General features: G+C 63.4%; 40 protein-coding genes and 3 tRNA genes (2 of these 43 only partly in view). 18 read left to right on the top strand and 25 right to left on the bottom strand.

From position 1 onward, the window contains the following. The 9 genes from H3H51_RS19360 to H3H51_RS19320 form a co-directional block, all read right to left on the bottom strand. Positions 1–1,664, bottom strand: the 5' portion of a protein-coding gene (locus tag H3H51_RS19360) for a SurA N-terminal domain-containing protein (RefSeq protein ID WP_183090707.1). 196 nt of this gene lie to the left of the window's left edge; the window shows 1,664 of its 1,860 coding nt (coding positions 1–1,664); its start codon is at positions 1,662–1,664; its stop codon lies off the left edge, out of view. Between the two features lie 182 nt (positions 1,665–1,846). Continuing rightward, positions 1,847–2,119 carry a nucleoid-associated protein HU-beta gene (gene hupB / locus H3H51_RS19355; protein ID WP_003239952.1) on the bottom strand — a complete coding sequence of 91 codons (273 nt, stop codon included), beginning with the start codon at positions 2,117–2,119 and terminating at the stop codon, positions 1,847–1,849. A gap of 134 nt (positions 2,120–2,253) precedes the next feature. Beyond that, on the bottom strand, positions 2,254–4,650 hold the full coding sequence (gene lon / locus H3H51_RS19350) for an endopeptidase La (protein ID WP_183090706.1): 2,397 nt from the start codon (positions 4,648–4,650) through the stop codon (positions 2,254–2,256). Between the two features lie 147 nt (positions 4,651–4,797). Further along, positions 4,798–6,078, bottom strand: coding sequence for an ATP-dependent Clp protease ATP-binding subunit ClpX (gene clpX, locus H3H51_RS19345; protein ID WP_183090705.1), 1,281 nt, complete (start codon positions 6,076–6,078; stop codon positions 4,798–4,800). 109 nt (positions 6,079–6,187) lie between these two features. Then, positions 6,188–6,829 (bottom strand): ATP-dependent Clp endopeptidase proteolytic subunit ClpP, encoded by a 642-nt coding sequence (gene clpP / locus H3H51_RS19340; RefSeq protein WP_183090704.1) that lies wholly within the window; start codon positions 6,827–6,829, stop codon positions 6,188–6,190. Between the two features lie 90 nt (positions 6,830–6,919). Beyond that, positions 6,920–8,230, bottom strand: coding sequence for a trigger factor (tig, locus tag H3H51_RS19335; RefSeq protein ID WP_183090703.1), 1,311 nt, complete (start codon positions 8,228–8,230; stop codon positions 6,920–6,922). 139 nt (positions 8,231–8,369) lie between these two features. Then, a tRNA-Leu gene (locus tag H3H51_RS19330) sits at positions 8,370–8,454 on the bottom strand. Positions 8,455–8,511: 57 nt separating this feature from the next. Next, positions 8,512–8,587: transfer RNA gene (locus H3H51_RS19325), tRNA-His, on the bottom strand. Between the two features lie 31 nt (positions 8,588–8,618). After that, a tRNA-Arg gene (locus tag H3H51_RS19320) sits at positions 8,619–8,695 on the bottom strand. 268 nt (positions 8,696–8,963) lie between these two features. On the opposite strand from H3H51_RS19320, the gene folD reads away from it, so the two are divergent. Then, a complete protein-coding gene (gene folD / locus H3H51_RS19315; protein WP_183090702.1) occupies positions 8,964–9,818 on the top strand; it encodes a bifunctional methylenetetrahydrofolate dehydrogenase/methenyltetrahydrofolate cyclohydrolase FolD in 855 nt (284 codons plus the stop codon). 57 nt (positions 9,819–9,875) lie between these two features. Here the strand turns inward: folD and H3H51_RS19310 are convergent, their stop codons facing one another. The 9 genes from H3H51_RS19310 to H3H51_RS19270 all read right to left on the bottom strand — a co-directional run bounded on the left by H3H51_RS19310 (position 9,876) and on the right by H3H51_RS19270 (position 21,954). Then, on the bottom strand, positions 9,876–11,285 hold the full coding sequence (locus H3H51_RS19310) for an amino acid permease (protein ID WP_183090701.1): 1,410 nt from the start codon (positions 11,283–11,285) through the stop codon (positions 9,876–9,878). 74 nt (positions 11,286–11,359) lie between these two features. Then, positions 11,360–12,019 carry a maleylacetoacetate isomerase gene (gene maiA, locus H3H51_RS19305; RefSeq protein ID WP_183090700.1) on the bottom strand — a complete coding sequence of 220 codons (660 nt, stop codon included), beginning with the start codon at positions 12,017–12,019 and terminating at the stop codon, positions 11,360–11,362. Further along, the gene (locus tag H3H51_RS19300) at positions 12,009–12,992 is read right to left on the bottom strand and encodes a fumarylacetoacetate hydrolase family protein (protein ID WP_183090699.1); all 984 of its coding nucleotides are present in this window, start codon (positions 12,990–12,992) and stop codon (positions 12,009–12,011) included. The genes maiA and H3H51_RS19300 overlap by 11 nt, the downstream gene beginning before the upstream one ends. Positions 12,993–13,076: 84 nt before the next feature. After that, the gene (locus tag H3H51_RS19295) at positions 13,077–14,216 is read right to left on the bottom strand and encodes a homogentisate 1,2-dioxygenase (protein ID WP_183090698.1); all 1,140 of its coding nucleotides are present in this window, start codon (positions 14,214–14,216) and stop codon (positions 13,077–13,079) included. Between the two features lie 247 nt (positions 14,217–14,463). Then, positions 14,464–15,546, bottom strand: a complete 1,083-nt coding sequence (gene hppD / locus H3H51_RS19290; RefSeq protein WP_183090697.1) for a 4-hydroxyphenylpyruvate dioxygenase — start codon at positions 15,544–15,546, stop codon at positions 14,464–14,466. A gap of 430 nt (positions 15,547–15,976) precedes the next feature. Next, entirely contained in the window at positions 15,977–18,421 is a 2,445-nt protein-coding gene (locus H3H51_RS19285; protein WP_235981430.1) for an EAL domain-containing protein, read from the bottom strand. 233 nt (positions 18,422–18,654) lie between these two features. After that, positions 18,655–19,137, bottom strand: a complete 483-nt coding sequence (locus H3H51_RS19280; protein WP_183090696.1) for a DUF934 domain-containing protein — start codon at positions 19,135–19,137, stop codon at positions 18,655–18,657. Then, on the bottom strand, positions 19,134–20,801 hold the full coding sequence (locus H3H51_RS19275) for a nitrite/sulfite reductase (protein WP_183090695.1): 1,668 nt from the start codon (positions 20,799–20,801) through the stop codon (positions 19,134–19,136). Before H3H51_RS19275 ends, H3H51_RS19280 begins: the two co-directional genes overlap by 4 nt. A gap of 181 nt (positions 20,802–20,982) precedes the next feature. Continuing rightward, entirely contained in the window at positions 20,983–21,954 is a 972-nt protein-coding gene (locus H3H51_RS19270) for an AraC family transcriptional regulator (RefSeq protein ID WP_183090694.1), read from the bottom strand. Positions 21,955–22,355: 401 nt separating this feature from the next. Between H3H51_RS19270 and H3H51_RS19265 the strand changes: the two genes are divergently transcribed. The 10 genes from H3H51_RS19265 to H3H51_RS19220 all read left to right on the top strand — a co-directional run bounded on the left by H3H51_RS19265 (position 22,356) and on the right by H3H51_RS19220 (position 41,754). Continuing rightward, positions 22,356–23,321, top strand: coding sequence for an alpha/beta hydrolase (locus tag H3H51_RS19265; protein WP_235981433.1), 966 nt, complete (start codon positions 22,356–22,358; stop codon positions 23,319–23,321). A 174-nt stretch (positions 23,322–23,495) separates the two neighbouring features. Next, entirely contained in the window at positions 23,496–24,698 is a 1,203-nt protein-coding gene (locus H3H51_RS19260; RefSeq protein ID WP_183090692.1) for an MFS transporter, read from the top strand. Between the two features lie 148 nt (positions 24,699–24,846). Beyond that, positions 24,847–26,262 carry a cytochrome c oxidase accessory protein CcoG gene (gene ccoG / locus H3H51_RS19255; RefSeq protein ID WP_183090691.1) on the top strand — a complete coding sequence of 472 codons (1,416 nt, stop codon included), beginning with the start codon at positions 24,847–24,849 and terminating at the stop codon, positions 26,260–26,262. A 64-nt stretch (positions 26,263–26,326) separates the two neighbouring features. Further along, the gene (gene mapR, locus H3H51_RS19250; RefSeq protein ID WP_183090797.1) at positions 26,327–27,736 is read left to right on the top strand and encodes a GntR family transcriptional regulator MpaR; all 1,410 of its coding nucleotides are present in this window, start codon (positions 26,327–26,329) and stop codon (positions 27,734–27,736) included. Between the two features lie 121 nt (positions 27,737–27,857). After that, positions 27,858–28,463: a hypothetical protein gene (locus H3H51_RS19245; RefSeq protein WP_183090690.1), complete on the top strand. Its 606-nt coding sequence runs from the start codon at positions 27,858–27,860 to the stop codon at positions 28,461–28,463. A gap of 189 nt (positions 28,464–28,652) precedes the next feature. Beyond that, positions 28,653–29,438 carry an efflux RND transporter periplasmic adaptor subunit gene (locus tag H3H51_RS19240; RefSeq protein WP_183090689.1) on the top strand — a complete coding sequence of 262 codons (786 nt, stop codon included), beginning with the start codon at positions 28,653–28,655 and terminating at the stop codon, positions 29,436–29,438. Further along, on the top strand, positions 29,435–30,754 hold the full coding sequence (locus H3H51_RS19235) for an efflux RND transporter periplasmic adaptor subunit (RefSeq protein WP_183090688.1): 1,320 nt from the start codon (positions 29,435–29,437) through the stop codon (positions 30,752–30,754). Before H3H51_RS19240 ends, H3H51_RS19235 begins: the two co-directional genes overlap by 4 nt. Continuing rightward, on the top strand, positions 30,755–32,851 hold the full coding sequence (locus H3H51_RS19230) for an HlyD family efflux transporter periplasmic adaptor subunit (RefSeq protein WP_183090687.1): 2,097 nt from the start codon (positions 30,755–30,757) through the stop codon (positions 32,849–32,851). It abuts the gene before it with no gap. 95 nt (positions 32,852–32,946) lie between these two features. Continuing rightward, a complete protein-coding gene (locus H3H51_RS19225) occupies positions 32,947–40,200 on the top strand; it encodes an Ig-like domain-containing protein (protein ID WP_328803687.1) in 7,254 nt (2,417 codons plus the stop codon). Positions 40,201–40,257: 57 nt separating this feature from the next. After that, the gene (locus H3H51_RS19220; RefSeq protein WP_183090686.1) at positions 40,258–41,754 is read left to right on the top strand and encodes a TolC family protein; all 1,497 of its coding nucleotides are present in this window, start codon (positions 40,258–40,260) and stop codon (positions 41,752–41,754) included. Positions 41,755–41,815: 61 nt separating this feature from the next. On the opposite strand, the gene H3H51_RS19215 is transcribed toward H3H51_RS19220, so the two are convergent. Further along, on the bottom strand, positions 41,816–42,622 hold the full coding sequence (locus H3H51_RS19215; RefSeq protein WP_183090800.1) for a hypothetical protein: 807 nt from the start codon (positions 42,620–42,622) through the stop codon (positions 41,816–41,818). Between the two features lie 293 nt (positions 42,623–42,915). Between H3H51_RS19215 and H3H51_RS19210 the strand changes: the two genes are divergently transcribed. Further along, positions 42,916–43,653, top strand: a complete 738-nt coding sequence (locus H3H51_RS19210; RefSeq protein ID WP_183090685.1) for a TorF family putative porin — start codon at positions 42,916–42,918, stop codon at positions 43,651–43,653. 105 nt (positions 43,654–43,758) lie between these two features. Here the strand turns inward: H3H51_RS19210 and H3H51_RS19205 are convergent, their stop codons facing one another. From H3H51_RS19205 to H3H51_RS19185, 5 genes are all read right to left on the bottom strand, one after another. Then, entirely contained in the window at positions 43,759–45,537 is a 1,779-nt protein-coding gene (locus H3H51_RS19205) for an ABC transporter ATP-binding protein (protein ID WP_328803686.1), read from the bottom strand. Continuing rightward, positions 45,530–46,138 (bottom strand): DsbA family protein, encoded by a 609-nt coding sequence (locus H3H51_RS19200; protein WP_183090795.1) that lies wholly within the window; start codon positions 46,136–46,138, stop codon positions 45,530–45,532. The genes H3H51_RS19205 and H3H51_RS19200 overlap by 8 nt, the downstream gene beginning before the upstream one ends. A gap of 208 nt (positions 46,139–46,346) precedes the next feature. Next, positions 46,347–47,282, bottom strand: a complete 936-nt coding sequence (gene trhO / locus H3H51_RS19195; protein WP_183090683.1) for an oxygen-dependent tRNA uridine(34) hydroxylase TrhO — start codon at positions 47,280–47,282, stop codon at positions 46,347–46,349. A 156-nt stretch (positions 47,283–47,438) separates the two neighbouring features. Continuing rightward, the gene (locus tag H3H51_RS19190; RefSeq protein ID WP_183090682.1) at positions 47,439–47,747 is read right to left on the bottom strand and encodes a BolA family protein; all 309 of its coding nucleotides are present in this window, start codon (positions 47,745–47,747) and stop codon (positions 47,439–47,441) included. Next, positions 47,744–48,241, bottom strand: coding sequence for a DUF2059 domain-containing protein (locus H3H51_RS19185; RefSeq protein WP_183090681.1), 498 nt, complete (start codon positions 48,239–48,241; stop codon positions 47,744–47,746). Before H3H51_RS19185 ends, H3H51_RS19190 begins: the two co-directional genes overlap by 4 nt. Positions 48,242–48,608: 367 nt before the next feature. On the opposite strand from H3H51_RS19185, the gene H3H51_RS19180 reads away from it, so the two are divergent. The 4 genes from H3H51_RS19180 to H3H51_RS19165 all read left to right on the top strand — a co-directional run bounded on the left by H3H51_RS19180 (position 48,609) and on the right by H3H51_RS19165 (position 52,099). Further along, positions 48,609–49,622 (top strand): DUF2804 domain-containing protein, encoded by a 1,014-nt coding sequence (locus tag H3H51_RS19180; protein WP_183090680.1) that lies wholly within the window; start codon positions 48,609–48,611, stop codon positions 49,620–49,622. A 79-nt stretch (positions 49,623–49,701) separates the two neighbouring features. Then, positions 49,702–51,096 carry a class II fumarate hydratase gene (locus tag H3H51_RS19175; RefSeq protein WP_183090679.1) on the top strand — a complete coding sequence of 465 codons (1,395 nt, stop codon included), beginning with the start codon at positions 49,702–49,704 and terminating at the stop codon, positions 51,094–51,096. Further along, entirely contained in the window at positions 51,089–51,709 is a 621-nt protein-coding gene (locus tag H3H51_RS19170) for an NAD(P)H-dependent oxidoreductase (RefSeq protein WP_183090678.1), read from the top strand. The genes H3H51_RS19175 and H3H51_RS19170 overlap by 8 nt, the downstream gene beginning before the upstream one ends. Before the next feature lie 180 nt (positions 51,710–51,889). Continuing rightward, a complete protein-coding gene (locus H3H51_RS19165) occupies positions 51,890–52,099 on the top strand; it encodes a DUF6316 family protein (protein ID WP_183090677.1) in 210 nt (69 codons plus the stop codon). Between the two features lie 31 nt (positions 52,100–52,130). Here H3H51_RS19165 and pap read toward each other — a convergent pair whose 3' ends face one another. Then, positions 52,131–53,618, bottom strand: a complete 1,488-nt coding sequence (pap, locus tag H3H51_RS19160) for a polyphosphate:AMP phosphotransferase (protein WP_183090676.1) — start codon at positions 53,616–53,618, stop codon at positions 52,131–52,133. Between the two features lie 123 nt (positions 53,619–53,741). Here pap and mnmC point away from each other — a divergent pair, with 123 nt between their 5' ends. Next, complete coding sequence (gene mnmC, locus H3H51_RS19155; RefSeq protein ID WP_183090675.1) at positions 53,742–55,712, top strand: bifunctional tRNA (5-methylaminomethyl-2-thiouridine)(34)-methyltransferase MnmD/FAD-dependent 5-carboxymethylaminomethyl-2-thiouridine(34) oxidoreductase MnmC; 1,971 nt, start codon at positions 53,742–53,744, stop codon at positions 55,710–55,712. A 197-nt stretch (positions 55,713–55,909) separates the two neighbouring features. Further along, positions 55,910–57,671: the 5' portion of an N-acetylglutaminylglutamine amidotransferase gene (locus tag H3H51_RS19150; RefSeq protein WP_183090674.1), read on the top strand. Its footprint extends 8 nt past the window's final position; the window shows 1,762 of its 1,770 coding nt (coding positions 1–1,762); it begins with the start codon at positions 55,910–55,912; the stop codon falls past the right edge of the window.

Below are 57,671 nucleotides of genomic sequence, written 5' to 3'. Positions count from 1 at the left end.
GGCGCCTTGTCGGTCGGCTTCGGCATGCGGAACAGAGCCTGCAGAACGACCGGCTCGACACCTTCCTGGCTACGCGTAGCAGCTTCCACCACTTTCCAGTCCTGGCTGGCGGCAGCCTTGCCGTCACGCAGATCAGCCAGCAGGGCATCGCCCTTGACCTTCAACGCCTCGTTGGCTTTCTGCTTGGTCAGAGTCTCGCGAATACCCGCAACAACCTGCTCCAGCGGCATCAGCTCAGGCTTCTTGTGCTCCTTGACGCGCAATACCACAACGGTATCCGGGTCGAGCTCGATAGCACCGCTGTTGGCACCATCTTCCAGCACATCGCTGCTGAAAGCAGCCTGCACCACCTGACGATTAGCCGTCACACCCTCGCTACCACCTTCGCGACCGAAAGCGGCGCTGGTTTGCACCTGCAGACCTTGATCTTGAGCTGGCTGGGCTAGATCGGATGCCTCGTAGGCGGCATCTTCCAGAGCCTTGGTGGCCTCGACGAAACGCTGCTCGACCTGGCGCGCCTTGAGGTCATGCTCCAGCTTGCCCTTCAGGCTGGCGAAGGTCGGCACTTCCGGTGCCTGCACATCCAGCAGCTTGATCAGGTGCCAGCCGAACTGGCTGCGTACCGGGGCAGAGACTTCGCCCTTGTTCAGCGCATACAGCGCCTTCTCGAAGTCCGGGTCATACACGCCTGGCGCAGCGAAACCGAGATCGCCACCGGTGGCTGCCGAACCGGCATCCTGCGACAGCTCCTTGGCCAGCTTGGCGAAATCCTCACCCTTGTCGATGCGCTGCTTGGCTTCTTCCAGCTTGGCCTTGGCCTGCTCGTCAGTCAGCTTGTCGCTGACTTCCAGCAGAATGTGCGCCGCGCGGCGCTGCTCAGCCAGGGCGGCAACTTCCTGCTTGTAGCTAGCCTGCAGGTCTTCGTCATTGACGCTGACCTGGTCGAAGAACGCGCTCTTCTTCAGCTCGATGTAGTCGAGCACTACCTGCTCCTGACTCATGAACTGATCAGGATGCTCGTCGTAATAAGCCTTGAGCTCTTCATCCTTGATCTGCACGGCCTCATTGTCGGCCTTCAGCGTCAGGGTGGCGAAGTCGCGAGTTTGCTTCTCGAGCTGCACGAAAGCCTGCAACTCGGCGTCAGTCACGAAGCTGCTACCGGCCAGTGCGGCCTGCAGCTGGCTGATCAGTACGTCCTGCTTCAGGCGCTCACGAAACTGGAGGCGGGTGAAACCCTGCTGACGCAGCATCTGATCGAAACGGTCAGCATTGAATTTCCCGTCGACCTGGAACAGCGGCATGCTCAGGATCAACTGATCCACTGCGGTATCGGCAAAAGCCATACCGGAGTCCTTGGCCCCCTGCAGCAGCAGGTTCTGCTGAATCAGGTTGTCGAGTGCCGACTTGCGCAGCAGTTTGTCGTCCAGAAGGGAAGCATCGAAGTCCTTGCCGAACTGCTGGATCAGTTGGCGACGCTGCATTTCCACGGCGCCATTCAAGCTGTCCAGGGTGATTTTTTCACCGTTTACTTCGGCAGCTTCACCGGCATGGCCAGTCGAGCGGACGATCGCATCGAAGCCGGTCAGCGCCATCAGCATGACAATAACGCCGATGATGGTCTTGGCAATCCAGCCCTGAGAGTTGTCCCTGATGTTCTGCAGCATGCATCCCCCGAAACGTCTGCACTGAAACCGCTATGCAGCGTGGGTAAAAAGAATCCGGATAAAAGAAAGGCGCATCCTAGGATGCGCCTTCTCGTAACTAATGGAGCGAAGAGGTTTTAGCGACCCTCCGCCCCACAACCAAGCCGGGCTAACCGACCTGGCAGGTAAGGCCAGAGAGACGCTTAGTTGACGGCGTCTTTCAGGGCTTTACCAGCTTTGAAGCCTGGGATCTTGGCAGCAGCAATGCTGATCGGCTTGCCGGTCTGCGGGTTACGGCCGGTGCGAGCAGCGCGCTCTTTAACGGCGAAGGTGCCGAAGCCAACCAGTACCACGGAATCACCAGCCTTCAGAGCGCCAGTGACGGATTCGATCACTGCATCCAGCGCGCGGCCAGCAACAGCTTTCGGGATATCAGCAGATGCAGCGATGGCATCGATCAGTTCCGACTTGTTCAATCTAAGTCCCCTTATTTCTGTTGAGTTGTTTCTTAGTAGTTGGGTGTAAGCAAAGCGGGTGCTGAAGGGCCAGCCGACACATAAGAGCCGCTTTATAACAAGGGCTCGAAAATTGTGTCAAGGAACCCTTCGGCCTAATGCGTGCTGATTCGCTCCTTGGAATCAGACTCGCGTTTCTCATCCGTTGCAACCATCTCGGGAGCCGCATCGGGCAAGGGCTCCGGGGCGTATTGCAGCGCAATTTGCAGGACCTCGTCAATCCATTTAACCGGCTTAATGGTCAGGTCTTGCTTAATATTCTCTGGAATTTCCTTCAGATCGCGAACATTTTCCTCGGGAATGATCACGGTCTTGATTCCGCCACGATGAGCAGCCAGCAGCTTCTCTTTCAGACCACCGATAGCCAACACCTGACCACGCAAAGTGATCTCGCCAGTCATGGCCACATCGGCCCGCACAGGAATCTGCGTCAGCGCAGAGACCAGCGCAGTGCACAGACCGATACCTGCACTCGGCCCATCCTTCGGCGTAGCCCCTTCCGGCATATGGATGTGTACATCGCGTTTTTCGTGGAAATCCAAGGGGATACCCAGGCTTTTCGCGCGACTACGCACCACCGTCAAAGCAGCAGTCATGGACTCGGCCATGACATCGCCGAGCGAACCAGTCTTGATCAGTTGGCCCTTGCCCGGCACCACCGCAGTTTCGATGGTCAGCAGTTCGCCACCCACCTGAGTCCAGGCCAGACCGGTTACCTGGCCGACCTGATCCTGCTGTTCGGCCAGACCGTAACGGTAGCGACGCACACCGAGGAAATGCTCAAGCAGATCGGCAGTCACCAACACCTTGAAACGCTTTTCCTTTGCATGCTCCTTCACCGCCTTGCGGCAGACCTTGGCAATCTGCCGCTCCAGACTGCGCACACCCGCTTCACGGGTGTAGTAGCGCACGATGTCGCGGATAGCAGCCTCCTCGAACTCGATCTCACCCTTTTTCAGGCCATTGGCCTCGGTTTGCTTGGGCGTCAGGTACTTGACCGCGATATTGACCTTCTCGTCCTCGGTGTAACCGGGCAGACGAATGACTTCCATCCGATCGAGCAGCGGCCCCGGGATATTCATCGAGTTGGCGGTACAGATGAACATCACATCCGAAAGGTCGTAATCAACCTCCAGGTAATGGTCGTTGAAGTTGTGATTTTGCTCCGGATCCAGCACTTCCAGCAGCGCCGAAGCCGGATCTCCACGCATGTCGCTGCCCATTTTGTCGATTTCGTCGAGCAGAAACAGCGGGTTGCGTACGCCCACCTTGGTCATCTTCTGGATCAGACGCCCGGGCATGGAGCCGATATAGGTGCGGCGATGGCCACGGATCTCAGCCTCGTCACGCACGCCGCCCAAGGCCATGCGCACGAACTTGCGGTTGGTGGCCCTCGCGATCGACTCAGCCAGCGAGGTTTTACCCACGCCAGGCGGCCCTACCAGGCACAGCACAGGCCCCTTGAGCTTCTTCACCCGCTTCTGCACAGCGAGATACTCAAGGATGCGCTCCTTGACCTCTTCTAGGCCGTAGTGATCGGCATCGAGGATATCCTCGGCCTTGGTCAGATCCAGGCGCACCTTGCTCTCGGCCTTCCACGGCACATTCACCAGCCAATCGATATAGGAGCGCACCACTGTCGCTTCGGCAGACATCGGCGACATCTGCTTGAGCTTGTTCAGCTCGGCATTGGCCTTGGTCAACGCCTCTTTGGGCAAACCGGCGTTGTCGATGCGCTTTTTCAGCTCGTCGACTTCGTTGTGCCCTTCATCGATATCGCCCAGCTCTTTCTGAATGGCCTTCATCTGCTCATTCAGGTAGTACTCGCGCTGACTGCGCTCCATCTGCTTCTTCACCCGGCCACGGATGCGCTTCTCGACCTGCAGCAGGTCGATTTCTGCATCCAGCAGGGCCAGCACATGCTCGACCCGCGACGGCAATTCGGTGATTTCGAGAATTTCCTGCTTCTGCTCGATTTTCAGCACCATGTGCGCGGCCATGGTATCGACCAGGCGACTCGGCTCGTCGATGCTGTTCAGCGAGGACAGAACCTCGGCCGGCACCTTCTTGCCCAGTTGCACATATTGTTCGAACTGGCTCAGCAGGCTGCGCGTGAAGACTTCCGACTCGCGCTCAGCCACTTCCTGCTCATCGATCAGCTGCACCTCGGCACGGCAATGGCCGTCAACCTCGATAAAGCGCTCAATAGCACCGCGCTGCTCACCTTCCACCAGCACCTTTACCGTGCCATCCGGAAGTTTCAGCAGCTGCAGCACCGTCGCCACGGTACCGACCCGGTAAAGCGCATCCTCGCCCGGATCATCGTCTGCCGGGTTGCGCTGGGCCAGTAAGAGGATCTGCTTATCACCAGTCATCGCAGCCTCGAGGGCCTCGATGGACTTCTCACGGCCTACGAATAGCGGAATGACCATGTGTGGATAGACCACAACATCGCGCAATGGCAGGAGAGGCAATTCGATGGTTGTCTTCATGATTTCAGCTCTACGGCGGCCATTTGGCCGTAATCGGACGGGAGTACCCTTGACCCTAAGATGGGGCCGCCCCCCAGAAAAAACAAGCGAGAAAGGCAGAAAAGCAAAGGGCCCCGCAGGGCCCTTTGTTTCATCAGGTATCTAGCATTACGCGTCAGGCGCAGCCTTGGCCGGCGGCTCACTATTTTCATAGATCAGCAGCGGCTTGGAAGAACCAGCGATAACACTCTCATCGATAACCACCTTGCTGACATCAGACTGCGAGGGGATTTCGTACATGGTGTCGAGCAGTACACCTTCGAGAATCGAGCGCAGGCCACGGGCACCAGTCTTGCGCTCCAGCGCACGATGGGCGACAGCCTTCAACGCATCCGGACGGAACTCCAGATCCACGCCTTCCATTTCGAACAACTTGCCGTATTGCTTGGTCAGCGCGTTTTTCGGCTCGGTGAGGATTTGCATCAGCGCTTCCTCATCCAGCTCCTCGAGGGTCGCGATCACCGGCAGACGGCCGACGAACTCAGGGATCAGGCCGAACTTCACCAGATCATCCGGCTCGACTTCGCGCAGGGATGCACCAACCGACTTACCGGCTTCCTTGCTACGCACCTCAGCCGTGAAGCCAATGCCACCCTTGGTCGAACGATTCTGGATAACCTTCTCCAGACCGGAGAACGCACCACCGCAGATGAACAGGATGTTGCGGGTATCCACCTGCAGGAATTCCTGCTGTGGATGCTTGCGCCCACCTTGCGGAGGAACAGAAGCAACAGTGCCTTCGATCAATTTCAGCAAGGCTTGCTGCACGCCCTCACCCGAGACATCACGGGTGATCGACGGGTTGTCCGACTTGCGCGAAATCTTGTCGATTTCATCGATGTAGACAATACCCATCTGGGCTTTTTCGACATCGTAGTCGCACTTCTGCAGCAGCTTCTGAATGATGTTCTCGACGTCCTCACCCACATAACCGGCTTCGGTCAGGGTAGTGGCGTCGGCAATGGTGAACGGCACATTGAGCAGACGGGCCAGCGTTTCAGCCAACAAGGTCTTGCCCGAGCCGGTTGGCCCGATCAGCAGAATATTGCTCTTGCCCAGCTCGACGTCATCTTTCTTGTCGCGCTGATTAAGGCGCTTGTAGTGGTTATAAACCGCTACGGAGAGCACCTTCTTGGCGCGCTCCTGACCGATGACGTACTGATCCAGGATGCCGCTGATTTCTTTTGGCGCGGGCAATTTGTGCGCATTGCTCTCGGCCTGGGCTTCCTGCACCTCCTCGCGGATGATGTCATTGCACAGGTCGACGCACTCGTCGCAGATAAATACGGAGGGACCGGCGATCAGCTTGCGCACTTCATGCTGGCTTTTGCCACAGAAGGAGCAATAAAGCAGCTTGCCGTTGTCCTCGCCGTTGCGGGTGTCAGTCATTCGATCGATCCAAATACGGTAGGCATGAAACACAAGATGGAGGCAATTGCAGGCATTTTCAAGCCCGCAGGACAGCCGGGCATACCCGACCGTCCACCGCTACAGCAGATTAGCCAGCCACCTGACGCTTGTTCAGAACCTGGTCGATGAGGCCGTATTTGACCGCATCATCAGCGCTCATGAAATTGTCGCGATCAGTATCACGGGCGATCACGTCGATCGGCTGCCCGCAATGGTCGGCAAGAATCTTGTTCAGGCGCTCACGGATGGTGAGAATTTCCCGGGCATGGATCTCGATATCCGAAGCCTGCCCCTGGAAGCCGCCCAGCGGCTGGTGAATCATCATGCGCGAATGCGGCAGGCAGGAACGCTTGCCGGCCGCACCACCCGCCAGGAGCAGCGCGCCCATACTGCAGGCTTGGCCGATGCAAATGGTCGACACGTCCGGCTTGATGAACTGCATGGTGTCGTAGATCGACATACCTGCAGTCACGGAGCCGCCCGGGGAGTTGATGTACAGGTGGATGTCCTTGTCCGGGTTCTCGGCCTCAAGGAACAACAGCTGGGCAACCACCAGGTTGGCCATGTAGTCCTCAACCTGACCAACCAGGAAGATCACCCGCTCTTTCAGCAGGCGGGAATAGATGTCGTAGGCACGTTCGCCGCGGGCAGATTGCTCGATCACCATGGGCACGAGGCCACCGGCGGCTTGGATGTCAGGCATTTGCTGCATATATGAATTACGCGACATGTCCAGCGATCTCTCCCTAATAGTCATGTCTCAAATACGCATAAGCCAGCACGAGGGCTGGCTTATGGTGTGCTCGAACGAGGCGACGGATCAGGCTGCTTGCGGAGCTTCCGCCGGCTTGACCGCTTCTTCGTAGGAGACCGCTTTATCAGTCACTTTGGCCTTCTGCAGAACAGTATCTACAACTTGTTCTTCCAGTACAACCGAACGCACTTCGTTCAGCTGCTGGTCGTTCTTGTAGTACCAAGCCACAACTTGCTCAGGCTCTTGGTAGGCAGAAGCCATTTCCTCGATCAGCTCGCGTACGCGGGCGTCGTCCGGCTTCAGCTCGAATTGCTTAACCACTTCAGCGACGATCAGACCCAGCACAACGCGGCGCTTGGCTTGCTCTTCGAACAACTCGGCCGGCAGTTGATCCGGCTTGATGTTGCCACCGAACTGCTGCACGGCCTGCACACGCAGACGATCGACTTCGTTGCTGATCAGGGCCTTCGGCACATCAACCGGGTTGGCGGTCAGCAGACCTTCCATTACCTGGTTCTTGACCTTGGATTTGATCGCCTGGCGCAGCTCGCGCTGCATGTTCTTGCGAACTTCGGCACGGAAACCTTCCAGACCGCCTTCCTTGACACCGAACTGAGCGAAGAACTCGTCATTCAGCTCCGGCAGTTGCGGGGCGGAAACGCTGTTCACAGTGATGGTGAACTCGGCAGTTTTGCCGGCCAGCTCGAGATTCTGGTAATCAGCCGGGAAAGTCGGATTGATTACGCGCTCTTCACCGGCTTTAACGCCAACCAGGGCGTCTTCGAAGCCTGGGATCATGCGACCGGAGCCCAGCACCAGCTGGGTGCCTTTGGCGGAACCACCAGCGAAGGCTTCACCGTCGATCTTGCCAACGAAGTCGATATTCAGCTGATCGCCATTCTCGGCAGCACGCTCGGCCGCTTCGAAACGGGTGTTCTGCTTGCGCAGGATTTCCAGCATGTTGTCGACGTCGGCATCGCTCACGTCAGCCTGCAGGCGCTCGATAGCAATGCTGTCGAGGCCGCCAACCTGGAACTCAGGGAACACTTCGAAGGTGGCAACGTATTCCAGATCCTTGCCTTTCTCGAATGCTTTCGGCTCAACAGCCGGAGCACCGGCCGGGTTCAGCTTCTGCTCAACGATGGCTTCGTAGAAAGTGGACTGGATCAGATCACCCAGGGCTTCCTGGCGAGCGGAGTCTTCGTAACGCTGACGGATTACGCTCATCGGCACCTTGCCGGGGCGGAAGCCAGGGACCTTGGCACGACGCGCAGTCTGTTGCAGACGCTTGGTCACTTCAGTCTCGATGCGCTCGGCCGGGACACCGATGGTCATGCGGCGCTCAAGAGCGGAGGTGCTTTCAACAGAAACTTGCATGGATATTCCTCGTTGCACAGACGTAAGACGGCCGTTCAGGCCCAGAATCAAGGGCATGCATTCTAGTGGGTCGAATAGCAGAAGTCACCTGCGGAAAAGGCGCAGGAACGGCGAGATATATAAAGGAAGAAAAGAAAGATGGTGCGGACGGAGAGACTCGAACTCTCACACCTTGCGGCGCCAGAACCTAAATCTGGTGTGTCTACCAATTTCACCACGTCCGCGTGGTCAAGCTCTGAAACAAAAACGCCAGGTCTAGCGACCTGGCGTTTTCTCGAATATGGGGTGGACGATGGGAATCGAACCCACGACACCAGGAGCCACAATCCTGTGCTCTACCAACTGAGCTACGCCCACCATATTGCGATGCTTGTGCCTGACTGCCAGATGGCACGCCCGGCAGGACTCGAACCTGCGACCATCCGCTTAGAAGGCGGATGCTCTATCCAGCTGAGCTACGGGCGCTTGTTCATCTGCTAGCGCAGACTTGAAGCTTAGGCTTCGGCTTGGCCCGAAGGCTTCGCTTTTGCCATCTTACCCAGCGACTGGCTGTGCTCGACAAGCGGGGCGAATCTTATATAGGCGTCACCATACCGTCAACACTAAAAGTTAAAAAAATTCAGCGAGATAAAGGAGTTACAGGAAATTCGCCGGCTGGCGCCTTTGCCCCATTGCCCTACCGTGCGAGAATAAGCACCCTTTTTCACTCCCTTCCGATGGTTAACCAAGCGTCATGACCGCACAACTGATCGACGGCAAAACCATAGCTTCCAACCTGCGCCAGCAGATTGCCCAGCGCGTGACCGAGCGCCGCCAACAAGGCCTGCGTGCGCCTGGCCTGGCCGTGATCCTGGTTGGCAGCGATCCCGCCTCCCAGGTTTATGTCTCGCACAAGCGCAAGGACTGCGAAGAAGTCGGTTTCGTCTCCGTAGCCCATGACCTGCCGGCCAACACCACCCAAGGCGAACTGCTGCTGCTGATCGATCAGCTCAATCGCGACAACGCCATCGACGGTATCCTCGTGCAATTGCCGCTACCAGCCCATCTGGATGCCTCGCAGCTGCTCGAGCGAATCAACCCGGACAAGGACGTGGACGGTTTCCACCCCTATAACGTCGGCCGCTTGGCCCAGCGCATCCCGCTGCTGCGCCCGTGCACGCCGAAAGGCATCATGACCCTGCTGGAAAGCACCGGCGTCGACCCGCACGGCCTCAATGCAGTGATCGTCGGCGCGTCCAACATCGTCGGCCGGCCGATGGCGATGGAACTGCTACTGGCGGGCTGCACTGTGACCGTGACCCATCGCTTCACCAAGGATCTGCCCGGCCACCTGGCCAATGCCGACCTGGTGGTCGTGGCCGCCGGCAAGCCGGGCCTGGTCAAGGGTGAGTGGATCAAGCCAGGCGCCATCGTCATCGACGTCGGCATCAACCGCCAGGCCGATGGCAAGCTGGTGGGCGATGTGGAGTTCGACGCCGCGGCCGAGCGCGCCGGCTGGATCACCCCAGTTCCGGGCGGTGTCGGCCCGATGACCCGTGCCTGCCTGCTGGAGAACACGCTGTACGCCGCAGAGCACTTGCACGCGTAAGCCGCTCTGGAAAGAAAAAAGGCCGCTCACGAGCGGCCTTTTTCATGGGCGGTGCATTCAGCTGACGCTGGAGCCCGCCACCGGCACGGCGCGGGATTGCTTGAGGCGATAGCAAACCCAGATGAACAGCAGCCACACCGGAATGGCGTAGACCGACATGCGAATACCGTCGATGAACAGCATCACGCCAAGGATGAACACCACAAACGCCAGGCACAGGTAGTTGGCAAAAGGGAACCAGAAGGCCTTGAAGCCTGGCTCCACACCCTTGGCCTGCATGGCCTTGCGGAACTTGATGTGGGTCAGGCTAATCATCGCCCAGTTGATCACCAGCGCAGCGACCACCAGCGACATCAGCAGCTCCAGCGCACTTTGCGGCAGCACGTAGTTGACCACCACACAGAGCAGCGTCACCGCTGCCGACAGGGCAATGGCCAGCACCGGCACGCCGCGCTGGTTGACCTTCATCAGCGCTTTCGGTGCATCGCCCTGCTCTGCCAGGCCGTAGAGCATGCGGCTGTTGCAGTACACGCCGCTGTTGTAGACCGACAGCGCTGCAGTCAGCACCACGAAATTGAGGATATTGGCGGCGGCATCACTGCCAATCAGCGAGAAGATCTGCACAAACGGGCTGCTGCCGTATGAGTCCCCGCCAGCGTTCAGGCTCGCCACCAGGCTGTCCCACGGGTACAGCGAGAGCAGCACGGTCAACGCGCCGATGTAGAAGATCAGGATGCGGTAGACCACCTGGTTGATCGCCTTGGGGATCACCTTTCGTGGCTCGGCGGCTTCTGCGGCCGTGATACCGACCAGCTCCAGGCCACCGAAGGAGAACATGATGATCGCCATCATCATCACCAGACCCGTGATCCCGTTGGGGAAGAACCCGCCATGGCTCCACAGGTTAGTGATCGACGCCTGCTCGCCGCCCGCCCCGCTGAACAGCAGGTAGCAACCGAGCAGGATCATGCCGATGATCGCCACCACCTTGATGATGGCGAACCAGAATTCGGTTTCACCGAAGGCTTTGACGTTGGTCAGGTTGATCAGGTTGATCATCACGAAGAAGGCCGCAGCCGTGGCCCAGGTGGGGACTTCCGGCCACCAGTACTGCACGTACTTGCCTACCGCGGTGAGCTCGGCCATGCCGACCAGCACATACAGCGCCCAGTAGTTCCAGCCCGAGAGGAAGCCAGCGAAGCGGCCCCAATAGGCATGGGCGAAGTGGCTGAAGGAGCCGGCAACCGGCTCCTCGACGATCATTTCACCGAGCTGGCGCATGATCAGGAAGGCGATGAAGCCGCCAATGGCGTAGCCGAGGATCATCGACGGGCCGGCGCTTTGCAGCACCCCGGCCGAACCGAGGAACAGGCCGGTGCCGATGGCGCCACCCAGGGCGATCAGCTGGATATGGCGATTCTTCAGGCCGCGGCTGAGCGGGCCTGTGTGCAGTGTTTCGCGGGTCATTACGTCACCTGTTTGTTCTTATCTGTGACGGGATCGGACCCGCCGCGCTTGTGGCGCAGCGGAATGCAAGGCCGTTACTGCGCGTCTGCCTGCACCTCCGGCGCGGCCTTGGCAAAGGCGTCGAGAGGTTCGCAACGGGCGACAATATCGAGAATGCGTGGGTACGCATTGAGGTCACAGTTAAAACGCCGCGCATTGTACACCTGCGGAATCAGGCAGGCTTCCAGATAACCAGGGCGCTGGCCCAGCGACAGACGACCGGACAGCACTGCCAGCCCCTGCTCCACCGCTGCCAGCCCGGTATCCAGCCAATGCCGGTACCAGTCGCTCTTGGCCTCGTCTGCCACACCCAACTCAGCCGACAGGTACTGCAGCACGCGCAGATTGTTCAGCGGGTGGATGTCGCAAGCGATATGCAGCGCCAGCGCGCGCACCTGGGCCCGCTGCACCGAGTCGGCCGGCAGCAGCGCCGGCACCGGAAAGACTTCATCCAGGTATTCGAGAATCGCCAGCGACTGGGCAATGCGCACCCCGCCACCGCCCTCGTCGACCAGCAGCGGCAGCAGGCCCTGCGGATTCAGCGCGCGGTACTCGGGCGCATGCTGTTCGCCACCATCCTTGAGCAGATGCACCGGCACCTGGCGATAAGCCAAACCCTTGAGGTTGAGGGCAATGCGTACCCGGTAGGCGGCGCTGGAGCGCCAGTAGCCGTAGAGCGTCAACTCACTGCTCATAGCGCTCCACCGCCTGGTCGATGGCGCCGAAGATGCTCTGCCCGGCAGCGTCGAACATCTCGATACGCACGCGGTCGCCGAACTTTAGGAACGGCGTGCGCGCCTCACCCTGCTCGACGATTTCCAGCATGCGTTTCTCCGCCAGGCAGGAAGAACCGGCGCTGCGATCGTAGTTGGACACAGTGCCCGAGCCGATGATGGTGCCGCTGCCCAGCGGCCGGGTCTTGGCCGCGTGGGCGACCAGGGTCGGGAAGTTGAAGGTCATGTCGGTGCCGGCATCCGGCTGGCCGAACAGCTGCTCGTTTATGTGCGAGACCAGAGGCCGATGCACCTTGCCATCCTTCCAGGCCTCGCCGAGCTCATCCGGGGTCACTGCCACCGGCGAGAAACTCGACGACGGCTTGCTCTGGTAGAAACCGAAGCCCTTGGCCAGTTCGCCGGGGATCAGGTTGCGCAGCGACACGTCGTTGACCAGCATCAGTAAGCGAATGTGCCCGGCGGCCTCGGCAGCGCTGACGCCCATCGGCACGTCATCGGTAATCACCGCCAGCTCGGCCTCCAGGTCGATGCCCCAGGCCTCGTCAGCCAGCTGGATCGGGCTGTGCGGCGGGATGAAGCTGTCCGCACCACCCTGGTACATCAGCGGGTCGTGCCAGAAGCTCTCCGGCATTTCCGCGCCACGGGCCTTGCGCACCAGCTCGACGTGGTTGACGTAGGCACTGCCGTCGGCCCAGTGGTAGGCGCGCGGCAACGGGCTGTGGCAGTCAGATTGATCGAAGACGAAGGCGTCTTCGCAGAGGCCGTCGTTGAGCCGCTGGTACATGGCTTCCAGGTGCGGGCCCTTGATCGACCAGTCATCCAGCGCGGCCTGCAGGGTGGCGGCGATCTGCGGCACCTTGACCGCTCGGGTCAGGTCGCGGGAAACCACCAGCAGCACGCCGTCGCGGCCTTGATTGAGTGATGCGAGTTTCATAATCGGATTCCGTCAGTTCGGCGCACGTCTGTAGGAGCCAGCTTGCTGGCGATCGCCAGCAAGCTGGCTCCTACCCATGCAGGTTCAGCCTTGTTTGCCTGGCGCCCGCCAGGAGTTCACGTATTCGGCTACATCCACCCCCGCAGCCGCCTCACCAACCTCCAGCGCGCGTCGGGTGTCGATCATCACCGCCACCTCGTCGATGAAGGTCGCCGGATCGCTCTGCGCTTTCTTCAACGCCTTGGGATGCGGCCCGTGAGGAAAGCCGCAGGGGTGGAAGGTCACCATTCCCTGCTCGATGTTGTCGCGGCTGAAGAAGTTGCCACGGTGATAGAACAGCACTTCGTCGTAGTCGTCGTTGTTGTGGAAGAACGGCACCTTCAACGCGCCCGGATCGCTCTCGGCCGGGCGCGGGGTAAAGGTGCAAACGACGAAGCCGTTGGCGACGAAGGTGGTGTGCGCCGACGGCGGCAGGTGGTAGCGGTGGCTCATCAGCGGGCGGATGTCGCGCCAGTTGAGGCGCACCACGGTGTTGTCGCCATGCCAGCCGACCACGTCCAGCGGGTTGTAGGGAAAGGTCACGGTGCTGATCTGGTTGCGCCGCTTGATCCGCACCTGCCAGGGGTTTTCGTCCTGCTGCGTCTTGAACGCCTCGTCCAGGCGCGGATGCTCCAGCACCGCCGGGTCGAAGATCGCCTGCGGGCCGACCAGGCCCTTATCCGGCAGCATGTAGGCGCCGTCCGTGTTCTCGATCAGCAGCATGAAGGTCGGCTGCATGGCCTCGATGCGCCAGGCGGTGCCGCGCGGGACCATCAGGTAGTCGCCGTCGCGGTACTCCAGGTGGCCGAAGTCGCAGTAGAAATGCCCGGCGCCCTCATGGACGAACAGCAGCTCGTCGCCGTCGCTGTTGCGCACCAGGTGGCGCATGGCGCCGTTGGTCTTCCAGATGCGCAATTGCACATCGGCGTTGTGCAGGGTCAGTGGTGCCTGTAGCGGGCAGTCGCGCTCGCTGGCGATGTCGTTAAAGTTGAAAGCGTGCGGGCGCAACGGCCCCTGCCAGTCGACCCAGCCGGTGGGCGGGTGCTTGTGGTGCAGGTGGGTCACCGGGCCGAAGAAGCCCTCGCGGCCCATCTCGCGTTCGTAGGTGTCCTGCGGGAAATCGCAGTGCGCCTGGCGCGAACAGTCACCCTCGCGCAGGGGGAAGCTGATCCATTTTCGGCTCATGTACATCTCCTCGGTTCGCAACGCCAACCACCTATGCAGGGCGGATTTGGCGCCAATACGCTTCCTGGACCCGAGCCAGGAGAACGCTGAACAATCATTTACCCGTCGCTCCCGCGCAGGCGGGAGCCCAGGTGCTGTGCACTCTGGATTCCCGCCTGCGCGGGAATGACGGTTACCCCAGAAGCCCCCCCGCACTGCCCCCACCATGAAGCGTTCGACTCACTCAGCCTGACGGGTTATGCGGTGCTTACTCCTCGGAGATCACGCCACGCCTTACCTGATCCTCTTCGATGGATTCGAACAGAGCCTTGAAGTTGCCCTCGCCGAAGCCCTGGTTGCCCTTGCGCTGGATGATTTCGAAGAAGATCGGGCCGATCACCGTGTTGGTGAAGATCTGCAGCAGGATGCCGTCGTCTTCCGGCGCGCCATCGATCAGGATGTTCAGCTCGCGCAAGGTGGCAGTGGGCTCGCCGTGGCCGGCCACGCGGCTGTCGACCTTTTCATAATAGGTGTCCGGCGTGGTCATGAAGTCCACGCCGTTGGCGCGCAGCTGGCGCACCGTTTCGTAGATGTCGTCGGTGGACAGGGCGATGTGCTGGATGCCTTCGCCGTGGTACTCGCGGATGAATTCCTCGATCTGCGACTTGTCGTCGGCCGACTCGTTGATCGGGATGCGGATCTTGCCGCAGGGCGCGGTCATCGCACGGGAAAACAGGCCGGTGAGCTTGCCTTCGATGTCGAAGTAGCGGATCTCGCGAAAGCCGGCAATGCGCTCGTAGAAGCCGGACCAGAAATCCATCTGCCCACGTTTGACGTTGTGCGTCAGGTGGTCAATCAGTTGCAGGCCGACCGCGTTGTCGTTCGGCCCGCGGCCTGCGATGTACTCGAAGTCGACGTCGTAGATGCTCTTGTCGCCGTAGCGGTCGACCAGGTACAGCAAGGAGCCGCCAATGCCTTCGACGCAGGGGATGTTCAGCTCGCCGAAGTTGGCGTGGCTGCCGACCAGGGTCGCGCCCTGGGATTCGACGTAGGCGGCGGCCTGGGCGGCGTTCTTCACCCGGAAGGCCATGGCACAGGCACTCGGCCCGTGCTTCTCGCCGAAGGCGCGCACATGCCCGGCTGGGCTGCCGTTAAGCACGATGTTGATGTCGTGCTGCTGGAACAGCCAGACTTCCTTGGAGCGGTGCTTGGCGGTTTCGGTGAAGCCCATGGCGGTAAACAGCGCGCGCAGCTGCTGGATGCCTTCAGCGGTGGGGGCGGTGAATTCGACGAACTCGAATCCGTCGGTACCGATGGGGTTGTGTTGTTCGATCTTGGCCACGGCGTTCATTGCGCCTCCTCGTTGTTGTAGGGATAGCTAGCGTGGGATGGCTGCCACAGGCGCGTGCCTGCGGCTCAACTGCCTTCATCTGAGCCTGCGCGGCAGTGCGCAACAAGCCACCCCAAGGCCCTGCCGACCCGCCCAGCCGAGGCCAGCTGGCAACTTTCCCTTACAGCAAGGAAATAGCCGGTCAGCGGGCCGATACCCCACAACCTGCGTAACGTTTTATTGCCAAGGTGGTGCGCCAGCGTGCCAGTAACCCAGTCGACACCTCCGGCTTCTGGCTGGCTGACGCCGTGCCGGCACTGGCGCTGTATCGCCGAGCTGGCGTAAGGCGTAATAGCCCGCTCTTTGTAGGAGCCAGCTTGCTGGCGATCCGTAGCCCATCACTGTGGAAAGGCATCGCCAGCAAGCTGACTCCTACATAAAGCGGTTCGCTCTACCCTGCCGAGTTCGGCACACGCGGCGCGGCGCTGGGAATTCCGGCAGACAGCTCGAACGGTTTCGGCACATCCAGGACATAACCCTGGGCGTAGTCGATGCCTATCTCGCGCAGCGCGGCGAGGATCGCCTCGGACTCGACGAATTCGGCCACCGTCAGTTTGCCCAGCACATGGCCGATGTGATTGATCACCTCGACCATGGCCCGGTCGATGGGGTCGACCAGCATGTCGCGCACGAAGCTGCCGTCGATCTTGAGGAAATCCACCGGCAGGTGCTTGAGGTACATGAACGACGACATGCCGGCGCCGAAGTCGTCCAGCGAGAAGCGGCAACCGAGCACCTTGAGCTCATTGATGAAGCGCGTCGCATCGCCTAGGTTGGCGATGGCGGCGGTTTCGGTGATCTCGAAACAGATCAGCTGCGGCGGTATGCCCTGACTGCTGAACTGCTCGCGCAGGAAGCCGAGGAAGGCGGAATCACCGATGCTGGCACCCGACAGGTTGATCGCGCAGCTGAGCGGCCGCGCCCCTTCGTCCTGCAGGTGCAGCGCCAGGGCCTGGAAGGTGTTGCGCACTACCCAGCGATCAATCAGCGGCATCAGGCCGTAGCGCTCGGCAGCCGGAATGAAGGTGCCGGGACCGACCAGTTGGCCCGTCTCGTCGTGCAGGCGCAGCAGTATTTCCAGGTGATCGCCTTCGCCCCCGTGGAGTGCCACGATACGCTGGGCATAGAGCCGGAAACGCCCCTCCTCCAGCGCCGCATGAATGCGCTGCACCCAGCTCATTTCACCCACCCGCAGGGACAGCTCGGAGTCGTCCGGCTGGAAGGCATGCACACGATTGCGGCCCTTTTCCTTGGCCGAATAGCAGGCCAGGTCAGCAGTGCGCAGCAGCTCCGCCAGGCTGGTCTGGCCAGGCGGAATCTGCACCAGGCCGATACTCACGCTGATCGAGAAGGAACGCCCACCCCAGTTGAAACGCACATCCTGCACGGCCTTGCGCAAGGCCTCGGCGACCCGCGCAGCCGCCTCGGCCGGGCAGTTTTCCAGGATCACGCCGAATTCGTCACCGCCCAGGCGGGCCAGGGTGTCACCCTCGCGCACGTGGTGTTGCAGCGACGTGCACACCTCGCGCAGCAGCTCGTCGCCGGCCGCGTGGCCACAGGTGTCGTTGACCAGCTTGAACTGGTCCAGATCGAGAAACATCAGTGCATGCCGGCCCACCTGGCGCATCTGCCGGGCCAGCAACTGGGCCAGGCGATACTCGAACTCGCGGCGGTTGGCCAGGCCGGTCAAGGCATCGTGACTGGCCTGCCAGGACAGGTTGGCCACGTACTGGCGTTCGCGCGTCATGTCGTGCAGCACCATCACGGCCCCGCTGACCCGGCCATCGGTGAGGATCGGCGTGCCCACCAGATTGACCGCCACCGAGCTGCCATCCGGGCGCACGATCAGCTTGGCATGGTCACCGGGCGGCATCTCCTGCCCAGCAAGGATCTGCCGCACCGACGACTCACCCGCCTCGTTGGGGTACTCGTCGACAATCGAAAACAGCGTTTCAAACGGCTGCCCCAAGGCCGTGGCCGCCTGGCAACTGGCCAGGCGCTCGGCCGCCGGGTTCATGTACGCGACGCAGCCATCGCGCTCCAGGCTGATCACCGCGTCGCCAATCGAGGCCAGGGTCAGCTGCGCACGCTGCTTCTCTTCCCGCAACGCCTGGTCGGCATGCTCGCGTTGCGCCAGCAGATTGCGCGTACGCAGCAGTGCCAGGCCGATCAGCAGTATGGCGGTCGCCAGGTTGGCAACAATCAACAGGCGCATCACCGCCCGCGAGGCTTCGCCGAGGATGCCGGAAAAGGCCTCGGCGGCGGGCGTAGCACCGTGGTTGATCTGGCCGATGCGCGCCTGCCAGTCCAGGGTCTGTTCGAGCCGAACCGGGCCACGGCCGATACCCTGCTGGATTTCCGCAGCCAGCTCGCTCAGCTCGAAGATGTAGCGATCGCCCACCTGCCACTGCTCGATGGCCCGGTCCAGGTAGCTGAAATGACGGAAATTGCGAAACAGCCAGATCATCCCATCGACATCGTCGGGGTGGTTGCGCCCCTGCAGGATGGCGGCGCGGGCAGCGGCCAGATCCGGCTGGGCACCATCCAGGATGACCCGGAAAGCGTGATCGCCCAGCGGCACGGCGAGCGCCTGCTGGTAGTTATCGAGGTACTCGGGGTTGCCCGTGCGGGCATACAGATCGAGGTAGAGAATGGCGTCCTTGAGGCCCTTGGACCACAGGCTCTCACCGCCGACATAGGCACGCACCGCCGACAGCACGTAGAGGCTGCCGCCCGCCATCAGCACCTGCAGCAAAATCACCAGGGCGAAGGGCCACACCAGGCGCAACAGCTGCGAAGTCATGCGCGCCGACCTGGCGCTGGTCTCCTGACTCATCGATCCCTTGTCTCCTGTGAACCTCTTCGCGTGGTCGCGAACGGGTTCTGACATCGGCACACACTACGGCCATGCCACCCACGACGGGAACCGCACCGTCGCCCTCCCTGCCAAAAGGTACTGGCGTACCAATCAGGTATAGATGGAATTTTCTGGGCCGACAGCTATATAGCCAGGAATCTGGGATCGGACCGCCTCCCCGGCAGCCAGCCAGAACGGCCGCCGAGTGCCGCTCAGCGCCGGCGGAACAGCGGCCGCGGCTCGATCACCGAGCGCCCGTACAGCACGCTCATGCCGGCCAGGCCCTTGAGTGCGTCCGCCACCGACTTGTCGGCGCGCACGGCGAAGGCATCGAAACCGCACTGACGCATATGGCTGAGCTGGTCGCGCAGCACATCGCCCACCGCGCGCAGTTCGCCGCTCCAGCCCAGGCGCGTGCGCAGCACATAGGCCTGGCTGTAACCGCGGCCGTCGCGAAAGCTGGGAAAGTCCACGGCGATCAGCGGTAGGTGCGGCAGCAGCTCGGCGAGGCTTTGCGCATCATCGTCCGGCGCCAGCCACAGGCCGTGCGCCGGGTCGCGCTGCTGCAGCCACTGCGCCAGCGGCAGGATCAGCGCCGCGCCAGCCGGTGCCGGCTCGTCGTCGCGCAGCAGGTACCAGGGATCGTTCTCGACGAGCTGCGCCTGGCCGCCCTGCAAGCGGATCAGGTTGTTCATGCCGACTGCTCCTGGGCGCGGTAGACGCGCTGCTTGAAGGGCTCCAGGCCGATGCGCGCGCAGGTGGCGGCGAAGGGCTCGCCCTCGCCGCGCTGCTGCAGGTAGGTCTCGATGATCCGCTCGATCACCGCCGGCACCTCGTCGGCGCCAAACGACGGGCCGATCACCTTGCCCAGCGCCGCGCCGTGCCCTTGCGCGCCGCCGAGGGTGATCTGGTACCACTCGCTGCCGTTCTTATCCACGCCGAGGATGCCGATATTGCCGATGTGGTGGTGACCGCAGGCGTTCATGCAGCCGGAGATATTCAGGCTCAGTTCGCCGATGTCGTGCAGGTAGTCGAGGTCTTCGAAACGCTGCTGGATGCCCTGGGCGATGGGGATCGACTTGGCGTTGGCCAGCGAGCAGTAGTCGCCGCCTGGGCAGGCAATGATGTCGCTGAGCAGGCCGATGTTCGGCGTCGCCAAACCGGCCGCGCTGGCCAGCTGCCAGAGGCGGTACAGGTCGGCCTGGCGCACATCAGGCAGCACCAGGTTCTGCTCGTGGGCAACGCGGATTTCGCCGAAACCGAACGCCTCGGCCCAGTCCGCGACCGCCTCCATCTGCGCCGCGGTGACATCGCCCGGCGGCAGGGCCGCGCCCGGCTTGGTCGACAGCACCACGCTGGCGTAGCCCGGCACCTTGTGCGGGTGCACGTTGCGCGTTAGCCAGCGCTCGAACGCCGGATCGTGCAGCAGGCCATCCGGGCGCGCCTGGCCGTCGGCAAGCAGCGCGTAGGCCGGCGGGCGGAAATGCCTGGCCACGCGCTGGTACTCATCGACGGTGAGCTCGGCCGGGCCGTCCTTGATCAGCCCCCACTCCGCTTCCACTTCGCGGGCGAAGGCCTCGATGCCCAGCGCCTTGACCAGGATCTTGATCCGCGCCTTGTACTTGTTGTCGCGCCGACCGTGGCGGTTGTAGACGCGCAGGATGGCCTCGACGTAGCTGAGCAAGTGGCGCCACGGCAGGCCGTCGCGGATCTGCACACCGATGATTGGCGTGCGCCCCAGGCCGCCGCCGACCAGCACGCGCAGCAGCAGCTCGCCCTCGGCATCGCGGTAAAGCTGCAAACCGATGTCGTGCACCTGCACGGCGGCGCGGTCTTCGCCGGCGGCGCACAGGGCGATCTTGAATTTACGTGGCAGGAACAGGAATTCCGGGTTGACCGTCGACCACTGCCGGAGGATTTCCGCCAGCGGGCGCGGGTCGAGCAACTCATCGGCGGCGACCCCGGCGAAAGCTTCGGTGGTGACGTTGCGCACGCAGTTGCCGGAGGTCTGGATGGCGTGCATCTCCACCGCTGCCAGTTGCTCGAGGATATCCGGCACCTGCGCCAGCGTGATCCAGTTGAACTGGATGTTCTGCCGCGTGGTGAGGTGGCCATAGCCGCGGTCATGCTCGCGGGCGATTCGCGCCAAGGTGCGCAGCTGGGTCGCCGACAGGGTGCCGTAGGGAATCGCCACGCGCAGCATGTAGGCATGCTTCTGCAGGTACAGGCCGTTCTGCAGGCGCAGCGGCAGGAATTCCTCCTCGCTCAGTTCATCGTCGAGGCGGCGCTGTACCTGGTCGCGAAACTGGGCGACACGCTCGCGCACCAGCGCGTGGTCGTATTGGTCGTACTGATACATCCCGCCACCTCATCTGCCACCCACCATGCGGGCTCATGTGGCGGTGACTATGACGTGGCGACGCGCCAGCAGAACAGACCCAGATTGGCGGCAAAAATACGGAGCAGATGCGCCGACTGGTTACCCGGGCATTGGCTGGACCTGACGTTTGTCATCGGCAAGAAGCGCCCGCCCATAGCCTCTAGCCAGGCAGTGCAGCTGGCGCCAAAACGCTGCTCGCAGCCCCATCAGTATCCGCTGCTCGCCCACGCAACGCCGTCATGTCGCGCTTGGGTGGCACGCCAAACAGACGGCTGTATTCGCGACTGAACTGCGAGGGGCTTTCGTAGCCGACCTTGAACGCGGCGCTGGATACGTCCAGGTGCTCGTTGAGCATCAAGCGCCTGGCTTCGTTCAAGCGCAGCCACTTCTGGTACTGCAGCGGGCTCATCGCGGTGAGCTGGCGGAAGTGGTGATGAAAGGTCGGTGCACTCATCTGTACGCGAGCGGCAAGCTCCTCGACACGCAACGGCATGGCGTAGTTCAGCTTCAGCCAGTCGATGGCCTTGGCGATCCGGTAACCCTGGCCGTCGACGGAGGTGATCTGCCGCAGGCGAGCCGCCTGGTCGCTCATCAGCAAGCGGTAGTGAATCTCGCGCTGGATCAGGGGCGCGAGCACCGGGATGGCGTCGGGCTCATCCAGCAACGCCAGCAACCGCTCGAATGCCGCCAACAGCGGCGCTGTCGCGGAGCCAATGCCCACACCCGCCCCCACCGACCGATCACGGCTTGGCGGCAGGCCACCCTGGGCGATCAGCTCTGCCAGCATGCGCAGGTCGAGCTTCAGGGTCAGCCCCACGCAGGGCTGCTGCGGGCTTGCCACCAGCACCTCGGAGTTGGCGGGCAGATCCAGCGAGGTGACGAGAAAACGCGAGGGATCATAGGGGTAGCCTTCTCCCCCGACCCACAGGCGCTTTTCACCCTGGGCGACCAGGACGATGCTCGGCTCAACCATGCACACAACCGGTGGCGCCGGGTGCTCGCGCCGGAAGAAGCCGAGACCGGCAATGGGCGTGCCGCAATCACCCGGCTGGGTGACGCGTGCAGCGATGGTCTGCGCCAGTGCCAGCTGGAGCGATGCGCTCTGCGCGGGGGTGTCGTGCTTGATCGTCATGTCTGCCTACCTCGTGGCAGAACTCTAGCGCGCCCGACCGGCTGTTCCTACCAAAAGCCTGCAAACTCATCGGATCAGGCAAGTAATCCAGTGAAATGCCCTACAGCCCGCGCGAGCAGCTACGCAGAATGTATCGCGAACCTGATCCAGCCACGGGCTAACCCGAACCCGGCTCACCGCGCCTTCGGTGAAACGCTGCCTGACAGCGCAGCACCCTCTCCGCCCGCCGCCGCGCAAACACGGATCAAGCCACCCACATGACCACCGGAGTGCATCCAATGGACAACGCCTATTCCCCCTTCAGGTTGATCCAGCGCGCGATCTTCGCCGCGATTGCAACCATCGCCAGCGTGTCACCGGCCCTGGCCCAAGAGCAGCCCAGTTCGACAGGAGTAAAAACCATGACCCTCAACCAGACGTGGGACAAAACCTTCCCCAAAAGCAGCAAGGTTGAGCACCAGAAGGTGACCTTCAAGAACCGCTACGGCCTCACCCTGGCGGCCGATCTGTACCTGCCCAAGGCACACGGCAGCCAGCCGCTGCCGGCACTGGCGGTCAGTGGCCCGTTCGGCGCGGTGAAGGAACAGTCGTCCGGCCTCTACGCCCAGACCATGGCCGAGCGCGGCTATGTCACGCTGGCGTTCGACCCGTCCTATACCGGTGAAAGCAGCGGCGAGCCGCGCGACCTGGCCTCGCCGGATATCAACACAGAAGACTTCAGCGCCGCCGTCGACTTCCTCGGGCTGCAACCGTCCGTGGATCGCAACCGCATTGGCATCATCGGCATCTGCGGTTTTGGCGGCATGGGCCTGAGCGCGGCAGCAGTCGATACCCGCATCAAGGCCGTAGTCACCACGGCCATGTACGACATGTCGCGCGTCATGGCCAAGGGCCTGAACGACAGCCTGACCCCGGCACAGCGGGCGCAGACCCTGAACCAGTTGAGCCAGCAGCGCTGGGATGATGCGCAGAAGGGCGTCCAGGCAGCTGGCCCGCGCATCCTGCCGGAGAAGCTCAGCGGCAACGACGGTCCAATCATCGAGGAGTTCTTCGACTACTACCGCACCCCGCGCGGCTACCACAAGAACGCGCCGAACTCGAACGGCTCGTGGACAGCCACCATGTCGCTGCCGTTCATGAACCTGCCGCTGCTGACTCACATCGCGGAGATTTCGCCGCGCCCGATTCTGCTTATCGCCGGTGAGAATGCGCACTCTCGCTACTTCAGCGAAGACGCGTTCAAGGCCGCTGCGCAGCCCAAGGAACTGCTGATCATCAAGGATGCCAACCATGTGGACCTCTACGACCGCATGGACAAAATCCCCTTCGATGCGATCACGGAGTTCTTCGCCAAGAGCCTCAAGTAAGGCGCGGCCTGGCCGGCAGCGGTTGAACTGCGCCCGGCCAGACTCATATCCGCTGGCCGGGCGCGCCCAGGCCAGCGCAAACCGTACGCGGCACCACATCCAGCACGCCCTCCGGACTCACGAGCAGTATGTCGCCACGTCGAGTGCGCTTCACGAAACACAGGATTCCTTTCCATGACCGTACCCTCTCTCCCCGCCCCGCCAGGCACCCGGCAGTCGTGGGGCGCCGTGCTTGCCATGTCACTCGCCGCCTTTGCGCTGGTGGCATCGGAGTTCATGCCGGTCAGCCTGCTGACACCCATTGCGGCAGACCTGCACATCAGCGAAGGCCAGGCCGGCCAGGGCATTGCCGTGTCCGGGCTGTTCGCCTTGCTCACCAGCCTGGTTATCGCCGCGGTGGCGGCGCGGGTCGAACGCAAGCTGCTGCTCCTGTCGCTGACCCTGCTGATGATGGTCTCCGGCACGGTGGTGGCGTTCGCGCCGAATTACTCGGTTTTCATGGTCGGTCGCGCGCTGATCGGCGTGGCGATTGGCGGTTTCTGGTCGCTATCGGCCGCCACGGCCATGCGCCTGGTTTCAGCCGAGCAGGTGCCGCGGGCCCTGGCCATCGTCAACGGTGGCAATGCCCTGGCCACGGTCATTGCAGCGCCGCTGGGTAGCTTCGTCGGCGCCCTGATCGGCTGGCGCGGGGCGTTCTTCTGCATCGTGCCGGTCGCCGCGCTCGCCGCCGTCTGGCTGCTGCTGAGCCTGCCGGCGATCAACAACGAACGCCGCGACAAGAGCAGCAATGTCTTCAGGCTGATGAACAGCGCGCCGGTGGCCCTGGGCATGGTCGCGGTCAGCGTGTTTTTCATGGGCCAGTTCATGCTGTTCACCTACCTGCGCCCGTTCCTGGAGACGGTCACCGAGGTCAGCGTTTCCATGCTCTCGTTGATGCTGCTGGTATTGGGTGTGGCCGGTTTCGTCGGCACCTTCCTGATCGAGCGGTTCCTGCAGTGGAACCTGTACCGAACGCTGATCGCTATTCCCATGCTGATGGCGGTGATCGCCGTCGCCCTGGTTGCCTTTGGCAGTTCGGCACTGACCACCACCGTACTCCTGGGTTTCTGGGGCCTGGTGGCGACCGCAGCCCCCGTGGGCTGGTGGACATGGCTGGCACGAACCCTGCCAGACGATGCCGAAGCCGGCGGTGGGTTGATGGTGGCGATCGTTCAGCTGGCAATCGGCCTGGGCGCCACCATTGGCGGGCTGGTATTCGACCTGAGCGGCTATCGCGCAACCTTCGAGCTGAGCGCGGCCCTGCTGGTCGTGGCTGCCATTCTTGCCTTCCTGGCCGCGCATGCAGCGCCGCTCATGAAGCCAAGTACGGCGGCCTGACACGGTCGAAAACCTGCGGGATGCCAAGTGAGCCACACACTGCCAGCTACCATCTGATCCGCTTTTTATTGAGCAACCTGAATCTGTTATGTAATCACTAACCCGTCGACCATTGCCTCATCTTGAAAAGCTTGATGAGGCACCCGTCATGAGCGAACGCATCCCCGCGCAGATCATCGAAACCATAGATCCGCGCCAGCCCATCCGCCTGACGCCTTCCCAGGCCGGCGGGCCGATTCACACCCGCAGTTTCAGCGGCCGCTTCCGCAACCTGCGCCTGTATGGCGCCGGCCTGCTGTTCCTGATCTTCTTCGGCACCGCCTGGCTCGACTGGGACGGTCGTCAGGCCGTGCTGTGGAACCTGGCCGAGCACCGCTACTACATCTTCGGCGCGACCTTCTGGCCGCAGGATTTCATCCTGCTTTCGGCGCTGCTGATCATCGCCGCGTTCGGTCTGTTCGCCATCACCGTGGTGGCCGGGCGTGTCTGGTGTGGCTACACCTGCCCGCAGAGCGTGTGGACCTGGGTGTTCATGTGGGCAGAAAAAGTCACCGAGGGCGAGCGCAACCAGCGCATCAAGCTCGACGCCGCGCCCTGGTCGCTCGGCAAGCTGGCGCGGCGCACCGCTAAGCACAGCATCTGGCTGGGCGTGAGCCTGCTCACGGCGGTGACCTTCATCGGCTACTTCACACCGATCCGCGAGCTGACCCAGGAACTGTTCAGCCTGCAACTCGACGGCGGCACGCTGGTGTGGGTGCTGTTCTTCATGGCCGCCACCTACCTCAACGCCGGCTGGCTGCGCGAAAAAGTCTGCGTGCACATGTGCCCGTACTCGCGCTTCCAGAGTGCGATGTTCGACCAGGACACCCTGCTGGTCGCCTACGACGCCCAGCGCGGCGAAAGCCGCGGCCCGCGCAGGAAAGGTAGCGACCACAAGGCCGAGGGCCTGGGCGACTGCATCGACTGCCTGATGTGCGTGCAGGTCTGCCCGACCGGCATCGACATCCGCGACGGCCTGCAAATCGACTGCATCAGCTGCGGCGCCTGCATCGACGCCTGCGACACGGTCATGGACAAGATGGGCTACGCCAAAGGCCTGGTTGGCTACCACTCCGAGCGCGAGCTGCAGGGCGGCAAGACCCACCTGCTGCGCCCACGTCTGGTCGGCTATGGCGTGGCCCTGGTGCTGATGATCGGTACGTTTGTCTGGGCGTTGGACGCACGCTCGCTGCTGTCCATCGACTCGGCCAAGGACCGCAGCATGTACCGCGAAAACGCTGCCGGGCAGATCGAGAACACTTACCGCCTCAAGGTGATCAACAAGACCCAGCAGGCGCAGCGTTACACCCTGGCCCTGGTCGACAGCCCCGGCCTGCGCCTGGATGCTCCCGCGCAGCTGCTGCTGGCGCCGGGCGAGATCCTCGATGTGCCGGTGACCGTGGTACAGCTGGGCGACCAGGCCAGCGCCAGTGCCCTGCCAGTGCGCTTCGTGGTGCGCAACCTGGCCGATGCCAGCGAGCAGGCACAGACGCAGAGCACCTTTCTCTCCCCGAGTGGGCGCTGACAGTCGCATGGGCGCGAAACTCCCCGTACAGTGCGGCCATCTGCTGGCCGCCCCTACGGACACGATGAAACGCTACGAGAAATTCGCCGACCAGATTGCCGAGCTGATCCGCTCCGGCGTGCTCGCCCCCGGCGAGAAGGTGCCCTCGGTGCGGCATGCCAGCCGCACCTACGGGGTCAGCCCGTCCACCGTATTCCAGGCTTACTACCTGCTGGAGGATCGCGGTCTGATCCAGGCACGGGCGCGCTCCGGTTACTTCGTCCGCGAACTGGCGCGGCACTCGCTGGCCGAACCGGAAACCAGCGCACAGGCGGCGCAAACCACCGAAGTGGACGTCAGCGAGCTGGTGTTCTCCGTACTTGGCTCACTGAAAGACCCGCACACCGTGCCCTTCGGCTCGGCCTTCCCCAGCCCGCAACTGTTCCCCCTGCAGCGCCTGGCGCGCTCCATGGCCCATGCCCTGCGCGACATGCCGGCGCATGCAGTGATCGCCGACATGACCGCTGGCAACCCCGATTTGCGTCGGCAGATCGCCCTGCGCTACATGGTTGCCGGCGTGCGCCTGCCGCTGGACGAACTGGTGATCACCAATGGCGCCCTGGAAGCGCTGAACCTGTGCCTGCAGACCGTGACCAGCCCCGGCGACCTGGTGGCCATCGAAGCACCAGCCTTCTATGCCACGTTGCAGGTGTTGGAGCGCCTCAAGCTCAAGGCAGTGGAAATCCCGGTCAACCCGCGTGAAGGCATCGACCTGGACGTGCTGACCGAGCGTCTGGCCAGCCTGCCGATCAAGGCCTGCTGGTTCATGAGCAGCCTGCAGAACCCGCTCGGCGCGAGCATGAGCGACAGCAAGAAAGCCGCGCTGTATGAGCTGCTGCATCAGCATCAGGTGCCGCTGATCGAGGACGACGTGTACGCCGAGCTGTACTACGGCGCGCAGCCACCCAAGCCGGTGAAGAGCTTCGACCGCGACGGCCTGGTGATGCACTGCGGCTCGTTTTCCAAGAGCCTGGCACCGGGCTATCGGGTTGGCTGGGTGGCAGGCGGGCGCTATGCCGAGCAGATCAGTCGGCTGAAACTGATGACCACCATTTCACCCTCGGTGCCGGCTCAGGCAGCCATCGCCGACTACCTGCAGCACGGCGGCTATGACCGTCACCTGCGCCGCCTGCGTCATGCCCTGGAAACCCAGCAGGGCGCGATGCTCGCCTCCGCTGCGCGGCACTTCCCTGCCGGTACACGGGTCACCCGACCCAGCGGCGGCTACTTCCTCTGGTTCGAATTCCCCGAACAGGTCGACTCGCTGCAGCTGTTCCAACTGGCGCTGGCCCAGGGCATCAGCCTGGCACCGGGGCCGATCTTTTCCGCCACCCGCCGTTTTCGCAATTGCGCACGCCTAAACCACGGGCATCCGTGGGATGAGCAAAGCGAGCGCGCGATGGAACTGTTGGGGCGAATCCTGGCCTCATTCTGAAAGGGACACACCGCTCTGCAACGCCTATTGTGTCCATGCCAGGCATGGCGACGTCACAGTAGTGGCACAATGACATCCTTCAGGCCACTACCACGACAATAATCACAACAGGGGCAGCACCATGAGCGATGACAGCACCACCAGCGTCAACGAAATACTGGGCGATCAACAGCGCATCGAGCTGCTGGAAAAGAGCGCCAAACTCAACCGCCTGCTGATCTTCGGCCTGGCTGGCGGCCTGGTGTTGCTCCTGCTGGTTGTGGTGCTCATCGCCGTATTCAGCGGTGGTAGCGACGAGCCTGAAAAGCCCGAGGCTGTAGCGAGCGAGGCCAGCGTCGTCGCCCTGGAAAAACGCCTGGTGGCCGTGGAGCAGCAAGTCGCCGCCTTCCAGCAACAACTGAAAAACCAGCAGTCGCTGATCGCCCTGGCGCAAAGCAGCCCGCCAGCACCGGCAACCACTACCCCGCCGGCCGCTGCAGCACCCAGCCGCCCCGACCGCGCCACCATCCAGCAAGTGGCGAGCGTGCTGATCGGCCAGGAACAGAACTACCAGCAAAGCATCACCGCGCTGAAAAACGGCATGCGCGACCTGGCCGGCATGATCGCCGGCTCGCGCAGCTGGCTGGAAGACTACGAAGCAGACCTGAACAAGCCGCTGAGCGAGAGCCAGACGCGGGTCAAGGCCCTGCAACAATGGTCCAGCGGCAAGCCCACTGCTGCGCAATAACAGAGCGGCAGCCTGACCCTCAGAGCCGCCCTGCCCAGCTATGCACTTGCCGCCAGCCTGATCTGCGCCACCGGTTCAGTGCTGCTGTCCTTCGTCGCCGGGCGAGCGCTGGCCAAACGCTGAGCGGCGTTTGCGCGCTCACGCTTCTTCCGTACACTGCGCGCAATAAAAAGTTGCCGGAGTGCACAGATGCACCGAACAGTCAGCTGGGCCTGCGCGGCTGCCAGCCTGCTTTGCGCCGCAAGTGCGCAAGCCACCAACCCCGCGAGCGACCCACTGCTCGACAGCCCCACCAGCATCTCCACCCCAGCCGAACGCAGCGTTCGTGGCGTGCTGCGCGCCCGCGACCAGGCCATGCTGTCCAGCGAACTGGCCGGGCGCATCGTCGAAATGCCCTACGCCGATGGCCAGGACTTCAAGAAAGGCGACGTGCTGGTGCGCTTCGACTGCAGTGCCTACCAGGCTCAGTTGAATGCCTCCCAAGCCGCCGTGCGCGCCGCCCGCGAAGAGCTCAGCCATAACAAACAACTGGCCGCACTCAACTCGGTCGGCCGTTTCGAAGTGGCGCTGGCCGAGGCTAAACAAGCGCAAGCACAGGCCGAGGCCCAGGTCTACCAGGTACAGGTCAAGCGCTGCAGCGTCACGGCGCCGTTCAATGGCCGCGTGGTACAGCGCAAGGTACAGCCCCATGAAAGCGTGGCCGGCGGCACGCCACTGCTGGAGATCGTCGACAACCGCACCCTGGAAGTGCACCTGCTGGTGCCGTCGAGCTGGCTCGGCCGACTCAAGCCCGGCGAGCACTTCCAGTTCACCCCGGACGAAACCGGCCAGCCGCTGCAGGTCGAAGTCAAACGTCTCGGCGCGCGTATCGACGAAGGCAGCCAGACCTTGCTGCTGATCGGCAGCCTGCCCAGCGAAACGAACGGCCTGCTAGCCGGCATGAGCGGTAGCGCGCACTTCGCGGAGGCGCCATGACCGCGCAGGTACCGGGCCTGGCCGAACGGGTATTCGCCCAGTTTCTCGCCCTCGAACGGCAGGCCCGCGCCGCCAAGGATATCGACAGCCTGGCCTACGCCATGGTCAACGATGCCCAGGGGCTGTTCGGCTACCGCCATGCTGCCCTGCTGATCGCCGGCAAGGCACGCGCCCTCACCGGCATCAGCGTGGTCGAGCCGAATGCGCCCTTTGTCGCCTTCGTCGAAAATGCGGCCGGCCAGTTGTTGGCCCAGGGCCGCTCCGCCCAGGCCCAAGTGGTCGCTACCGACAGCCTCAACGCGCAAGCCCAGGCCGACTGGCAAAGCCTGTCGGCCGGCACGGCATTCTGGCTGCCGCTGACCGATCGCCGGCAACAACCCTTCGGTGGCCTGTGGATTGCCCGCGAACAGCCCTGGAGCGAGGCCGAGCAGGCCCTGCTCAGTCAGCTCGGCGATGCCTACAGCCATGCCTGGCTGGCCCTGCAACCAGGTAAACCCTGGCGCTTGCGCTGGCCGCGCAAGAAGATCGCGGCAATAGTCGCTGCCGCACTTCTATTGCTTCTGCTGCCGGTACGCCAATCGGTGCTGGCCCCAGCGGAAGTAGTGCCGCTGGGCGGCCAGGTGGTGGCCGCACCGTTGGACGGGGTAATCGCCGAGTTCCTGGTCAAGCCCAACCAGACAGTGCGCAAGGGTGATGTGCTGCTGCGCTTCGACGCCACCAGCATCAAGGCCCAGGCCGATGTCGCCGAGCGCAGCCTGAATGTGGCCGAGGCCGAGCTCAAGGCCAACTCACAGCGCGCCTTCAGCGATGCCGAATCGAGTGCACGGATCGACCTGTTCGCAGCGCGCGTCGAGCAGAAGCGCGCCGAGCGTGATTACGCCCGCCAGTTGCTGGCCCGTACCGAGGTACGCGCCGAGCGCGACGGCATCGCAGTGTTCGCCGACGCCCAGCGCTGGATCGGCAAGCCGGTACAGACCGGCGAGCGGCTGATGGAAATCGCCGCGCCGGATCAGGCCGAGCTGCGCATCGAGCTGGCAGTCGGCGATGCCCTGGACTTCAAGCCAGGGGCTGAAGTCGCCCTGTTCCTCGACAGCGATCCGCTGCATCGTCACACCGCACACCTGCAGCGCAGCGCCTACGAGGCGCAGCAAACCGCCAGCGGGCAACTGGCCTACCGCCTGGACGCCGAATTCAGCGAAGCGCCGCCGCGCATCGGCCTGCGCGGCACGGCAAAACTGTTCGGTGAGCGCGGCCCGCTGGCCCTCTATCTATTACGCCGTCCGCTGGCAGCCCTGCGCCAGACGGTAGGTCTGTAAATGCAGCTGCCAGCGCTGCGCGCCGACCTGCAGCTCTCCCCGGCCGTTGCCGCCCTGGATGGCGCGCCGCAATGGACCCTGGCCGACCCCTTGCGCGGGCGCTACTTCAAACTGGGCGCAGCGGCGATGCGCCTGCTGCGCCACTGGCAACTGAGCGATGCAGAGCGCGTGCTAGAGGCCGCCAATCGCGAGCCGGGCATGCCGCTTGGCGGCGCCGAACTGGAAGAACTGCTGCGTTTTCTGCGCGGCAATGACCTGATTGCCGCACTGGATGCCGAGCAGCGCGAAAGCTATGCGCCCAAGGCTGCTCAACAACGCCATGGGCTGTGGCAAAGCCTGCTGCACCAGTACCTGTTCTTCCGTATTCCGCTGTGGCGCCCGGATGCCTTTCTCGATCGCACCTGGCCCTGGCTGCGCCGCTATGGCCCGAACCTACTGCGCTTCGGCCTGCCGCTGCTCCTGAGCCTTGGCGTGTTCCTCGCCGCGCGCGACTGGGAACGCTTCATCGCCACCTTTCCGCACCTGTTCAGCCTGGGCGGCGCGCTATCGTTCGGTATTGCCCTGACCTTCGCCAAGCTGTGCCACGAGTTCGGCCATGCCTACATGGCCAAGCGCGCCGGCTGCCGGGTGCAGAGCATGGGGCTGGCCTTCATGGTCATGCTGCCGATGTTCTACACCGACGTCAGCGACGCCTGGCGCGTCAATGATCGACGTTCACGCCTGCTGATCGGTGCCGGCGGTGTGATGGCCGAACTGCTGCTGGCCTGTATCGCCCTGCTCGCCTGGTCGCTGTTACCCGATGGGCCAGCACGCACGGCCGCCTTCATGCTGGCCAGCGCCACCTGGATCACCACCCTGGTGATCAACCTCAACCCGTTCATGCGCTTCGATGGCTATTTCCTGCTCAGCGACCTGTGGGGCGTCGACAACTTGCAGGGACGCGGATTCGCCCTGTGCCGCTGGCACCTGCGCGAGGCCCTGTTCGGCTACGGCGAACCAGCACCGGAGCCCTGGTCACCCAGCATGCAGCGCAAGCTGCTGATCTGGGGATACGGCTCCTGGCTGTGGCGCGCGGCGCTGTTCCTCGGCATCGCCCTGGCGGTCTACCACATGTTCTTCAAGCTGCTCGGCATCTTCCTGATGCTGGTCGAACTGCTCTGGTTCATCGCCCTGCCGATCTGGCGCGAGATGCAGGAGTGGAGCAAACGCCGCGACCAGGCACACCCCGGCAAAGTCTTCCTCCTCGGCATCGGCTTGCTGGTACTGCTCGCCGTGCTGCTGGTGCCCTGGCGCAGCGCGGTTGAGGTGCCGGCGCTGCTCGAAGCCTCGCGCAGCACCGCCCTGCACGCACCGCTGCCGGCGCGCCTCAAGCAACTGCATGTGCAGGATGGCCAGGCCGTCGACAAGAATGCCCTGCTGCTGGAGCTGGAGTCCCCCGACCTGGACTCGCGCCAAAGCATCGTGCGCAGCCAGATCAACACCCTGCAGCTGCAGCTACGCCGCCAAGCCGGGCGCAGTGAAACCATTGCCGATGTCGGTGTACTCGAACAGCAACTGGCCGAGGCCGTGGCCGAATACCGTGGCCTGGCGGCACAACGCGAGCGCCTGCAGCTGCGCGCCCCGGCTGCCGGCGTGGTACGCGACCTGCTGCCAGCGCTGCAACCCGGCCGCTGGCTATCGCCGCAAACCGTGCTGGCTCGTGTGGTCGAGTCCGGCCTGCGTCTGCGTGGTTATTTGCCGGAAGAGGAACTCTGGCGCGTCGAACCGGGTGCCGAAGGTCGCTTTATCGCCGACGACCCTGCCCGCTCGGCGCCGCGGGTGAGCCTGGACGAAGTGGATGCCACCGGTGCCGCGCATATCCAGCTGGAGGCGCTGACCTCCGACCACCACGGCCCGATTGCCGTACGCCGCAACGCCCAACAGGAAGCGGAACCGGTGCAGGCGCAATATGGCGTCCAGCTGCGCCTGCTCGACAGCCTGCCCGCCCCTGCCCAGCCGCTGCGTGGCCGGGTGGTGCTGGATGGCAAAGGTGAATCGGTGCTGGGTTTCGTCTGGCGGCGGGTGGCGGCACTGGGTGTGCGCGAGAGCGGTTTCTGACCCGACAGACAAAGAAAGTTGCGCGAGACCGGCACTTTCCCCGATAGTTCCCCAAATAATTTGATCCAGTCCGCAGTAGCGACACGGAGGTTCTTGTGAAATTTCTGGACCTGTTCAAGCGCCAGGCAAGCCCATACACAGCCAAACGTGCGCCTCTTGCGGCCGCGCTCGAACCACGCATGCTGTTCGACGGCGCCGTCGCCGCCACCGTAGCCGACGCCGCACAGCCGGATGCCGCCAAGGCACCCACCGACCAGCCCAACGACTCCCACGCCAATGACAGCCATGACGCCACGGCCGCTACGCCGCCGTCGGCTACGGCTGATCAGCGCCAGGAAATCGTGTTTGTCGATGGCAAGTTGCAGGATGTCCAGGCACTGATCGCCGGGCTCCCGAGCGGTACGGAAGTCGTGGTGCTCGACAGCAACAAGGATGGCCTGCAACAGATCGCCGATTACCTGAAGAATCGCTCCGACGTCGATGCCATCCACCTGCTGAGCCATGGTGCGGAAGGCACGGTCGAGCTGGGTAATACCTGGCTGAACAGCCAGAACATCGGCCAGCACGCCCAGCAACTGAATGCCATTGGCGCGGCACTGGCGGCCGATGGCGACATCCTGATTTATGGCTGTGATACCGGCGAAGGCAAACAAGGCGCGACGCTGCTTAGCGAGCTGGCCCGCCTGACTCAGGCCGATGTAGCGGCCTCTGACGATGCGACAGGCGCGGCCAGCAAGGGCGGTGATTGGCAGCTGGAGAGCCGTGTAGGTCAGGTCGAGTCCAAATCGCTCGAACTCGCCAGCTACAAGGAATTGTTCGCCGCGCCGGCAGATGAAGACTACGACGATGAAACCCCCAACACGGTGATCGAGAGCAATAACTTCGTAGTGGATGGCATTCGCTATGTGCTGGTAGGTCCCAACACTTACCAAACCTCCATTGCGGATGGCGGCATAGGTGGCCAAGCCATCAACAACAACCTGATGTTTGACTTTTCGGACGCAGAACCGGATGGAAGAGGCGGTTTGTCGAGCGTCACTATCTCTGCGGCCGACGGCAGTGCCTTCAAACTCGCGGGCATCAGTTTTCTCGCGTATGACTTTGGCGGCTCCCCAAATATTCAACTGACCCCCCAAGGCGGGACGCCACAGTCCTTTACCATCAACGGTACGGTCGGCACATTGGTGCACCTAGACTTATCTGGTAACGCCGACTTTCAGAACATCACCAGCTTTACCTTCTCAGGCAACAATCTGGCTTTCGAAATCGACAATTTGGATTTCGAGGCAGCCGTCATTCCCAACGCTGCTCCCGTCATAGGCAACCTCGCCGGCGACAGCGTCGCCTGGGCCGGCGCCGGAAATACAGTGACACTCGACTCTGGCGGCAACGCCTCGCTGACCGACACCGACTTTGGCGCGCTCAACAGCGGCAATGGCGATTGGAGCGGAGCCAACCTGACGGTACAACGCTCCGGCACGGCGATTACCACCGACACCTTCGGTTTCAACACCTCCGGCGCGCTATTCACGGTCAGTGGTAACCAGTTGCAATCTGGCGGTTTGACCTTTGCCACTTTCACTAATAGCGGCGGTGTGCTGAGCGTCAACTACACCAGTAGCGGCACCACTGCCACGACCGCGCTGGTTAACGACGTGGCGCGGCACATCAACTACCGCAACGACACGCCGGCCGGCGACGCGACTGTGCGCTTCACCCTCAGCGACGGCAACAGCAGCACTACTGCCATCGTTACGGTAACCAGCGACACTATCTACGTCACCAACACCACCGACACTGCCACGATCGACGCGAGCAACGGCGTGAGTTTCAGCGAGGCTGTGGCCATTGCTGCGGCCGACGCCACCGGCAGTCAGACCATCGTGATCGCCGGCTCACTGGCCGGCCAGAGCGTCTCCACGTCGGCGGCCACTTCGCTGGGCGAAAACCTGACGTTGAACCTCGACGCGGCCAGCGGCTCCACGCTGTCCGGTGGCACGCTGTCCATCGGCTCGGGCTTCAGCCTGACCGCCAGCAATGGCACGGGCGACACCGCCACCATTGCCACCGCGCTGACCGGCGCGGGTGGGTTGACCAAGACTGGCGCGGGCACGCTCACCCTGTCGGGCAGCAACAGCTACAGCGGTGCCACCACCTTGTCGGCAGGCACGCTGACCGCCAGCGGCGGCAGCGCTATCGGCGACAGCAGCAGCGTCTCCGTGGCCAGTGGCGCCACCCTCTCGCTATCCAGCAGCGAGAGCACGGGTAACCTTTCCGGTGTCGGTACCATCAACCTGGGCAGCAATACCCTGACCAGCAACATTACGGCGGATAGCACGTTCTCGGGCGATATCAACGGCACCGGTGGCCTGACGGTCAGCCAAGCCGGGGCAGCCACCTTTGCACTGACCCTGTCCGGGGCCAATACCTACACCGGCAACACCATCGCGATGAACTTTGGCTCGCTGCGACTGAATGGCGATGCCTCGGTTTCCAGCAGCAGCCAGTTGCGTGCCAATGGCAATAGCGTGATCACTCTGCTGTCGAACCAGACCGTCGGCAGCCTGTTCAGCAACAATGCCAACGCCACCATCAACCTCGGCGCCTTCACCCTCACGGCAGGCGGCGACAACTCGTCCACCACGGTTTCCGGCGTGATTGCCGGTACCGGCTCGCTGATCAAGCAAGGCAGCGGCACCCTGACGCTTTCCGGTACCAACACTTACGGCGGCACCACTACCGTATCGGCCGGCACCCTGTCGGTCGCCAGTGACAGCAATCTGGGCAGCGACAGCGTGACGCTGGCATCAGGCGCCACGCTGGACATCACTGGCGCGACCAACATCGACAATGCTATTGCACTGAGTGGCGATGCCATCATTAGCAATTCCGCCAACGCCACCTTGTCTGGCGTGATCAGCGGCGCCTACACCCTGAGCAAGACCGGTGCCTCGACACTCACGCTATCCAATACCAATACATACGCAGGCACCACCGTCCTCGCAGGTACTTTAAGCGCTGCTGGCGACAATAATCTGGGCAGTGGCGCGGTGACGTTGGAGAGCGGCAGCACACTGGCGGTGACGGGCGCGACCACCATCGACAATGCCGTCGTTTTGTCCGGCGCGGCCAGTATCAGTACATCGGCCAATGTCACGGTCTCAGGCGTTGTCAGCGGGTCAGGCAGTCTGACCAAGACAGGCGCGTCGACACTGACCCTGAGCGGCACCAACACGCACACCGGCAATGTCATCGTGTCGGCCGGGGGGCTCACGCTGCAAGGCGGCAGTTCCATCGGCGATGGCAGCGCGGTCAGTGTGGCCGGCGGTGCGACACTCACGCTCGCGCTCGGCAATGAAACCATCGGCTCGCTGCTGGGGGCCGGCAATGTGTCACTGTCCTATGGGCTGACCACCGGCGGCAACCAAGCCAGCACCACGTTCTCGGGTGTGATCTCGTCGACCAATACCAGTGGCATTACCAAGACCGGCTCGGGCACGTTCACGCTGTCGGGCGCCAACACATACTCCGGCACCACGACGGTGAGCGCGGGGACACTGACACTCAACGGCGGCTCGGCGCTGGCCGACACCAGCGCACTGAACGTGGCCAGCGGCGCCACCGTGGCGCTGGCCAGCAGCGAGACGGTCGGTTCGCTGGCCGGCGCAGGCAGCTTAAGCCTTGGCGCGTTCACACTCAGCGCAGGCGGCAACAACACCAGCACTACGTTCTCGGGCGCGCTCATCGGCAGCGGCGGGCTTACCAAAACCGGGAACGGCACGCTGACCTTGTCGGGCTCGAACTCGAGCACCTTCAGCGGCGCCATAGGCGTGAGCGGCGGCACGCTCAGCGTCGCCTCCGACGACAACCTGGGCGCCGGTACCGTCACGCTCGCGGCCGGCAGCACGCTATCGGTGACCGGCGCCACCACCATCGACAATGCCATCGTGCTGAGCGGGGGTACGGCTACCGTCACCAACTCGGCCAATGCCACGCTCTCGGGAAATATCACCGGTGCGGGCGGGCTGACCAAGGCGGGCACATCCGCGCTGACGCTATCGGGAACCGACAGCTACACCGGCGCTACCAGCATCGACGCCGGTAGTTTGCTGCTCAACGGCGCGCTGACGGGCACGTCGAGCACGACGGTGGCATCGGGCGCCACCCTGGGTGGCAGCGGCAGCATCGCCAGCAACGTCACGGTCAATAGCGGTGGCACCCTCGCTCCAGGCAATAGCGGCGCGGGCAGCATGACCATCAACGGCAACCTGGACATGGCTTCGGGCAGCACGCTGGCGGTCGACATCAACGGCGCCACCGCCGGTACAGGCTATGACCAGGTGATCGTGAACGGTTCTGTCGATGTGAGTGGCGCTACGTTGGCCGTGACCCATGGTTACACGCCGGGCCCGGGCGACACTTACACCATCATCGTCAATGATCTGGCCGACGCCGTAACAGGCAACTTCAGCGGCCTCAGCGAAGGCGCTACGCTGACCGCAGGCGGCAACGGCACTGTGCTGGCCACCAGCTACATTGGCGCCACCGGCAACGATGTTAGCCTGACCGCGCCGCTCAACCCGACCGTGACTTCGGTGACCGCCACGGATCCGAATGGTACCTATGCCATCGGGGACACGATCACGATAGGCGTGACATTCAGCGAACCGGTATTCCTCAGTACCGGCACGTTGCAGCTGATACTGGAAACCGGCACGACCGACCGCACAATCAGCTACGTCAGCGGCAGTGGCAGCTCGACGCTGTACTTCAGCTACACCGTACAGGCTGGCGACACCTCATTCGATCTGGACTATGCCAGCGTCTCCGCGCTCGTCGCCAATGGCGACACTATCCAGAGCGGGACCTTCATCACCGCGAATCTCGCATTGCCGACACCTGGAGCAGCAGGGTCTCTGGGCGCGAACAATGCCATCGTCATCGATGGCGTGCGCCCCACGGCAGGCATCGTGGTCGCCGACACCGCACTGGGAGTAGGCGAAACCAGCACGGTGACCATCACTTTCAGCGAGGCGGTGTCCGGCCTCACCACCACCGATTTCACGGTTGCCAATGGCGTACTCAGCGACCTTTCCTCCGGCGACGGCGGCATTACCTGGACCGCCACTCTCACCCCGACTACCAGCTTCCAGGACGCCACCAACTTCATCAGGCTGAACAACGCCGGCTACATCGACGCCGCCGGTAACACCGGCAGCGGAAGCACAGACTCCAACAATTACGCCGTCGATACCCTGCGCCCTAACGCCAGCATCGTGGTCGACGATGCCGCTCTCGCTATCGGCGAAACCAGCACGGTGACCATCACCTTTACCGAGGCGGTCACTGGCCTTAGCACCGCAAATTTCATCGTCGCCAATGGTGTTCTCAGCAACCTCACCACCAGCGACAACATCACCTGGACCGCCACCTTCACCCCCACCGCCGCCGTCAATGACGCGACCAACCTCATCACCCTGGACAACACCGGCTACACCGACGACGCCGGCAATACCGGCAGCGGTAGCACCGACTCCAACAACTATGCAATCGACTCGCTGCGCCCCAACGCCAGCATCGTGGTCGCCGACACTGCACTGGTAGCAGGCGAAACCTCGCTGGTCACCATCACCTTCAGCGAAGCGGTCACCGGCCTCACCAGCGCAGACTTCACTGTTGCCAATGGTGCTCTCAGCGGCCTGTCCAGCAGCGACGGCGGCATCACTTGGACCGCCACCCTCACCCCGAGCAGCAGCGTCCAGGACGCCACCAACTTCATCAGGCTGAACAACGCCGGCTACACCGATCTCGCTGGTAATGCCGGCGTCGGCAGCACCGACTCCAACAATTACACCGTCGATACGCTACGTCCCAGCGCCAGCATCGTAGTCGCCGACACGGCCCTCGCCGCTGGCGAAACCAGCACGGTGACCATCGCCTTCAGCGAGGCAGTCACTGGCCTTACCAGTGCTGATTTCACCGTCGCCAACGGCAGCCTCAGCAGCCTGTCCAGCAACGACGGCGGTATCACCTGGACCGCCACATTCATCCCGACAGCTAGTGTCGAGGACACTAGCAACGTCATCACCCTGGACAACACCGGCTACACCGACAATGCCGGTAACACCGGCAGCGGCAGCACCGATTCCAACAACTACGCCATCGACTCGCTGCGCCCCAACGCCAGTATCGTGGTCGCCGACACGGCCCTCGCCGCTGGCGAAACCAGCACGGTGACCATCACCTTCAGCGAGGCAGTCACTGGCCTTACCAGTGCTGATTTCACTGTCGCCAACGGCAGCCTCAGCGGCCTGTCCAGCAACGATGGCGGTATCACCTGGACCGCCACTTTCACCCCGAGTGCCAACCTGAACGATGCCAGCAACGTCATCACCCTGGACAACACCGGCTACATCGACCTCGCTGGTAATGCCGGCGTCGGCAACACCGACTCCAACAACTACGCCATCGACTCGCTGCGCCCCAACGCCAGCATCGTGGTCGCCAACACGGCCCTCGCTGCTGGCGAAACCAGCACAGTGACCATCACCTTCAGCGAGGCAGTCACTGGCCTTACCAGTGCTGATTTCACCGTCGCCAACGGCAGCCTCAGCGGCCTGTCCAGCAGCGACGGCGGCATCACCTGGACCGCCACGTTCACCCCAAGTGCCAACCTGGACGATGCCAGCAACGTCATCATCCTGGATAACACCGGCTACACCGACCTCGCTGGTAATGCCGGTGTCGGCAGTACCAACTCCAACAACTACGCCATCGATACAGTGCAGGCGCTGGTAATCGACAATGGCGACCCTGAATTCCGTGCCAATCCGCCGAGCCCGCCAGCGGCGCCACCCTCGGCACCCTCGCTGCCGGCAATGCCCTCGCCGCCACCCGCGTCGACCGAATCGCCTCTCATCCCGCCACCCTTGTTCGAGGCTCCCACCCTGGGCAGCGGCATTCCGACCCTGGGCAATATCTTCATCAAAAACGGCGCCCTGGCTCCGAGCTTTATCGCTCAGGTGTTCGCCAGCAGCTCCAGTGATATCGGTGGCGATGGCTCCGGCGCCGGCTTCCTCGGTTTCGGTGGCGGCGATGGCGGGGTCTTTGGCTCCAGTACGCTCTCCAGCATTTTCGGCAGCGATCCCATGCAGGAGTCGGAGCAGCTGGAGGTTTTCGACGGCAAGAAATGGGGTAGCAGTGAAGGGACTGGCCGGGGGGGCAGCGGTGCCTTTGGCGCACCGACGCTGGGCCAGCAACTGCATGAGCTGCACGAAAGCGAGCAACGCCAGGTACACGAAATCGCCCTGGCACTGGGCCAATTTGAAATAGCCAAGGCACACGCCTGAGCACAACTACAAATTTAAGAAAGAAGATTCGAGCCGTTTTTAGGGGGCGGCCCAAGGATGAATAAATCTCAGAAACTGTTTGGCGTCAGCCTGCTTGCTCTGGCCATCAGCGGCTGTGCGGTCACCAGCCAACCGATCGAGCGCAGTGCCAGTGAACAACGTGCGCAAAGCGACCTACAGAGCATGTTCAATGATCAGGAGCCCCTTAGTGGCCCGCTGACCCTGCATGAGGCCATGGCCCGCGCGGTTAAATACAACCTCGAAGGCCGTCTCAAGGTGATGGAAGAAGCCATGGCCCAGCGCCAGGTCGACCTCGCCACCTTCGACATGCTGCCGCGCATGGCACTCTCCGCCGGTTATGCCGGCCGGGACAACGTCAGTGCTTCCAGCAGCGAAAGCGTGCAGACCGGCACTCAGTCCCTGGAGCCTTCCACCTCGCAGGATCGTGACCGTGGCGTAGCGGATCTGACCATGGTGTGGAACGTGCTGGACTTCGGCGTCGCCTACGTCAGCGCCAAGCAGCAAGGCGACCAGCGCCTGATCGTGCAGGAACGCCGGCGCAAGGTCGTACACACCATCATCCAGGACGTGCGCTCCGCCTACTGGCGCGCCGTGGCGGCCGAGCGCCTGCTAACCCAGATCGACAGCCTGATGGCGCGCGTCGACCAAGCCCGCAGCAACAGCCAGAGCCTGAGCAGCCAGCGTATCGGTGACCCGATTCAGGCACTCAGCTACCAGCGCGCCCTGATCGAAGCGACCCGCCAGTTGGAAGATCAGCGCCGCGCCCTGTCGCTGGCCAAGACCGAACTGGCGACCCTGATCAACCTTCCCATGGGCAGCGACCTGACCTTGGCGGCCAACGATGATTACTCGGTGCCGGAGCTCAAGGTCGAGCTCGGTGTGCTGGAACAAGAAGCCCTGGCCAGCCGCCCCGAGCTGCGCGAACAGGACTACCAGGCACGCATCAGCGCCGCGGAAACCCGCAAGGCCATGCTGCGCCTGCTGCCCGGCCTGGAGTTCTCCGCCGGCGGCCATTACGACAGCAACTCCTTCCTGGTCAACCAGAGCTGGGCCGACTATGGCGTGAAGGTCACCTGGAACCTGTTCAACGTGCTCTCCGGCCCCGCCGCCATCGACGTGGCCAAAGCCGGCGAAGAGGTGACGAAAGCCCGTCGCCAGGCGATGTCCATGGCCGTGCTGGCACAGCTCTACGTGGCCAACGCCAACTTCAACGAAGCCCAGCGCCAGTTCCAGACCAGCCAGCAACTGGCCGGGCTCGACAGCCAAATCGTCGAACAGCTGCGCAACCGCTACAAGGCCCAGGGCATCGGTGAGCTGGAATTGATCCAGGGTGAGCTGAATGCGCTGCAAGCCGATCTTCGCCGCGATCTCGCCTACGCCGAACTGCGCAACAGTTACGGCCAGCTGTTCGCCAGCGTTGGCCAAGACCCACTGCCTAGCACCCTGCCGTCGACTCAGTTGAGCGATATCGCCCAGGCACTCAGCGACAGCGAAACCCGCTGGCAGTCGGGTGATCTGCAGCCGAGCAACTGAACCCCCTGAAATGCAAAGAGCCGCCCACTGGGCGGCTCTTTGCTTTCTCACCACTCCCGCTTCAAGGTGCCGCCTGTGGCTGGATCAGAAAATGCCCGGAAGCGCCCGCTTCGCCGTAGGCCGCAGCGGCACCCGGTTGCCCTGCGATGCCTGGATTGCGGAATACCTTGATCCCGGTCGGGCGTTTGACCAGTTGCCCGGTGCCGCCGGCACCGCCCTCGCCCGCCTGACCAGACGGTGCACCCGCGCCGCCCGAGGTAAGTACCTGCACGCCGGGGCCGTAGTTGCTGATCGGGATGTAGCCGTCGGCGCTCAGGCTCCAGTAGCGCACCAGCACATCACCGCCGCGCCCTCCCACGCCGCCCGCACCAGCACTGCCGCCAGTCCCACCGCTGCCGCCGGCACAGGTATCAGCCGAACCACCGGCGCCGCCGCTTCCGCCATTACCACCGGCGCCACCTGCACCGCCGTGGGTATCGAGGCGCATCGAGCCAAAACTGCGCAGGCCCAGCGCCAGTTCAACGCTAACGCCTGAGCTGCCGGCCTGCCCGGCCTCGCCGTCCATACCGGGCGCACCATCGTCGCAGCCGCTGGCATCAGTCGCTGCAGCGCCACTCTGTCCGGGGCGCCCGTCACCGCCGGCAGCCAATAGATGTACATCGCGACCAATCCAGGCTTGCTCGGCATATATCTGCACCTTCTCGATACCCGGCTGGACCCGCAGAGTCGCGCCATCTTCGAGCAGCAGGCGTTCGAGATGCAGCACAGGCTGGTCGATCAGGTACGTCTGCCCGGTCGTCACCCGCAACTCTCCCGCACTCGCGCAAGCCGCACCCAGGCAGGCCAGACCGACAAAAACAGCACGCATAGACACATCTCTCACTGACTGAAGACGAGGGTTCTCTGCAAGCGCCAAGCCAGCTATCCAAGCGCATTGAAAATGCGCCATGAACGCGCACAAACCAGGACAGGTGCGCCCCTGCTGCACGACAGTAAACGGATATAAATCGATATAACTTTCGTAAACAGCTGTTTTAAAAGCACTTTTAAAAAGTTGGCAAGGCCTGTGCTTAGACGCAATTGGCTTAATAAAAATAGCGATTAACGCTAACGACCCCAAAGGGGAAGCCCCCAACACTTTTCGCACTCTGGAGTAAGACCATGCTGAAGAAACTGACCCTGGCGATTTCCGCCGCTTCTACTCTTGCGTTCAGCGGCCTAGCCGTCTCCGAAACCTTCAAAAGCGCAGCGGGCGAATTCGACGTCAGCATGACCGCGACCCTGGCCAGCGATTACATCTGGCGCGGCCAGTCGCAAACCGGCGGTGCCGGTGCAATCCAGGGCAGCCTTGATGTCGCCCATGAAAGCGGTCTGTATGTTGGTGTGTGGGCCTCCAACGTGGATGACGAGCTGTTCACCGGTAACAAGGGCGGCGCCGACATGGAGGTCGACTACTACGCCGGCTTCGCAGGCAGCATCACCGAGGACGTCAGCTACGACCTGTCCTGGGCTACCTACACCTATCCGCAAGCCAGCGTCTGGAACAGCGACGAAGTCCTGGCCAGCATCAGCGCCTTCGGTTTCACCCTGGGCGGCAAGTACGCCTACGACCCGCAGAGCAAGCTCTACACCTACGTCAGCTACGACTACGAGCTGCCCTATGAAATCGGCCTGTCGCTGTCCTACGGCCTGAGCGACTACAAGGACCCGGTCGACGGTGCCGATGGCGACGACAAGTACAAGGACTGGAGCGTGGGCCTGAGCAAGACCCTGGTCGGCCTGGACTTCGCCCTGGTGTACAGCGACACCGACATGAACGACGAAGAGTGCACCTGGCAGACCGCCGACGACGGCCTGTGCGATGCCGCTGCAACCCTGTCGGTCTCCAAGTCTTTCTAAGACTTGCACCACCACAGACACTAACCAAAGCGGGCGCCGTGAAGCGCCCGATGCGTGTGAGATCCTTTGGTTGAAGCCGCCTGCAAGGCGGCTTTTTTTCGCCTGTCAGTGCTGTAGGTGGCCGTACAAGCGGGCATACAGTCCGCCATCGGCAATCAACTGCTGATGGTCGCCGTCCTCGGCAATGCGTCCGCCATCGAACACCAACACCCGATCCGCCTGCTTCACCGCGCTCAGGCGGTGCGCGACGATTAGCGTGGTGCGGCCCTTGAGGAAGGTGCCGAGTGCCTGGTGCAGAGCGTACTCGGTCGCGGCATCCAGCGCCGAAGTCGCCTCGTCGAGAATTACCACCCGTGGATCGGCCAGCACCATGCGCGCCACCGCCAGACGCTGACGCTGGCCACCGGACAGGCGCACACCGGAACGCCCGACCACGCTGTCCAGGCCCTGCGGCAAGGCGCGGATGGTCGCCGCCAGCTGGGCGATCTCAAGGGCCTTCCAGCAGGCCGCTTCATCGCGCTCGCGGCCCATGCACAGGTTGGCGCGCACCGTGTCGTTGAACAGCGCCGGATGCTGCAACACCACCGCCACGTTCTCGCGCACGGTTTCCAGGCCGACTTCCTCGAGGCTCGCGCCGCCATAGCGGATGCTGCCAGCCTGGGCCGAATAGAGGCCGAGCAGCAATTGCACCAGGGTGCTTTTGCCACCACCACTGGCACCGACCAGGGCGACCTTTTCACCGGGGGCGATGGTCAGGTTGAGATCGTCCAGCACCGGTTCCTCGCCGTAGGCGAAGGTCAGCCCGCGCACCTCGACACCCACCGTCTCGCGCCCCTTGAACGGATCAATGCGGCCCGGGTATTGCGGCTCGTCGGCCCGCGCCAGAAGCTCGTTGATGCGCTGCAGGGCGCCGCCGGCGGCGTAGTAGGCGTACTGCATGTTGAGCAGTTGCTCCACCGGCCCGATCATGAACCACAGATAGCTGAACACCGCGAGCATCTGGCCGATCGACAGGTCGGAGAACAGCACGGTGATCATCGCTGCCGCGCGGAACACGTCGATACCGAACTGGAACAGCAAACCGCTGCTGCGGCTCGCCGCATCGCTCTTCCACTGCGAGGCAACCGCGTAGTCGCGCACCTCGCGGGCCTTGAGGCCCAGGCGACCGAGGAAGTAACCCTGGCGATTGCCGGCGCGCACTTCCTGGATGGCTTCCAGGGTTTCGGTGAGCGCCTGGGTGAAGCGCGAGGTGCTGTCGTTCTCCAGCTTCTTCAGGCCCTTGACCCGCTTGCCCAGCTGCACCGTGGCGTAGATCACCAGCGGGTTGAACAACAGGATCAGCAGCGCCAGCTGCCAGTGCATCCAGATCAGGATCGCCGCCGTGCCGGTCAGGGTCAGCAGCGCCACCAGCACCTTGCTCAGGGTCTCGCCGATGAACTTATCGAGGGTGTCCAGATCGGTGACCAGGTGCGCGCTGACCGTGCCGCCACCGAGGTTTTCGTACTCGGCGAGGGCGATGCGCTTGAGGCGCTCAATCAAACGAATGCGCAGACGATAGATCACGTCCTTGGACAGCCGGGCAAACAGGCGCGCCTGCAGCACGTTGCTGATCAACGCACCCACCCGCAGCAGCAGGGTCAGGCCGAGCATCAGACCGATATAGCCGGCCGCCCCTTCCCATTGCTGGGGCAGGAAGCGGTCCATGACCTTCAACGCCGCATCGCCCTGCTTGAGCAGCACTTCATCCACCAGCAACGGCAGCAGCAAGGGAATCGGCACACTGCACAGGGTAGCGACCACAGCAATCAGGTTGGCAAGCAGCAAGGCCTTGCGGTGACGAAACGCCAGTTGGCGGATTTCTGCCCAGGTCAGACGATCAACCACGGGCACCTCGCTCCAGCCAGCGCTCCAGCATCGGCGCCAGCTCTTCCAGCGGCTGGTAGCCATTGGTCAGCAAAGCCAGTTGGCCGTCGCGCTCGGCGAGCAAGGTGGGAAAACCAGCAATACCGAGGTCCTGCACCCAGGCGAAATCGGCAGCCGTCGCGGCATGCATCTGCTCGCTGTCGAACATTTCAGCGAACTCGATGCGCGGAATCCCGGCCTGTTCGGCCAGCTTCACCAGCACCTGGGCGCGGGTGACATCCAGGCCATCGGCATAGAAGGCTTCCTGGATCTGCTGCGCCAGCGGCCACACGCTCTGTTCATCCAGGCTGCGCGCCGTCACCAGGGCGCGGCAGGCAGGCTCGGTGTTGTAGACCAGGCCATCGGGCAGCGCGTCATGGAAGTTGAACAGTTGCCCGGTGCGGGCATTGACTGCCTGCCAGTGGGCGAGAATGCGCACCTTACTCACCGGATCGAGCGCTGCCCGCTCCTGGCGCAAGCCACCGACCACCAGGTGCAGGGGCACACCCGCCGCCAGCGCCTGTGCAGCCAACGCCTCGACCACTGGCGCGAAGCCCCAGCACCAGGAGCACATGGGGTCCATCACATAGAGCAGACGAGGTGAGCGCACGGGCTTGTCCTTAGAATCTGTTCAAAGTCTCGCGAGCTAGAGCCATGCAAGGCGCTACGTTAGTAACAGCCTCCGGCTGGTCAAAACAGGCGAAGAAGCGGAGTTTACTAGCTGTAAATGAGCATTCCGAGCCTGTTTTTAACGCAGCAGGGCCGACGCGCAGCAGACTTTGAACAGATTCTTACTGGTCGACGGCCTTGTAGTTGTAGCCGATGGGGTGTGGCAGGTTGCGCGCCTGGGCGATCTCGATCTGCTTCTGTCGCTCGCGGGCGCTGGTGCGGGTTTTCTCCGGCAGCGAGTCCCAGCAATGCGGGCAGCTGATGCCCGGGGCATAGTGCTCGGACTGGCGATCTTCGATGGAAACCGGGGTACGACAGGCGTGGCACTGGTCGTAATCACCCTCGGAAAGATCGTGGCGCACGGTGACGCGGTTGTCGAACACGAAGCAGTCGCCGCGCCATTTGGTCTCGGCCTGGGGCACTTCTTCCAGGTATTTGAGAATGCCGCCCTTGAGGTGGAACACCTCTTCGAAGCCTTCGCCTAGCATGTAGCTGGAGGCCTTCTCGCAGCGGATGCCGCCGGTGCAGAACATCGCGACCTTCTTGTGCTTGGCCGGGTCGTAATGCGCCTTGATGTACTCGGGGAAGTCGCGGAACGACTTGGTCTGCGGGTCGACCGCGCCCTCGAAGGTGCCGATGGACACTTCGTAGTCGTTGCGGGTGTCGATCAGCAGCACTTCGGGGTCGCTGATCAGGGCGTTCCAGTCCTGCGGCTCGACGTAGGTGCCGACCAGGCGATTGGGGTCGACGCCCGGCACGCCGAGGGTGACGATTTCCTTCTTCAGCTTGACCTTGGTGCGATAGAACGGCTGTTCGTCGCAGAAGGATTCCTTGTGGTCGATATCGGCCAGGCGTGCATCCAGGCTGAACCAGGCAAGCAGGCCGTCGATGCCGGCACGGGAGCCGGAGACGGTACCGTTGATACCTTCTTCGGCCAGCAACAGGGTGCCTTTGATGTCGTTATCGAGCAGGGTTTGCAGCAGGGGTTCGCGCAGCGCTTCGTAGTCCGGCAGGGAGACGAACTTGTACAGCGCCGCGACGACGATCTTTGCAGTCATCGGGACTTCTCTCCAGTGGTCGACCTCGTAAAGGACGGACCGGGGTTTAAACGACTGCGCCGGCAAAGGCCGGCGCAGACGCGATTCTAACGCAGGCCAGGGCAGCCGCGCACCTGACCTGGATCAACGGAGCGCGAGCCGCCGAAAGGCGCCGACCTAGTGGTCGTGCTTGCTGCCGCCCTTGCAGGTTGGCGAATCAGGCACTGCCGAAGCCTGCTCCGCCCATTCCTCGGGGGTATAGGTGTGCAAGGCCAGGGCGTGGAACTGGCCCATCAGCTCACCCAGGCTGGCGTAGACCTTCTGGTGGCGCTTGACCGCATTCAGGCCGCTGAAAGCAGTGCTGACGATGATTGCCTTGTAGTGGGTTTCCTGGCCACGGCTGTGCATGTGGCTCTCGTCCAGCACCTCAAGGTGTTCCGGCTGCAGGGCCGCGAAGGCCTGCAGGATGCGCTCGCGCATGCTCATGGCTGCTTCGGCGCCAGTTCGGCGCTCATGTCGGTGAGCAGCTTGTTCACTTGTGGTACCGCCGGCTGCAGCTGCGACTGGGAAATCTGCACCGACTGCGCCATCAACGCCGGCATGCGCGCCAGTACCTTGCTGCCGGTCGGGCTCTGGTAGAAGGCGATCAGCTCCTTCAACTCGGCCTCGGTGAACGCGGCGGAATACAGGCTGACCATCTGCGGCTCCAGCTTCTGCCAGCCGATGGCCTTGTCCAGCGCCGCATTGGCCTTGGCCTGGTAGCTTTCAAGCAGGGCCTTCTTGCTTTCCGGCGCCTTCGCCTCGACAAAACGCTGCTCGAAGGCCTGGCGTACCTGGGAGTAAACCGGGACGGTCAGGTTCTTCGCATGGGTCAGCTCCAGCAGGCGCTTGGCCTGGGCGGCATGGCTGGCTTCATCGGCCAGCAGCGGTGTGCTGGCCACCAGCAACAGAGCGGAACACACAACGGAAAAGCGCGACATAAGAACGATCCTTGGCAGGGTTTTGGCTGAGAACCTGCTTACGATCTCCTGACTCGCGGCCATACCGCGTTAGAAGTGGCCTCAAAATGCTCATTTACAGGTCGTAAACTGCGCTTTTTCGGCCACTTCTGCCTTGTCTGGCTCTAATTCAGAAGATCGTAAACAGGTTCTGAGGCCGGCATTCTGCGCTTAGCGCCAGCCAGGCTCAAGGCAATGCGAGCGCACCAACCAAATAGTAATCATTAGCAAAAGGCCAGCACTTGCCCTATGTTGGTACACCCGTGCATGCTCCGAAACTGCCTACGCCAGGCACCGGCTGCGCCCTGCAACCGCGTCGGAACATGCCCACAACACACGGATGTGTCGGATGAACAGCTTCACTCACGCCCCTCTCAGCGAACCTGCGCAGCCTCTCTGCGATGCCCGTGGTCACCTCGACCCCGCCGCCGTGGGCTGGTCGCCGCGCCCACTGGTGCACTGCGCACTCCCGCGCAATCTGGGGCGGCGCAAACGCTGGAACCACTGGTGCATCACCACGCCACAGTGGATGCTCTCGCTGACCTTCGCCGACCTCGACTACCTGAGCTACGGCGCCGCCTATTTCCTTGACCTGGAAACCGGCAAATCCGTCTCGCATACCCAGTTGCGCCCCTTCGGCCACGGCAGCCAATTGCCGGACAGCGCCCTGGAGAGCCATGCGTTCAGCCACAGCCGCCTGCAACTCAAGGCAGACGACCGTGGCAATGCCGTGCGCCTCACCGTGGTTGCCCCGGATATCGGCGGCCAGGCCCTGCACGTGGCCCTGGAAATCCAGCGCCCCGCCCACCTCGACTCGGTCAACCTGGTCTGCCCCATGGGCGGCAGGACTTTCCACGCCACCAGCCGGCAACTGGGCCTACCGGTCAGCGGCAGCCTGCAACTGGGCGGCCAGCAATACAACTGCAGTCCTGGGCAGAGCTTCGCTTCGCTGGACTTCGGCCGCGGCGTATGGCCCCTCAATAGCCACTGGAAACGCGCCGCCTTTGCCGCGCCCGGTGGTATCGCGGCCAACTTCGGCTCTGGCTGGACCGATCACAGCGGGCTGTCTGAAAACGCCCTGTGGTTCGGTGGTGAACTGCTGCACCTGGACCAACCGGTGCAGATCGAACACATGCGCCAAGACCCGCTGGCACCCTGGCACCTGCACAGCGCCAACGAGCAGGTCGACCTGACCTTCACCCCCCTGCAATTGCACCAGGCCTGCCCCAAGTTTGGTCCCTTCTTCGCCGACACCCGCCAGTGGTTCGGCCGCTTTCACGGCACCCTGCTCGACCAGAATGGCGGCAAGGTCCCGGTAGCCGGGGCCCACGGCTGGCTCGGCGCCACCCAGGCACGCTGGTAATCAGCGCAATAGACACGCGAGGGAACCGGCCCCGCCTGCTGCGGCCTAAACTGCCGGAAGCCCATTCCGGAGAATGTTCATGAACCGCATTGAAACCGACAGCATCGGCGCTATCGAGGTCCCCGAAGAAGCCTATTGGGGCGCCCAGACCCAGCGTTCGCTGATCAACTTCGCCATCGGCGAACAGCGCATGCCGATTGCCGTGCTGCACGCCCTGGCGCTGATCAAGAAGGCTGCCGCGCGGGTCAACGACCGTATCGGCGACCTGCCTCCGGATGTCGCCCGGCTGATCGAGCAGGCCGCCGATGAAGTGCTCAGCGGCCAGCATGACGCGCAGTTCCCCCTGGTGGTCTGGCAGACAGGCAGCGGCACGCAGAGCAACATGAACGTCAACGAAGTGATCGCCGGCCGCGCCAACGAGCTGGCCGGCAACGGCCGTGGCGGCAAGAGCCCGGTACACCCCAACGATCACGTCAATCGCGCGCAGAGCTCCAACGACAGCTTCCCCACCGCCATGCACATCGCCACCGTGCAGGCCGTGCACCAGCAGTTGCTGCCCGCCATCACCGAGCTGTCAGCCAGCCTCGCCGAACAGGCGGCGCGGCACATGCACCTGGTCAAGACCGGGCGTACGCACATGATGGACGCCACCCCGATTACCTTTGGCCAGGAGCTGTCCGCCTTCGTTGCCCAGCTCGATTACGCAGAACGCGCCATCCGCGCGGCATTGCCGCCGGTCTATGAGTTGGCCCAGGGCGGCACCGCCGTCGGCACCGGCCTCAATGCGCCACACGGTTTCGCCGAAGCCATGGCCGCTGAACTGGCAGCCCTGGCTGGCTTGCCACTGGTATCGGCGCCCAACAAGTTCGCCGCCCTCTCCGGCCACGAGCCGCTGGTCACCCTTTCCGGGGCGCTGAAAACCCTGGCCGTGGCGCTGATGAAGATCGCCAATGACCTGCGCCTGCTCGGCTCCGGCCCGCGCGCAGGCTTTGCCGAAGTGCGCCTGCCGGCCAACGAGCCGGGCAGTTCGATCATGCCGGGCAAGGTCAACCCGACCCAGTGCGAAGCGCTGTCCATGCTCGCCTGCCAGGTGCTGGGCAACGACAGCACCATCGCCTTCGCCGCCAGCCAGGGGCACCTGCAACTCAACGTGTTCAAACCGGTGATCATCCACAACCTGCTGCAATCGATCCGCCTGCTGGCCGACGGCTGCCGCAACTTCGCCGAACACTGCGTGGTCGGCCTCGAGCCCGATGCCCAGCAAATGGCCGCCCACCTGGAGCGCGGACTGATGCTGGTGACGGCGCTCAACCCGCACATCGGCTACGACAAGGCCGCCGAGATTGCCAAGAAGGCCTATGGCGAAGGACTCAGCCTCCGTGATGCGGCCCTGCAACTGGGCTATCTGAGCAACGAAGAATTCGACGCCTGGGTGCGTCCGGAAAGCATGCTGGAGTCGGGTCAACATGGTTGAAGAAGTGAAAAGCGGCGCCACCCCACTGGAAGGCGACGGCAAACGCATCCTGCTGATTCTCGGCACGCCCAAGAGCGACAGCCTGTGCCACGCCCTGGGCGAGGCCTACAGCAACGGTGCCCGCGGCCAGGGCCATGTGGTGCGCCAGCTCAAGCTCGGCGAAATGCAGTTCGACCCGATCCTGCGTGACGGCTACAGCCAGGGCCAAACCCTGGAGCCGGACCTGCTCGAGGCGCAGCGCCAGATCCACTGGGCCGAACACCTGGTGTTCGTCTACCCGGTCTGGTGGGGCGGTTTGCCGGCGCTGCTCAAGGGTTTCTTCGACCGCGTGTTCCTGCCGGGCTTCGCGTTCAAGTACCGCAACCGCTCGCAGCTGTGGGACAAATTGCTGATCGGCCGCACCGCCGACCTGCTGGTGACGCTGGACACCCCGCCCTGGTACTTCCGCTGGATCTACGGCGCCCCTGCGCACCGGCAGATGACCCGCACCATCCTCGGTTTCAGCGGAATCAAGACCCGCCGCCTGGCCGAATTCGCGCCCGTGCGCCCGTCCTCGGAAGAACAACGGCAAAGCTGGTTGAAACGCGCGGAACAGCTCGGTGTCAGGGCCTGATCGCCGCCCGCCGCGCCAGGTGATGAGCGCAAAACGTTATCGAACTGGCGCCAATAAATTGAAAATCCAGCCATCTGCTGCGATTCAACTGAGAAAACCTACCATCGGTCGCAGAGCAGAACTGATCAAATTTCAATCACTAGACTGAAACCAGTGCACTCTGTTGCAGGAGGTTTCACCATGTTCGGTCAACGCGGCGTCGATCCCACGCCCAGCACGCATTACCGCAGCGAGCGCGTCAGCGCGGTCAACGGCCAGTACTTCTTCTCCACCCGCGAAGGCACCCTGGAAGGCCCTTACTTCACGCGCGTGGATGCCGAACGGGAAATCGCCTTCTACATCCGCCGAATGCGCCAGAGCAGCGACATCATCGAGAGTCGCGCGTTCTGAACCGGCTCCGGCGCCTGCAGCCGCATGCTGATCAACTGCGCTTGAACGCTGCTTCCAGCGCATCGTTGATGGTGCGCAGTATCTTCACCCGCGCATAACGTTTGTCATTGGCCTCCACCAGGGTCCAGGGTGCGATCTCGCTGCTGGTGCGGTCGACCATGTCGCCCACCGCATCGACGTACTGCTCCCACTTGTCGCGGTTGCGCCAATCCTCGTCGGTGATCTTGTAGCGCTTGAAGGCCGTCTCCTCACGTTCCTTGAAGCGGCGCGCCTGCTCGTCCTTGTCGATCGCCAGCCAGAACTTCACCAGCACGATTTTGTAGTCGTGCAGCTGCTCCTCGAAGTCGTTGATCTCGCCATAGGCGCGCAACCAGTCGGCCGGCGTGCAGAAGCCCTCGACCCGCTCCACCAGCACCCGGCCATACCAGGAGCGGTCGAAGATGGTGAATTGCCGCCGCGCCGGAATATGTCGCCAGAAGCGCCAGAGATAGGGCTGCGCACGCTCCTCCTCGGTCGGCGCGGCAATAGGCACGGTGCGGTATTGGCGCGGATCCAGGGAACCGGTAACCCGGCGGATCGCCCCGCCCTTGCCGGCTGCATCGTTACCTTCAAATACCGCCATCAGCGCATGGCTGCGAAAGCGCTTGTCACGTACCAGCAGGGCCAGGCGTTGCTGCTCGGCGGCCAGCTGCTGCTTGTAGTCGTCCTTGCTCAGCGTGAGGCTGAGATCGAGGCTGTCCAGCAAGCTGCGATTGTCGAGGCTGGCCACCAGCGGCGCCGCATGGGGCTGGGGCCGCGGTCGCCCCTTGAGTTTCAGCGCCGCCTGCAGCCCTTCGAGCAGGGTACGTCCGACCGTAAGGCTGCGGTAGTTGGCATCGGAGCCCTCGATCACGTACCAGGGCGCGTAGTCGCGGCTGGTGCGGCGCAGCACCCGCTCGCCGAAACGCACGAAACGGTCGTAGACCTCGCTCTGCTTCCAGTCCAGCGGGTTGATCTGCCAGCTGCGCTGCGGGTCGCTCTCCAGTTCCTTGAGGCGGTTCTTCAGCTGTTTCTTCGACAGGTGGAACCAGAATTTGAAGATCAGTGCGCCCTCGTCGCAGAGCATGCGTTCGAAGCGCTCGGTGGCGTCGATCAGCTGGTCCAGGCGCGCATCCTTGATATCGCCATCGACCCGCGCGTGCAGCATCTGGCTGTACCAGTTGCCGAAGAAGATGCCGATCTGCCCCTTGGGCGGCAGCTTGCGCCAGAAGCGCCACTGCGCTGGCCGGGCCAGCTCCTCGTCGGTCGGCGTGAGGAAGCTTTCGACATGGATTAGCCGCGGATCCATCCACTCGCTGAGCAGCTTCACCGTCTCGCCCTTGCCGGCCCCCTCGATGCCATTGATAAGGATCAGCACCGGGAAACGCGACTGTTGCTTCAGCTCGAACTGAGCCTCCAGCAAAGCCTCGCGCAGCTCGATAACCGCCTTCTCGTAGCTTTCCTTGTCGATGGCATGACCGATTTCCGCAGACTCGAACATGTACACACTCCCTGATCAGTTCCGCTCAGCCTAGCGGATCGCCACCGGTGGCGGGCAAGTGCGCAAGGCGAAAATAGCGAGGTCTATCCGCTAGAATGCGCGCCTTGCCTGTGAGCCGCGATCATGACCGACACCCCCACCCCGTATGCCCAGCTCGACTGGGACGCCCAAGGCCAACCGCATTCTCGGCAATTCGACGATGTTTATTTCGCCCGCGAAGACGGCCTCGGCGAGACGCGCCACGTATTCCTCGACGGCAATCGGCTGACCGAGCGGTTCAGCGCGCTGCCAGCGGGTGGACGCGTGGTGATTGGCGAGACGGGCTTCGGCACCGGCACCAACTTTCTCTGCGCCTGGCAGTTGTTCGAGCGCTGCGCGCCGGCCGATGCCCAGCTGCATTTCGTCAGCGTGGAAAAGTACCCGCTGAGCCCCGCCGACCTGCAGCGCGCGCTGGCCCTGTGGCCGGAACTGGCGCCCTGGTCCGGCCAGTTGCTCGATCACTACGTCGCCATCCACCCCGGTTTCCAGCGTTTGCTGTTGGCCGGCGGGCGCGTGGTGCTGACCCTGCTGATCGGCGATGCGCTGGACATGCTGCCGCAGCTCGATGGGCAGATCGACGTGTGGTTCCTCGACGGTTTCGCCCCGGCGAAGAACCTCGACATGTGGAGCCTGCCGCTGTTCCAGCAACTGGCGCGGCTGTCTGCGCCAGATGCCAGCATCGCCACCTTCGCCAGCACCGGTTTCGTACGCCGGGCGCTGATCGAAGCCGGCTTCGCCATGCGCCGGGTACCGGGCTACGGCACCAAATGGGAAAACCTCAGCGGCCGCTACGCCGGCCCGCCAGCCAGCGCCGACAAGCCCTGGTTTGCCCGTGCGGCGTATCGCCCCGAGCATCGCGAAGCCCTGGTGATCGGCGCGGGCCTGGCCGGTTGCGCCACTGCCGCCAGCCTGGCCGCACGCGGCTGGCAGGTGACGCTACTGGAGCGCCACGGCGCAATCGCCGAGGAAGCCTCGGGCAACCCGCAGGGCGTGCTCTACCTCAAGCTCTCCGCCCACGGCACGGCGCTGTCGCAACTGATCGTCAGCGGCTTCGGTCATACGCGGCGTCTGCTGCAACGCCTGCAAGCCGGCGCCGACTGGGCACCCTGCGGCGTGCTGCAACTGGCCTTCGATGCCAAGGAAAGCGAACGCCAGGCGCGTCTGGCCGAGGCCTTCCCGGCGGATCTGCTGCACAACCTCGATCAGGCCCAGGCCGAGGCCCGTGCCGGTATCCAGCTCCCCGCCGGCGGCCTGTTCTACCCCGACGCCGGCTGGGTGCACCCGCCGGCCCTGTGCCGTTTGCTTGCCGAACACCCGCAGGTTCGCCTGCTGCCCCACCGCGAAGCCCTGCAGTTGCGCCGGCTCGACGGTGAATGGCAGGCCCTGGACGGCGAACAGCTGCTGGCCAGCGCGCCGGTCGTGGTGCTGGCTGGCGCCGCCGACGTCACCCGCTTCGCCGCAGCCGCCGAACTGCCGCTCAAGCGCATTCGCGGGCAGATCAGCCGCCTGCCACAGACCCCAGCCAGCGCCGCCCTGGCCTGCGTGGTCTGCGCCGAAGGCTATGTGGCGCCCGCGCGCCAGGGCGAACACACCCTGGGCGCCAGCTTCGACTTTCACAGCAACGACCTGACGCCCACCACCGCCGAACATGCCGGCAACCTGGAGCTGCTGGAGGAAATTTCCGCCGACCTGGCTGCACGCCTGAACACCGAGCAACTCGACCCGGCGCTGCTCCAAGGCCGCGCCGCGTTCCGCTGCACCAGCCCGGATTACCTGCCCATCGTCGGCCCCCTGGCGGACCACGCGGCCTTTGCCGAGGCCTATGCAGTGCTCAGCAAAGATGCGCGCCAGGTGCCAGACGTGCCCTGCCCCTGGCTCGATGGTCTGTACGTCAACAGCGGCCACGGCTCGCGCGGGCTGATCACAGCCCCGCTGTGCGGTGAGCTGCTGGCCGCCTGGCTCGATGACGAACCGCTACCCGTGCCACGCAGCGTCGCCGAAGCCTGTCACCCCAACCGTTTCGCCTTGCGCACGCTGATCCGCGGCAAACGCTAGCAGCTCTGCCCTTGGCTATCCCGGCTTGCCCAGCACCGAGCTGGATTCCCGCCTGCGCGGGAATGACGGGGCATAGCTCCTACGAAGCAGTGCCTTTCTATAACTGAATAATCTAAACCTTCTGAAAATCCTCCTGTCCGACCACTAATGCCCGCCTTCCGGCGGGCCCTCCCCAACGGCAAAACCGGTAAGGAATTATGTGCGGAATAGCTGGAGAACTACGTTTCAACCATCAACCGGCCGATCTGGCCGCCATCGAACGCGTCACCCATCACCTCGCCCCGCGCGGCCCCGACGCGCATGGCTTCTACAGTGCAGGGCCGCTGGCGTTCGGCCATCGCCGATTGAAGGTCATGGACCTCGAAGCCGCCTCCGGGCAGCCGATGATCGACAACCAGCTCGGCCTCGCGCTGGTGTTCAACGGTGCGATCTACAACTACCCGGAACTGCGCAGCGAGCTTGAAGCGCTGGGCTACCAGTTCCACTCCCGTGGCGACACCGAAGTGCTGCTCAAGGGCTATCACGCCTGGGGCGAAGCGCTGCTGCCCAAGCTCAACGGCATGTTCGCCTTCGCCATCTGGGAGCGTGACCGCGAAGAACTGTTCATCGCTCGCGACCGCCTCGGCATCAAGCCGCTGTACCTGTCGCGCAATGGCGAGCGCCTGCGCTTCGCTTCCAGCCTGCCGGCGCTACTGGCCGGCGGCGATATCAGCAGCGCCCTGGACCCGGTGGCGCTCAACCACTACCTGAACTTCCACTCGGTGGTGCCAGCCCCACGCACCTTGCTGGCCGACGTGCAGAAACTGCCGCCGGCCACCTGGCTGCGCATCGACGCCAACGGCCACAGCCAGCAGCAGCGCTGGTGGCAGCTGGACTACGGTCCGCAGGCCGATGAAGTGGAGCTGCAACTGCCGGACTGGCGCGACCGCCTGCTCGATGGCCTGCGCCAGGCGGTGTCGATCCGCCAACGCGCGGCGGTGGATGTCGGCGTGTTGCTGTCGGGCGGTGTCGACTCCAGCCTGCTGGTCGGCCTGTTGCGTGAGGCCGGGGTAGAAAACCTGTCGACCTTCTCCATCGGCTTCGAGGATGCCGGCGGCGAACGCGGCGACGAGTTCCACTATTCCGACCTGATCGCCCGCCACTACGGCACTCGCCACCAGCAACTGCGCATCGACGAGGCAGAAATCCTCGAACAACTGCCGGCAGCCTTCCGCGCCATGAGCGAACCGATGGTCAGCCATGACTGCATCGCCTTCTACCTGCTCTCGCGGGAAGTGGCCAAGCACTGCAAGGTGGTGCAGAGCGGCCAGGGCGCCGATGAGCTGTTCGCCGGCTACCACTGGTACGCGCAAGTGGACGGCGCCCCTGACCCGCTAGCCGCCTACCGCACAGCCTTCTTCGACCGCAGCGTGGAGGAATGCCAGGCCACCCTGCAGCCGCGCTGGCAAGGCCCGGACTGGGCAGGCGATTTCGTCCGCGAGCACTTCGCCAGCCCCGGTGCCAGCGCCGCGGTGGACAAGGCCCTGCGCCTGGACAGCACGGTGATGCTGGTCGACGACCCGGTCAAACGGGTCGACAACATGACCATGGCCTGGGGCCTGGAGGCGCGCACACCGTTCCTCGACTACCGCCTGGTGGAGCTTTCGGCACGCATCCCGGCGCGCTTCAAGCTGCCGGACGGTGGCAAGCACGTGCTCAAGGAAGCTGCACGCCTGGTCATCCCCCATGAAGTGATCGACCGGCCCAAGGGCTATTTCCCGGTGCCCGGCCTCAAGCACCTGCAAGGCCGTACCCTGGACTGGGTGCGCGAGCTGCTGCTCGACCCCAGCCAGGATCGCGGCCTGTTCCAGCCCGCCATGCTCGACCGGTTGCTGGGCGACCCGCAGGGTCAGCTCACCCCACTGCGCGGCTCCAAGCTTTGGCAGCTGGCCGCACTGCACCTCTGGCTGAACGAACACG

Source organism: Aquipseudomonas ullengensis (genome assembly GCF_014174475.1).
Classification (GTDB): domain Bacteria; phylum Pseudomonadota; class Gammaproteobacteria; order Pseudomonadales; family Pseudomonadaceae; genus Aquipseudomonas; species Aquipseudomonas ullengensis.
The sequence above is the reverse complement of the archived record's forward strand: the minus strand, read 5'-3'. Positions and strand labels throughout refer to the sequence as shown.

What these genes read in the sequence shown, in the direction of transcription:
- lon (WP_183090706.1), bottom strand. Translation starts at nt 4,650, where the DNA reads ATGAAGACAACCATCGAATTGCCTCTCCTGCCATTGCGCGATGTTGTG.
- clpX (WP_183090705.1), bottom strand. Translation starts at nt 6,078, where the DNA reads ATGACTGACACCCGCAACGGCGAGGACAACGGCAAGCTGCTTTATTGC.
- clpP (WP_183090704.1), bottom strand. Translation starts at nt 6,829, where the DNA reads ATGTCGCGTAATTCATATATGCAGCAAATGCCTGACATCCAAGCCGCC.
- tig (WP_183090703.1), bottom strand. Translation starts at nt 8,230, where the DNA reads ATGCAAGTTTCTGTTGAAAGCACCTCCGCTCTTGAGCGCCGCATGACC.
- folD (WP_183090702.1), top strand. Translation starts at nt 8,964, where the DNA reads ATGACCGCACAACTGATCGACGGCAAAACCATAGCTTCCAACCTGCGC.
- H3H51_RS19310 (WP_183090701.1), bottom strand. Translation starts at nt 11,285, where the DNA reads ATGACCCGCGAAACACTGCACACAGGCCCGCTCAGCCGCGGCCTGAAG.
- maiA (WP_183090700.1), bottom strand. Translation starts at nt 12,019, where the DNA reads ATGAGCAGTGAGTTGACGCTCTACGGCTACTGGCGCTCCAGCGCCGCC.
- H3H51_RS19300 (WP_183090699.1), bottom strand. Translation starts at nt 12,992, where the DNA reads ATGAAACTCGCATCACTCAATCAAGGCCGCGACGGCGTGCTGCTGGTG.
- H3H51_RS19295 (WP_183090698.1), bottom strand. Translation starts at nt 14,216, where the DNA reads ATGAGCCGAAAATGGATCAGCTTCCCCCTGCGCGAGGGTGACTGTTCG.
- hppD (WP_183090697.1), bottom strand. Translation starts at nt 15,546, where the DNA reads ATGAACGCCGTGGCCAAGATCGAACAACACAACCCCATCGGTACCGAC.
- H3H51_RS19285 (WP_235981430.1), bottom strand. Translation starts at nt 18,421, where the DNA reads ATGAGTCAGGAGACCAGCGCCAGGTCGGCGCGCATGACTTCGCAGCTG.
- H3H51_RS19280 (WP_183090696.1), bottom strand. Translation starts at nt 19,137, where the DNA reads ATGAACAACCTGATCCGCTTGCAGGGCGGCCAGGCGCAGCTCGTCGAG.
- H3H51_RS19275 (WP_183090695.1), bottom strand. Translation starts at nt 20,801, where the DNA reads ATGTATCAGTACGACCAATACGACCACGCGCTGGTGCGCGAGCGTGTC.
- H3H51_RS19270 (WP_183090694.1), bottom strand. Translation starts at nt 21,954, where the DNA reads ATGACGATCAAGCACGACACCCCCGCGCAGAGCGCATCGCTCCAGCTG.
- H3H51_RS19265 (WP_235981433.1), top strand. Translation starts at nt 22,356, where the DNA reads ATGACCCTCAACCAGACGTGGGACAAAACCTTCCCCAAAAGCAGCAAG.
- H3H51_RS19260 (WP_183090692.1), top strand. Translation starts at nt 23,496, where the DNA reads ATGACCGTACCCTCTCTCCCCGCCCCGCCAGGCACCCGGCAGTCGTGG.
- ccoG (WP_183090691.1), top strand. Translation starts at nt 24,847, where the DNA reads ATGAGCGAACGCATCCCCGCGCAGATCATCGAAACCATAGATCCGCGC.
- mapR (WP_183090797.1), top strand. Translation starts at nt 26,327, where the DNA reads ATGAAACGCTACGAGAAATTCGCCGACCAGATTGCCGAGCTGATCCGC.
- H3H51_RS19245 (WP_183090690.1), top strand. Translation starts at nt 27,858, where the DNA reads ATGAGCGATGACAGCACCACCAGCGTCAACGAAATACTGGGCGATCAA.
- H3H51_RS19240 (WP_183090689.1), top strand. Translation starts at nt 28,653, where the DNA reads ATGCACCGAACAGTCAGCTGGGCCTGCGCGGCTGCCAGCCTGCTTTGC.
- H3H51_RS19235 (WP_183090688.1), top strand. Translation starts at nt 29,435, where the DNA reads ATGACCGCGCAGGTACCGGGCCTGGCCGAACGGGTATTCGCCCAGTTT.
- H3H51_RS19230 (WP_183090687.1), top strand. Translation starts at nt 30,755, where the DNA reads ATGCAGCTGCCAGCGCTGCGCGCCGACCTGCAGCTCTCCCCGGCCGTT.
- H3H51_RS19220 (WP_183090686.1), top strand. Translation starts at nt 40,258, where the DNA reads ATGAATAAATCTCAGAAACTGTTTGGCGTCAGCCTGCTTGCTCTGGCC.
- H3H51_RS19215 (WP_183090800.1), bottom strand. Translation starts at nt 42,622, where the DNA reads ATGCGTGCTGTTTTTGTCGGTCTGGCCTGCCTGGGTGCGGCTTGCGCG.
- H3H51_RS19210 (WP_183090685.1), top strand. Translation starts at nt 42,916, where the DNA reads ATGCTGAAGAAACTGACCCTGGCGATTTCCGCCGCTTCTACTCTTGCG.
- H3H51_RS19200 (WP_183090795.1), bottom strand. Translation starts at nt 46,138, where the DNA reads ATGGACCCCATGTGCTCCTGGTGCTGGGGCTTCGCGCCAGTGGTCGAG.
- trhO (WP_183090683.1), bottom strand. Translation starts at nt 47,282, where the DNA reads ATGACTGCAAAGATCGTCGTCGCGGCGCTGTACAAGTTCGTCTCCCTG.
- H3H51_RS19190 (WP_183090682.1), bottom strand. Translation starts at nt 47,747, where the DNA reads ATGAGCATGCGCGAGCGCATCCTGCAGGCCTTCGCGGCCCTGCAGCCG.
- H3H51_RS19185 (WP_183090681.1), bottom strand. Translation starts at nt 48,241, where the DNA reads ATGTCGCGCTTTTCCGTTGTGTGTTCCGCTCTGTTGCTGGTGGCCAGC.
- H3H51_RS19180 (WP_183090680.1), top strand. Translation starts at nt 48,609, where the DNA reads ATGAACAGCTTCACTCACGCCCCTCTCAGCGAACCTGCGCAGCCTCTC.
- H3H51_RS19175 (WP_183090679.1), top strand. Translation starts at nt 49,702, where the DNA reads ATGAACCGCATTGAAACCGACAGCATCGGCGCTATCGAGGTCCCCGAA.
- H3H51_RS19170 (WP_183090678.1), top strand. Translation starts at nt 51,089, where the DNA reads ATGGTTGAAGAAGTGAAAAGCGGCGCCACCCCACTGGAAGGCGACGGC.
- H3H51_RS19165 (WP_183090677.1), top strand. Translation starts at nt 51,890, where the DNA reads ATGTTCGGTCAACGCGGCGTCGATCCCACGCCCAGCACGCATTACCGC.
- pap (WP_183090676.1), bottom strand. Translation starts at nt 53,618, where the DNA reads ATGTTCGAGTCTGCGGAAATCGGTCATGCCATCGACAAGGAAAGCTAC.
- mnmC (WP_183090675.1), top strand. Translation starts at nt 53,742, where the DNA reads ATGACCGACACCCCCACCCCGTATGCCCAGCTCGACTGGGACGCCCAA.